At 71.9% G+C, this 57671-nt stretch carries 43 protein-coding genes (1 of these 43 running past the window's edge); 28 read left to right on the forward strand and 15 right to left on the reverse strand.

Going from position 1 to position 57671, the window contains the following annotated elements:
* A partial coding sequence (locus tag ACWDGI_RS36140; protein ID WP_450766470.1) for a PAS domain-containing protein occupies positions 1-525 on the reverse strand: 525 nt, incomplete at its 3' end.
* Positions 526-560: 35 nt separating this feature from the next.
* Positions 561-1406: a helix-turn-helix transcriptional regulator gene (locus ACWDGI_RS36145; RefSeq protein WP_450766472.1), complete on the reverse strand. Its 846-nt coding sequence runs from the start codon at positions 1404-1406 to the stop codon at positions 561-563.
* Positions 1407-1508: 102 nt separating this feature from the next.
* On the opposite strand from ACWDGI_RS36145, the gene ACWDGI_RS36150 reads away from it, so the two are divergent.
* Positions 1509-2216 (forward strand): SDR family oxidoreductase, encoded by a 708-nt coding sequence (locus tag ACWDGI_RS36150; protein ID WP_450766474.1) that lies wholly within the window; start codon positions 1509-1511, stop codon positions 2214-2216.
* A gap of 166 nt (positions 2217-2382) precedes the next feature.
* Here the strand turns inward: ACWDGI_RS36150 and ACWDGI_RS36155 are convergent, their stop codons facing one another.
* Positions 2383-2649 carry a hypothetical protein gene (locus ACWDGI_RS36155; RefSeq protein ID WP_450766476.1) on the reverse strand — a complete coding sequence of 89 codons (267 nt, stop codon included), beginning with the start codon at positions 2647-2649 and terminating at the stop codon, positions 2383-2385.
* Positions 2650-3091: 442 nt separating this feature from the next.
* Here ACWDGI_RS36155 and ACWDGI_RS36160 point away from each other — a divergent pair, with 442 nt between their 5' ends.
* Together ACWDGI_RS36160 and ACWDGI_RS36165 are read left to right on the forward strand one after the other, a co-directional pair.
* Positions 3092-3319, forward strand: a complete 228-nt coding sequence (locus tag ACWDGI_RS36160) for a winged helix-turn-helix domain-containing protein (RefSeq protein ID WP_450766478.1) — start codon at positions 3092-3094, stop codon at positions 3317-3319.
* The gene (locus ACWDGI_RS36165) at positions 3316-3939 is read left to right on the forward strand and encodes a hypothetical protein (protein WP_450766480.1); all 624 of its coding nucleotides are present in this window, start codon (positions 3316-3318) and stop codon (positions 3937-3939) included. Before ACWDGI_RS36160 ends, ACWDGI_RS36165 begins: the two co-directional genes overlap by 4 nt.
* 104 nt (positions 3940-4043) lie before the next feature.
* On the opposite strand, the gene ACWDGI_RS36170 is transcribed toward ACWDGI_RS36165, so the two are convergent.
* Both ACWDGI_RS36170 and ACWDGI_RS36175 read right to left on the reverse strand, forming a co-directional pair.
* On the reverse strand, positions 4044-4820 hold the full coding sequence (locus tag ACWDGI_RS36170) for an SCO2400 family protein (RefSeq protein WP_450766482.1): 777 nt from the start codon (positions 4818-4820) through the stop codon (positions 4044-4046).
* A 342-nt stretch (positions 4821-5162) separates the two neighbouring features.
* Complete coding sequence (locus ACWDGI_RS36175; protein ID WP_450766483.1) at positions 5163-5975, reverse strand: class I SAM-dependent methyltransferase; 813 nt, start codon at positions 5973-5975, stop codon at positions 5163-5165.
* 257 nt (positions 5976-6232) lie between these two features.
* Here ACWDGI_RS36175 and ACWDGI_RS36180 point away from each other — a divergent pair, with 257 nt between their 5' ends.
* Together ACWDGI_RS36180 and ACWDGI_RS36185 are read left to right on the forward strand one after the other, a co-directional pair.
* The gene (locus ACWDGI_RS36180; RefSeq protein WP_450766485.1) at positions 6233-7150 is read left to right on the forward strand and encodes an NAD(P)-dependent oxidoreductase; all 918 of its coding nucleotides are present in this window, start codon (positions 6233-6235) and stop codon (positions 7148-7150) included.
* 9 nt (positions 7151-7159) lie between these two features.
* Entirely contained in the window at positions 7160-7615 is a 456-nt protein-coding gene (locus ACWDGI_RS36185) for an RpiB/LacA/LacB family sugar-phosphate isomerase (protein WP_450766487.1), read from the forward strand.
* 2 nt (positions 7616-7617) lie between these two features.
* On the opposite strand, the gene ACWDGI_RS36190 is transcribed toward ACWDGI_RS36185, so the two are convergent.
* The gene (locus ACWDGI_RS36190; protein WP_450766489.1) at positions 7618-7983 is read right to left on the reverse strand and encodes a DUF6479 family protein; all 366 of its coding nucleotides are present in this window, start codon (positions 7981-7983) and stop codon (positions 7618-7620) included.
* A 541-nt stretch (positions 7984-8524) separates the two neighbouring features.
* On the opposite strand from ACWDGI_RS36190, the gene ACWDGI_RS36195 reads away from it, so the two are divergent.
* Complete coding sequence (locus ACWDGI_RS36195; RefSeq protein ID WP_450766491.1) at positions 8525-8956, forward strand: hypothetical protein; 432 nt, start codon at positions 8525-8527, stop codon at positions 8954-8956.
* 280 nt (positions 8957-9236) lie between these two features.
* Positions 9237-9662 carry an SsgA family sporulation/cell division regulator gene (locus tag ACWDGI_RS36200; protein WP_450766492.1) on the forward strand — a complete coding sequence of 142 codons (426 nt, stop codon included), beginning with the start codon at positions 9237-9239 and terminating at the stop codon, positions 9660-9662.
* Positions 9663-9771: 109 nt separating this feature from the next.
* Here the strand turns inward: ACWDGI_RS36200 and ACWDGI_RS36205 are convergent, their stop codons facing one another.
* The 3 genes from ACWDGI_RS36205 to ACWDGI_RS36215 form a co-directional block, all read right to left on the reverse strand.
* Positions 9772-10476 (reverse strand): TetR/AcrR family transcriptional regulator, encoded by a 705-nt coding sequence (locus ACWDGI_RS36205; RefSeq protein WP_450766494.1) that lies wholly within the window; start codon positions 10474-10476, stop codon positions 9772-9774.
* 313 nt (positions 10477-10789) lie between these two features.
* Positions 10790-12640: an FG-GAP-like repeat-containing protein gene (locus ACWDGI_RS36210; RefSeq protein WP_450766496.1), complete on the reverse strand. Its 1851-nt coding sequence runs from the start codon at positions 12638-12640 to the stop codon at positions 10790-10792.
* Between the two features lie 67 nt (positions 12641-12707).
* Positions 12708-13427: a hypothetical protein gene (locus tag ACWDGI_RS36215; protein WP_450766498.1), complete on the reverse strand. Its 720-nt coding sequence runs from the start codon at positions 13425-13427 to the stop codon at positions 12708-12710.
* A gap of 409 nt (positions 13428-13836) precedes the next feature.
* On the opposite strand from ACWDGI_RS36215, the gene ACWDGI_RS36220 reads away from it, so the two are divergent.
* Together ACWDGI_RS36220 and ACWDGI_RS36225 are read left to right on the forward strand one after the other, a co-directional pair.
* Entirely contained in the window at positions 13837-14934 is a 1098-nt protein-coding gene (locus ACWDGI_RS36220) for a hypothetical protein (protein ID WP_450766500.1), read from the forward strand.
* Positions 14935-14979: 45 nt separating this feature from the next.
* A complete protein-coding gene (locus ACWDGI_RS36225; protein ID WP_450766502.1) occupies positions 14980-15450 on the forward strand; it encodes a hypothetical protein in 471 nt (156 codons plus the stop codon).
* A gap of 55 nt (positions 15451-15505) precedes the next feature.
* On the opposite strand, the gene ACWDGI_RS36230 is transcribed toward ACWDGI_RS36225, so the two are convergent.
* Positions 15506-16864 carry an NHL domain-containing protein gene (locus ACWDGI_RS36230; protein ID WP_450766504.1) on the reverse strand — a complete coding sequence of 453 codons (1359 nt, stop codon included), beginning with the start codon at positions 16862-16864 and terminating at the stop codon, positions 15506-15508.
* A gap of 434 nt (positions 16865-17298) precedes the next feature.
* Here ACWDGI_RS36230 and ACWDGI_RS36235 point away from each other — a divergent pair, with 434 nt between their 5' ends.
* Positions 17299-17673 (forward strand): ferredoxin, encoded by a 375-nt coding sequence (locus ACWDGI_RS36235; RefSeq protein WP_450766692.1) that lies wholly within the window; start codon positions 17299-17301, stop codon positions 17671-17673.
* A 46-nt stretch (positions 17674-17719) separates the two neighbouring features.
* Positions 17720-18034 (forward strand): hypothetical protein, encoded by a 315-nt coding sequence (locus ACWDGI_RS36240; protein ID WP_450766506.1) that lies wholly within the window; start codon positions 17720-17722, stop codon positions 18032-18034.
* 84 nt (positions 18035-18118) lie between these two features.
* On the opposite strand, the gene ACWDGI_RS36245 is transcribed toward ACWDGI_RS36240, so the two are convergent.
* Together ACWDGI_RS36245 and ACWDGI_RS36250 are read right to left on the reverse strand one after the other, a co-directional pair.
* On the reverse strand, positions 18119-19192 hold the full coding sequence (locus tag ACWDGI_RS36245; RefSeq protein ID WP_450766507.1) for an alkene reductase: 1074 nt from the start codon (positions 19190-19192) through the stop codon (positions 18119-18121).
* Between the two features lie 314 nt (positions 19193-19506).
* On the reverse strand, positions 19507-20172 hold the full coding sequence (locus tag ACWDGI_RS36250; RefSeq protein ID WP_450766509.1) for a TetR/AcrR family transcriptional regulator: 666 nt from the start codon (positions 20170-20172) through the stop codon (positions 19507-19509).
* A 256-nt stretch (positions 20173-20428) separates the two neighbouring features.
* Here ACWDGI_RS36250 and ACWDGI_RS36255 point away from each other — a divergent pair, with 256 nt between their 5' ends.
* On the forward strand, positions 20429-21214 hold the full coding sequence (locus tag ACWDGI_RS36255; RefSeq protein ID WP_450766511.1) for an SDR family NAD(P)-dependent oxidoreductase: 786 nt from the start codon (positions 20429-20431) through the stop codon (positions 21212-21214).
* A 414-nt stretch (positions 21215-21628) separates the two neighbouring features.
* A complete protein-coding gene (locus tag ACWDGI_RS36260) occupies positions 21629-22753 on the forward strand; it encodes an ABC transporter permease (RefSeq protein ID WP_450766513.1) in 1125 nt (374 codons plus the stop codon).
* 63 nt (positions 22754-22816) lie between these two features.
* Here ACWDGI_RS36260 and ACWDGI_RS36265 read toward each other — a convergent pair whose 3' ends face one another.
* A complete protein-coding gene (locus tag ACWDGI_RS36265; protein WP_450766515.1) occupies positions 22817-23317 on the reverse strand; it encodes a MarR family winged helix-turn-helix transcriptional regulator in 501 nt (166 codons plus the stop codon).
* 226 nt (positions 23318-23543) lie between these two features.
* On the opposite strand from ACWDGI_RS36265, the gene ACWDGI_RS36270 reads away from it, so the two are divergent.
* The 10 genes from ACWDGI_RS36270 to ACWDGI_RS36315 all read left to right on the forward strand — a co-directional run bounded on the left by ACWDGI_RS36270 (position 23544) and on the right by ACWDGI_RS36315 (position 34969).
* Positions 23544-24767 carry a Glu/Leu/Phe/Val dehydrogenase dimerization domain-containing protein gene (locus ACWDGI_RS36270; protein ID WP_450766517.1) on the forward strand — a complete coding sequence of 408 codons (1224 nt, stop codon included), beginning with the start codon at positions 23544-23546 and terminating at the stop codon, positions 24765-24767.
* Positions 24767-25603, forward strand: coding sequence for an EamA family transporter (locus tag ACWDGI_RS36275; protein WP_450766519.1), 837 nt, complete (start codon positions 24767-24769; stop codon positions 25601-25603). The genes ACWDGI_RS36270 and ACWDGI_RS36275 overlap by 1 nt, the downstream gene beginning before the upstream one ends.
* A 47-nt stretch (positions 25604-25650) precedes the next feature.
* Complete coding sequence (locus ACWDGI_RS36280) at positions 25651-26091, forward strand: YybH family protein (RefSeq protein ID WP_450766521.1); 441 nt, start codon at positions 25651-25653, stop codon at positions 26089-26091.
* Positions 26092-26295: 204 nt separating this feature from the next.
* On the forward strand, positions 26296-28833 hold the full coding sequence (locus ACWDGI_RS36285) for a hypothetical protein (protein ID WP_450766523.1): 2538 nt from the start codon (positions 26296-26298) through the stop codon (positions 28831-28833).
* 122 nt (positions 28834-28955) lie between these two features.
* A complete protein-coding gene (locus ACWDGI_RS36290; protein ID WP_450766524.1) occupies positions 28956-31421 on the forward strand; it encodes a hypothetical protein in 2466 nt (821 codons plus the stop codon).
* A gap of 76 nt (positions 31422-31497) precedes the next feature.
* Positions 31498-31959: a GNAT family N-acetyltransferase gene (locus ACWDGI_RS36295; protein WP_450766526.1), complete on the forward strand. Its 462-nt coding sequence runs from the start codon at positions 31498-31500 to the stop codon at positions 31957-31959.
* Positions 31960-32010: 51 nt separating this feature from the next.
* On the forward strand, positions 32011-32445 hold the full coding sequence (locus ACWDGI_RS36300) for a VOC family protein (protein ID WP_450766528.1): 435 nt from the start codon (positions 32011-32013) through the stop codon (positions 32443-32445).
* 366 nt (positions 32446-32811) lie between these two features.
* The gene (locus tag ACWDGI_RS36305) at positions 32812-33135 is read left to right on the forward strand and encodes a WXG100 family type VII secretion target (RefSeq protein WP_450766530.1); all 324 of its coding nucleotides are present in this window, start codon (positions 32812-32814) and stop codon (positions 33133-33135) included.
* Positions 33136-33200: 65 nt separating this feature from the next.
* Positions 33201-33524 (forward strand): WXG100 family type VII secretion target, encoded by a 324-nt coding sequence (locus ACWDGI_RS36310; protein ID WP_351710679.1) that lies wholly within the window; start codon positions 33201-33203, stop codon positions 33522-33524.
* 50 nt (positions 33525-33574) lie between these two features.
* Positions 33575-34969, forward strand: coding sequence for an EsaB/YukD family protein (locus ACWDGI_RS36315; protein WP_450766532.1), 1395 nt, complete (start codon positions 33575-33577; stop codon positions 34967-34969).
* Positions 34970-35121: 152 nt separating this feature from the next.
* On the opposite strand, the gene ACWDGI_RS36320 is transcribed toward ACWDGI_RS36315, so the two are convergent.
* Entirely contained in the window at positions 35122-35820 is a 699-nt protein-coding gene (locus tag ACWDGI_RS36320; RefSeq protein ID WP_450766534.1) for a response regulator transcription factor, read from the reverse strand.
* 257 nt (positions 35821-36077) lie between these two features.
* On the opposite strand from ACWDGI_RS36320, the gene ACWDGI_RS36325 reads away from it, so the two are divergent.
* The gene (locus ACWDGI_RS36325; protein WP_450766536.1) at positions 36078-36899 is read left to right on the forward strand and encodes a hypothetical protein; all 822 of its coding nucleotides are present in this window, start codon (positions 36078-36080) and stop codon (positions 36897-36899) included.
* Complete coding sequence (locus ACWDGI_RS36330; protein WP_450766538.1) at positions 36896-39616, forward strand: right-handed parallel beta-helix repeat-containing protein; 2721 nt, start codon at positions 36896-36898, stop codon at positions 39614-39616. The genes ACWDGI_RS36325 and ACWDGI_RS36330 overlap by 4 nt, the downstream gene beginning before the upstream one ends.
* Before the next feature lie 81 nt (positions 39617-39697).
* On the opposite strand, the gene ACWDGI_RS36335 is transcribed toward ACWDGI_RS36330, so the two are convergent.
* Complete coding sequence (locus tag ACWDGI_RS36335; RefSeq protein WP_450766540.1) at positions 39698-40426, reverse strand: hypothetical protein; 729 nt, start codon at positions 40424-40426, stop codon at positions 39698-39700.
* A 203-nt stretch (positions 40427-40629) separates the two neighbouring features.
* Between ACWDGI_RS36335 and ACWDGI_RS36340 the strand changes: the two genes are divergently transcribed.
* The 3 genes in view from ACWDGI_RS36340 to ACWDGI_RS36350 are tightly spaced (at most 14 nt apart) and all read left to right on the forward strand, a layout consistent with a single transcriptional unit that may run on beyond the window.
* The gene (locus ACWDGI_RS36340; RefSeq protein ID WP_450766542.1) at positions 40630-43494 is read left to right on the forward strand and encodes a WXG100 family type VII secretion target; all 2865 of its coding nucleotides are present in this window, start codon (positions 40630-40632) and stop codon (positions 43492-43494) included.
* A 14-nt stretch (positions 43495-43508) separates the two neighbouring features.
* Positions 43509-43979, forward strand: coding sequence for a WXG100 family type VII secretion target (locus ACWDGI_RS36345; RefSeq protein WP_450766544.1), 471 nt, complete (start codon positions 43509-43511; stop codon positions 43977-43979).
* Positions 43980-43993: 14 nt separating this feature from the next.
* Positions 43994-57671: the beginning of a lonely Cys domain-containing protein gene (locus ACWDGI_RS36350; protein ID WP_450766546.1), read on the forward strand. Its footprint extends 13724 nt past the window's final position; only the first 13678 of its 27402 coding nucleotides appear in the window; it begins with the start codon at positions 43994-43996; its stop codon lies off the right edge, out of view.

Consider the following 57671-nt stretch of genomic DNA (forward strand, 5'->3'; position numbering starts at 1 on the left):
CGGGTGCCGCCCGTCCAGGCGAGGGGTGGGCAGCATGGCCTCTTGCAGGGTCAGCGCGACTTCACGGGCGCGGATGAGTTCGGTGACGTCCTCCAGCCGCTGCAGCAGCAGCGTCACCCGCCCGTCGGCTCCGAACACCGGAATGTTGGTCACGTTGAAATACCGCTCGTGCCACACCCCTGGCCGGTCGGGATCCTTCATGTCGAAGCGCTGCAGCGCCACGACGGTGCGCTCACCGGTGTCCGCCGCCCGGCGCAGAGACGCCAGAACCTTGAGCAGGAGAGGCTCGGCGGAGTCGCTCTCGGGGCGGTCCTCGGGCATGAAACTACCGACCACTTCCTCGCGGGGGAGGCCCCGGAGGCGCAGGAACTCGGCGTTGGCATCCGCGATGATCAGCTGCGGAGTCACCAGGGCCACCGCCCCGGGAAGAGCCTGGAACACCGCCGCGTAGTCGACCGCCGGTTCTGCCATGATTTCCCGCTTACCGCGCCGCTCTGTCTTCCCACGATACGAGCAGGTGGTCACGGCTCGCATCATGAGGTCAGCCGCGAAGTACGGAGCTAGTGCCGCTCGGCCAGGCTCTGGGTGCCGAGTACCGAGATCAGTTCCAGTTTCTCGGCGTCCTCGGTGCCCGGCTCGGCCGAGTACACGAGGATGTGCAGGTCGTGCTGCTCGACCCGGAGCTGGTCGCAGTCCAGCGTGAGCAGGCCGACCTGCGGATGCTCGATGGTCTTGCGCGACGCCTCCAGCCGGCCGACGACCCCCGCGTCCCACAGCTCGGCGAACCGTTCGCTCCCGGCACGCAACTCCGTGATCATGCGCTGTAGTTGGCGGTCGGCCGGATAACGCGCGGCCGTCGAACGCAGCTCGGCCACCATGCCGACCTCGAAGGCACGCCGCTCCTCGGGCGCGTGGCGAACCCGGGTCGGCAGGCCGAGGAAGTTGCGCCACACGCCGTTGCGTTCGAAACCGCGGCGACCGGACGGGTCGCCCATCAGCGCCGCGTACATCGGATTGGCCACCAGCAGGGTCATGGCCGCGTCCGAGACCGCGACCGGGGTGCCGGACAGCCGGTCCAGCAGCCGCTGCACGCTGGGAGTGAGGTACCCGGGAACCACGTCCGGGCCCGGCGGCACCAGCCCCGACAGCCCGAACAGGTAGGTCCGCTCGTCCGCGGAGAGCCGCAGCGCCCGCGTCAGCGCCTCGACGACCTGCACGGACGGATTGACCGCCCGGCCCTGTTCGAGGCGGGTGATGTAGTCGACCGAGATCCCGGCCAGCAACGCCAGTTCCTCGCGTCGCAGCCCGGCCGCGCGCCGCTGGCCACCGGCCGGCAGCCCCGCCGCGTCCGGGGACACCCGGTCGCGCCAGCGCCGCAGCGCCCGTCCGAGTTCCGTCGCCGTCATGCCCCCCAGTCAACACCGCCGGCCGCGGATGTGCCTGGTACCGGCAGTCCCAGGAAGCAGGGGCTGCTGGCTGACCCGGCGGCCGGGGCGCAGGCTGGACGCATGACGACAACACTGATCACCGGAGCCAACAAGGGCATCGGCTACGAGACCGCCCGCCAGCTCATCGCCGCAGGTCACACCGTGTACGTGGGCGCCAGGGACGCCGAGCGTGGCCGCCGGGCCGCCGAGGAGCTGGGCGCCCGGTTCGTCCTCCTCGACGTCACCGACGACGCCTCCGTCGACGCCGCGGCCAAGGCGATCGAGGCCGACGGCGGACTGGACGTCCTGATCAACAACGCCGGGATCGAGACCCGGACCGCGGACAACAGCGTGCCGACCGCCGAGACCGTGACCGCCGACCAGATGCGGAACACCTTCGAGACCAACGTCTTCGGCGTGGTCCGCGTCCTGCACGCCTTCCTGCCGCTGCTGCGACGCTCCTCAGCACCGGTAGTGGTCAACGTCAGCAGCGGACTGGCCTCGCTGACCGCCCTCTCCGACCCCGACCACCCCGCCCACTTCTACCCGGGCATCGCCTACCCGACCTCCAAGACCGCCGTGAACATGCTCACCGTGCAGTTCGCGAAGGCGTTCCCGGACATGCGGATCAACTCCGTCGAGCCCGGGTTCACCAAGACCGACCTGAACGGCAACACGGGCACGCAGACCGTGGCGGAGGGCGCCGAGATCATCGTCCGGATGGCACAGCTCGGCCCGGACGGACCGACCGGCGGCTACTTCGACGTCAACGGCCCGCTGGCCTGGTGAATCACGGGAGCCCCGGCTGAACCGGCCGGGGCGCGGTGCCCCGCACGCGCACCAGCGCCCCGGCTTCGCGGCACAGCACCTCGGTGCCACCTGCTGCCGGAACCGCCGGCCGATCCCGGCGCCTCCGCGGCCCCGACCCGGGCCCGGGCCACGGAGGAAGCTTTCTTCAGGAGTCGCGGCTGGGATCGCACAGCACCATGACCGCGCGGGCGACGAGTTCGCCGGCGCCGCCCAGTTCCTGGCGGTAACGGCCCGTGATGCCGCGTACGGTCTCCGCGAAGGCCGGGTCGGCGGCGCGGGCGCGGGCCGGGGGCGCGAGTTCCTGGGCCATCGCGCGGCGGCGCGCGAGCAGCGCGATGATCTCCTCGTCGAGTCGTTCGAGCGGGGCGAGTGACAGATCCGCCGGCGCATCGGTAGCGGGATTCGTCGTCACAGGAGGTCTCCGTTCTCCGAGGACGGGTTCCCGGTCGTGGATCCCGTCCGCCCTTTCATCGCAGTTGGTCCTTCATCACCTTGCCCGTGGCGTTCGGCGGCGACTCCTCCCGGAACTCCACGGACCGCGGCACTTCGAACCCGGCCACTGGAGGACCGGCACGGTCCGGATCGTGGCGGGGCGACGACGACGTCCGCCGCGTCGCCGTCGCTCGCCTGCCCCTCGAACGGTGAACCCGCCGCCAGGAAGCCGGACTTGGGATCGGTCACGGGCACACCGGGCGGCCCGCTGAACTCCCGCCCGGGGAAACCCTCTATGGCAGCGGGCCGCAAGCCGGAGGTCCTGGTGGTCGACGACGACCCCGGCGTATGCGAGGCCCTGGATCTGGGCCTGGGCCTGGGCCTGGAAGGCTTCACCGTCAGGCTGGCCGAGGACGGCGAGAGTGACCACCCGCGAGTTCGACCTCCTGCTCGCCCTCGCGCATCGGGCCGGCCAGGTCCTCTGCCGTGCCCAGCTCCTGGCGCAGGTGTGGGGCTACACCTGGGACGTCGACACCAACGTCGTCGACGTCTCCACCGGTTACCTCCGCAAGAGGCTCAAGACGGACGGCCGTCCTCGCGTCCTGCAGACGGTCCGCGGTATCCGCTTCGTCCTGCGCACCGGCTCGTGAGACTGACCCCGCGCAGCCTGCGCTCCCAGATCACGGTCGTGGTCGCCACGCTGGTGACGGTCGTCGCGCCGGCCGGTCTGGTCATCGCCGCCCGGATCGACCACCGCGACCGCACCGACGTCGACCGCCGGCTTGCCGCCCGCGCGACGAAGGTCCACCAGGACGTCGGCGAACTCCTCGACCAGGGCGACCACACCGCGACCGGCGAGGACGCGGGTGGGGACGACTACGGCGGCCTGCTGGCCGGCAGCCAGACCCTGGTCCGCCTCGTCTCCGGCGGGCAGGTCGTCGCCCAACGCGGCGAGACGCCGCCCACCCGGCTCCCGCCGCCGGCCGGCGAGGGCTACGCCACGATCCGGACCGACGGGCAGACCTGGCGCTCCCCGACCGAACCCCTCGGTACCCGAGGAGGCCGCCTCGAAGTCCTCCAGGACCTCGACCCCGTCGAACGCCGCCTGGCCGACAACACCGTCATCGTCGCCGCCGTCATCACCGCCGCAGGCGTCTGGCTGATCACCCGGATCGTCCTCCAACCCCTCCAGCACCTTCACCCGGGCGCCGACGAGCCGGGTCCCGCGGGCAGGCGCACAGCCGACGGCGCTCCCGCGGCCGGTTCCTGACGTCCCTGCGAGAACAGGGCAGGTGCCCTCCGTGGCCGAACGCGCCCTGGCCCGGGGGCCGGTGGACCGGATCGACGTAGTGAGTCGGCCGTCGGGGCGGTGCGTCAGCCGATGCAGATGACCAGCAGGCAGAGTTGCGAGGGCGAGGTCGCGGTCGGCTCGGGACTCGCGGTCGGTGCCGGTGTGCTGTCGCCGGCGGTGGGAGCGGGCGGGGGCGTGGTCGCCGGTTCCGACTGGGGGGCGGTGGCGCTGCCCGCTGCCGCGGCCGGCGCCGCTGCCTGGGGCTGGGCGGCGGACGACGCCGTGGACGGCACCGACGTGAGGGTGAGCCGACGGGGCGTCGGGGTGGCGCGCGGTGTACCGGCGCTCTGCTCCTGCGGCGCGTTGGCCGTGGCCGTCGACCGGGCGGAGGGGGTGGGGTCCGGGGCCCGGTGGCGGCCGGTCGGTGCCGACGCCGACGGCGTGGGCACCGTGGCCTCCTCGTCCGCGAATCCCATGGTCGTGTTGTCAGGAGCGCTGGCCGCCTGCGCCCGGTCCGTGGACTGCCGGTCCAGCGAGGCGACGGTCAGACCGCCGCCGACCAGGGCGACCGCGGTGGCCACCAGAGCCCGCCGCTGGGTCTTCTTCCAGCGGGCGCGCTGACGTCGCCGGGCTGCCCGGCCGGTCGGCGCGGCAGCCGCGGCGGGGGAGCCGTCGTACGAGAGCTCGGTGGCCTCTGCCCCCTCGTCCGTCTCTTCCATGTCGTCGTGCCAGGTGCTGTCCGCCGGGGCCCGCCAGGGCGTCACAACGGCGCGGGGAGCGATGTCCGGGGCGTAGGCGCCGCAACCGGGGCACGCCAGGGCGCCGTTGAGGTGCCGACGGCACGAGGAGCAGTAGTCCATCCGCGGTCTTCCTGACTCGACTGCGCCAACGGCGTCCTCGGCCGTGGCCTGATCTCGATCACACGTGGGATCGAACGGCCAGAACGGTAGCGATCCTTTGGCCGGGCAGTGTGCAGCCTGTGTGCTGGTTCTGCGCAGATGCGAGACCTGGATACGACCGGACACGCGGAGTCACCGTCGTCCGCGAACCACGGCAGGCGCCGCCGAAAGCGCGGTACCTCGGCGCGTGTCCACGCGCGGTACGTCGGCGCCCGTCCGCACGAGGTACGTCGGCGCGTCCGGTGTCGTGCGTCCCGTGCGCCGCCGGAAGCGGGAGCACGGGAGTCCGCCGGTCGCGGTGGGTCAGCCCGCGGACTGCTCCTCGGGTCTGCGTCCCCAGGCGGTCAGCATGCCGGCGGAGAGCGCGGCGCACTCGTCGGAGGCCAGGTAGCGGACCGCCGCGTCGACGGCCGCGTCGTCGACCAGGCCGGTGGCGAGCATCGCCGCCCGGCTCCGCTCCCAGGTGTCCGCCCAGAACCGGCTGATGGGGCTGCCCGGCAGCAGTGGCGGCACGTGGATCTCGGCGGCGACGGACACCAGCCCCGCCCCCCGCAGCAGCTGCGGGTACGACGGCACCCAGGAGATGTCGGTACCGATGGTCGCCCGCAGCCCCTGCCACATGGCCCGCATCGCCAGGGTGTACGGCGTGTCGGGCGTCCGGTCGCTCGTCAGGTCGACCGCGTCGCTGAGCACCAGCACCCCGCCCGGCTCCACGAGCCCGGCCAGCGCGGTGATCAGGCGGTCGTGCTCGGACAGGTGCATCAGCACGAAGCGCGCGTGGACGAGCCGGAACCGGCCCGGGACCGAGTCCGGGGCGGCGGTGATGTCGGCCTCCAGGACATCGAGCCCGGGCCGCTCGGTGAGGAACCGTACGTCCCGGTCCACGGCGAGCACGCTCTCCACCCCGGCCTCCTCCAGGAGCCTGCGGGAGACCGTGCCGGTGCCGGCGCCCACATCGAGGCAACGCCAGCCCGGGCCGACCCCGAGCGCCCGCAGCCGGGCCATCGTGACGTCGTCGTAGACGAGGGCGCCGACGTCGATGCGCTCACCCTCGCCCGCCTGATCGGGCCGGAAGAAGGTCTCGCCGTAGCGGCCGCCGCCCGGAGCGGTCGTCATGCCGCCGCCGCGGTGCCGCCGAGCCCGAGCGGCCGGAACAACGGGCTGTCGAGGAGTGTCATGGCCGGGCCTCTTCACGTGGTGGTTCGGCCCGTCCCGAGGCGGCCGCACACCCGATCCTGCACCGACGACCGCCCGCACCCCCGAGGCGCGCCGCGCCTGACCCGATCGGCCTCACCCGTCGTGGGCGGCCGCGCCCGCGCGCCGTACAGTGCCGATGGCCCTCACCTTCCGCGCGCCGACCAGGAGTTACGACGATGACGCAAGTGACCGCCGGCCCCGACGCCCCCCGGTACGGCTTCGTCGGGCTCGGCGTGATGGGGCAGCCCATGGCGCTCAATCTCGCCCGGGCCGGTACCCCGCTCGTCGTGTGGAACCGGACCACCGACCGCGCCGAGCCGCTGCGTGCGGCCGGGGCGCGGCTCGCGGCGAGCGTCGAGGACGTCTTCGCACGCGCGCGTGTCGTGATCGTCATGCTCCTCGACGAGGCGGTGACGGACACGGTCCTCGGCCGGGGCGGCCCGGGGTTCGGCAAACTGGTCGCCGACCGCGTCGTCGTGTCGATGGGCTCGACGGCACCGGAGTACGCGCGCGGGCTGGCCGCCGACGTCCGCGCCGCCGGCGGCCGCTTCGTCGAGGCTCCGGTGTCCGGATCGCGCAGGCCCGCCGAGGCGGGCGAACTGGTCGCGATGCTCGGCGGCGACCGGGACACGGTGGAAGAGGTACGGCCGCTGCTCGCCCCGATGTGCCGGGAGACCGTCTACTGCGGCGAAGCCGGCACCGGCGTGCTGATGAAACTGGCCGTCAACCTCTACCTGAACACGACGATCGCGGCGCTGGCCGAGGCCGTCCACTTCGCCCGGCGGCAGGACCTGGACCTGGAGAGCTTCCGGGCCGTCGTGGACTCCGGGCAGCTCGGCAGCGGCGTGACCCGGGTCAAGGTCCCGATGCTCGCCGCGCACGACTTCACGGTCCAGGCCGCGACTTCGGACGCCTACACCAGTACCCGGCTGATCGCCGACGCGGCCCGCGCGGCCGGCATCGCCACCCCGCTCCTGGACCTCAGCAGCGATCTCTACGGCGAGAGCGTACGGCTGGGCAACGGCCGCCTCGACATGTCCTCGGTGCTCACCGCGATCGAGGCCCGCACGGATGCCACCCCGGACCGGCCCTAGGCTGTGGGCATGCGGATCTCCGTCTCCTCCGACATGGACGAACCTGTCGCGCGTCTCCTCGTCGAGGAGTTGCGCCGCCGTGGCCACGAGGTGCGCACGTACGGCGCGCTGGAACCGGGGGCCGACCCGCAGTGGGCGGTCTGCTCGGAGACGGCCGCCCGCGATGTCGCCGCCGGCACCGCCGACCAGGCGGTCGTCTGCTGCTGGACCGGTACCGGCGCCTCGATCGCCGCGAACAAGGTGCCCGGTGTCCGGGCGGCCCTGTGCGCGGACGCGTACACCGCCGACGGCGCCCGCCGCTGGAACGACGCCAACGTCCTCGCCCTGAGCCTGCGCCTGACCTCGCAGCCGGTGCTCAAGGAGATCCTCGACGCCTGGTTCGCGGCAACGCCGAGCCAGGACGCCGAGGACCTCGGGAACGTGGCCCACGTCGGACGTCTCGACGCGGGCCGGGGGCCTGTCTAGGGTCAGTGGGCGCCGAGCCCGCCACCGCCGAACGAGCCGCTGCTGCCCTTGCTCCAGCGCGGCCGGTCCGTCGACGTACTCGGCCTGGTCTGCTGATTGCTCAGCTCGTAGGGAGTGAGCGGACGGCCGCCCTTGGGCATCCGGGGGATCTCCTCCGACTCACGGTTCTCCCGGATCTCATGGACCGCGCCCTCCGGTGGCAGCTTGGGCTGCTCATCAGGGCGTGGCCGGGGCGACTCGCGGTACTTGACGCGGTTGCCCAGCCAGAAGCCCCCGGCGAGCATCGCCAGTACGGCCACGGCCACCACGAACAGCCCGAGACTCAACAGGCCGCTGGGAGCGGCCAGCTCCATCGATACGGTGCTCATAGCAAAGGGATACCCCACCCAGAACGGTACGAACCGGACACGTTCGGTGGCCGGTCGTACCCGCCGGGCCAGGTTCGACGGCAGCCGCGGCGACCGGAGCCCGTGATGGCCCGCCTTCGGTGACGGCCGGAGCGGGAGCGGCAGGCCCCGAACCGCAACTCCGCTGCCGACCCGACGGCGCCGGTTGGCAGCTGCAACGCGGCTCCCCTTCTCCCGTCGGCCCTGGGTGCGCTCCCGGAGAGTCGCTCCCTGATGCCGGGTGTTCGTCGAAGCAGCTCAAGGCCGGGCGCATCGCCTCGCCCGGGTCCGCGCCGCTCGCGCAATCCGCCTCTTCCCGGGGTGCTGTGATGGGCTTCACCGCAAACATGAGGCCCCCCTCGAGTACGCTGGGCAGCGCTGAACATGAGGGCCCCCTCAGGATGTCTCCCACGGCTCGGCAACGGCTGATCCGGAATCTCCGGGTCGCACGACACGGACATCGCAGCGGCTGCCATATCGACGCGGTCGCCGCGCATCACAGGGAAATGACAAGGAAATGACCATGAACAGGTGGATCAGGCGCGTCTCGGTCGCTGTCGCTTCTACGGCACTCGCGGGCGGAGCCCTTCTCGGAGCCGGCGGCTCGGCGTCGGCGGCGACGACTTCGGGACCCACGGAGCACGCGCGGTCCTCGGCCGCCGCCCTGGCCGCCGTCAGCGACCGTGACAGCCACCACGAGGACGGGGACAGGAGCGGTCACCACGGGGAGTACGGCGACGGCTGGGACGCACCCCGTGGCTGGTACAAGAACGACGACCGCCAAGGTCACCACGACGGCCGGCACCACCACCGCACGCAGGACGAGCGTGGGTACGGCAGCCACCGGTACGCCTGGGACGGGCACCGTTGGCAGGAGGAGGCCACGACGCGGTCCGGCATCAGCGGCGACCGCTGGTACCTGGACCAGGTCGCCTGGTATCTGCACCAGCGCTGATGCGGCCGCAGGCCGTCACGGTCGGTTTGACGAGCCGCAGCGCCGTGGCCGGGGGACACATCGTTGCGACTCGTCAAACCGACCGCTCGCCGAGCCGACATCAGGCCCGGTCCGATGAAATCGCTTCTTGGCCGAACGGGGCCGGCACGCATGAGCCGCGTGTACCGCTTTCGCCTTCCGACGCTTCTGGTCGCGCCGGCGATGCCACCACGTGCCGTGCCTCGAAGCACCCGGGGAGCGATCGCGGTGCCGGGCGAGCGGGATGCAGGAGTGAGGGACAGTGAGATTGGTCAGAACCGTGGCGTACGAGCTGCCCGTGGAGCTCGTCCTGTCACCCGACCTGTCGGTGCCGATGCGTACGGCACTGCGGTACGAGACGCATGACCCCTATGCCGTCCGCGTCGTCTTCCACCTTCCGGGCCAGGATCGCACGGTCGAGTGGTTCTTCAGTCGCGAGATGCTGGCTCAGGCCCTGAGCGGGCCCACCGGGCAGGGAGGCGACGTGCACATGTGGCCGGTCGTCGACTCGGGACGCGAGGTGGTGTCCATCGCTCTGCGTTCACCCGAGGGATCGGCCCTGCTCGAGTTCCCCGCGCAGGGCGTGAAGTCCTTCCTGCGCGAGACGTGGTCCGTGGTGCCGCCGGGGTCCGAGTCCAGCCGGTTCGACCTGGACGCCGAACTGGCACAGCTGCTGGCAGGAAACTGAACGCCTCCCCGGGAGGGCGACGCCCTCCCGGGGACGAGCGGGCCCGGTGCCGACTTCGGCACCGGGCCCGCTCACTGTCGTGTTGCCCGGCGGCCTCACCCGCCGCGGCTCATGCCTCCTCCTGGCACTCGCGGCACTCCTCCTCGGGGCACTCGAGAGCGGTGAGGGTCTGGTCGACCTGCAGGGCGGTCAGCGGAGGCTCCGGCAGCTCATGGGCGCACTGCGCACGGAACGCGTCAAGCATCAGGTACAGGTGGCGGCGCCAGGCGTTGGGGGCGACGGCACGGGTGGCCTGGATGATCCCGGCCTGGGACCAGATCACGAAGGCGAGGTCTTCCGGGGTGACGTCGTCACGGAGGACGCCCTGCTCCTGCGCGTTGCGGAAGATCTGGGCGGCCCGTTCCTGTGTGCGCTCGAAGATTCCCCTGCCGAGCGCATGGACCGGCAGCCGGGCCGAGACCAGGTCGTTGAAGGCGCGGTCGCAGGCCTGCAGCTGACAGAGCTTCTCCAGGTAGTGGCAGAACCCTGCCCAGGTGTCTTCCATGCCCGCGGCCTCTTCGGCCGCTGCCAGCAGATCCGTGAACTTCGCGGTGAAAAGCTCTTCGACCAGGTCGAGTCTGCGGGGGAAGTGCCGGTAGAGCGTCCCGATCGCGACGCCCGCCTCGCGGGCAACACCCTCCAGGGACGCGTCCAGCCCCTGCTCGGCGAAGGCCTTGCGGGCGGCGGCCACGATCGCGTCCCTGTTGCGCTGCGCGTCACGGCGCAGCGCCTTGGCCGGCGCCTGAGGCGCGGACAGGACGTGCTGGTGACTCATGTATCCAGGCTAACATGAGGGGCCCCTCAAATTCGGGATGTGGCCATGCTCACGCCACCGAAGCGGTGCCGGCAGAACCGGTAGGCGTCCCTGTCCGGCCCGGAACCGGCCGGGCTGCCCCGCTGCGGCCGCTCCGCAGCCCGGCGCGCCCCGAAAGCCCCACTGCACTCATTTGTTCTGGAGCTCTCGGCGCGGTCGCTCGACGGGCGGCCTCGCAGGCGACGGCGTGCCAGGCCGCACGTCAGGGCGGGGTGACAGGTTCCGGCGCGCCGTGGCGAGTCGCCGTGATGCGGCTGTGGAGGTCCTCCGAGGGTTACCGGGTCCGGAAGCGGCGGAAGAGGTTTCGGGCCACGTACACCCCGGGGCCGCCGAAACCGACGATGTCGACGCGCCCGTCACCGGTGATGTCGGCGAGGAAGCGGGGGTGGCGGTCGACCCGCCAAGCGCCCGCGTCCTCGTTGTACCCGAACCCACGGCACACCAGCTGAGCCTGCTCGAACCGCCCGCCGCCACGGCTGTGCGACACCCAGACCCCCTCGTCGCCGAAGCCGACGATGTCCGGGTTGCCGTCGCCGGTGACGTCGGCGAGGAAGCGCAGGTGCTTCCCGCTCGTCCATCCCTGGGCGAGCCCGAAGTCGTTCAGAACGAGCTCGGAGGGCTCGAAGGTGCCGTCGCCGCGCCCGCGTGACACGACGACGCCCTGCGGGCCGAAACCGACGATGTCCGTTGCGCCGCCACCGGTGGTCCTGACCAGGACCCTGGGATGCTCCACGACCGAGCTCCACCCCTGGTCGACCCCGAAGTCGTCGAGGACGTACAGGGGGTCGGCGAACGTCCCTTCCTCGTCCTGGAGTGACAGCCAGACGCCGTCGTCGTGGCAGCCGACGATGTCGAGCCTGCCGTCGCCGGTGGTGTCGGCGAGGAAGCGGGGATGTCTGTCGGCCTGCCAGCCGCCCGCCTTCTCGTCGTGGCCGAAGGCCTTGAGGGCCGGTTCGTCGCCGATCGGTGCGAACTTTCCTTCCTCGTCCTGGAGTGACAGCCAGACGCCGTCGTCGTGGCAGCCGACGATGTCGAGCCTGCCGTCGCCGGTGGTGTCGGCGAGGAAGCGGGGATGTCTGTCGGCCTGCCAGCCGCCCGCCTTCTTGCCGTGGCCGAAGGCCTTGAGGACCGGCTCACCGCTCGCGGGCGCGAATGCCCCGCTCTCGTCCTGGGGGGACACCCGGACACCGGCAGTGGAAAGCACGACGACGTCGGGCCTTCCGTTGCCCGTCGTGTCCACGAGGCTCCAAAGGTCCGCCGGGCTGGGGGAGGGCGCAGGTGGGTGCAGGACCCGCTGGTCGTCGTCGAACGTGCCGTCACCTCTGCTGGACGACGTCACAGCCCCCTTCGCCGGTTTGAGCCCCACGATGTCCGCGCGTCCTGCTCCCGTGGTGTCGGCGAGGAACCGCGCATCGCGCCCGGCCCACCAGCCCGGTTGTCCGCTGCAGTGGGGGGAGTGGGTGGTCCCGTCGCCCGTCCACCCGCCGGCGTCCTGGTCGCTGCCGAACCGTTCGAGGACCAGCAGCATGTCGCTGAAGGAGGGCGTCGCGTCGGGTCCCGGCCGCAGCGCGGTCGAGCGGTCCAGCCGCCAGGACCGGCGGCCGTTCCAGTGGCCCAGTGGTGCCCAGCGCAGCACCGGGTCGCTGGTCCGCTCGGGCTCGGCCGGGACGAACCGCCACCGCTGGCTCTCCGCGCCGTCGTCGTGCTCGCGCAGGACGATCCGAGTCTCACCCGCGACGGGGTCCGCGAGGTCGAGAACGGTGCCGTCGGTGGCACCCTCGATGAAGTAGAGGCCCACTTCGCCCTCGACGGGCACGACGTGCCACTGCTGGCCCTTCCTGCCGGCGGCGTCCCACTGGCGGACGCCGCGGTGCGGGGCGGCGGGGTCGTCGAGCACTTTGCCGGTGACCGCGTTGCGGATCACATACGTGGGGTCGCCTTGTGCTTGCCCGCCTTGGGCGGCCCGCACGGGTGTGAGCTGCCACTGCTCCGGGCTCGGACCGTCTTCGGGGAACTCGCGGACTACGAGCGCCCCGTCCGCGCTCGGTGCGGCCCTGGCGCCGAGGGTCTTCCCCGTGGCGGCGTTGACGATCTCCAGTTTCAGGTCTTCCGTGGGCACGGGCATGGTGGTGCCTCTTCCAGGCGCTGCGGACGTTGGCTCGGGAGGGGTCTGGGACGTCGGTGACCGCGGATCACGTGAAGACGTGGTGGTACGGGACGTTCCACTCGCTGGGCAGCCGCGGGTAGAACGTGTTGATGACCGTCCCGGTGAAGTCTCCGCCCCAGTTGTAGGTGAGACGCACCTCGCCGCCGGCCGTCACCGCGTAGTCCTTGAACCCGAGGATGGCGTCGGGGTGGGTGATCGGCACGAAGGTGATCCCGCCCCACGGCGTCACCGTGACGACCCAGAGCTGGGTGTCCTCGGGTGCGCCGTTCTTTCCGCGCCACTTGTCGCCGACCTTGCCGGGGAGGCCGACCTGGACGGTGTCGGCCGTGCTCTTCGGGGCCTCCTGGTGGACGGTGATCCGCCGGCGCTGCGGCTTCGGCGCGCCGTCGTCGCCGCGCCCGGCGTCGGCATCGCCTGCGGGGGCGGGTTTGGGCGACACCTGGCCCGCGGCGCTCTCGAGGTAGTACAGCGGCCGCTGCCCGAAGAAGCCGCCGGGCGTGATGTGCCAGAGGTGGCCCTGCGCGTCCTTGGTGGCCGGGTCGAGCGCGGTGGCCAGCTGGACTCCCTTGTCGTGGCTCTCCTCCTTCAACTCGGCTGGCCGCAGATAGCCGCCGTTGAAGGCGTGGACGAGCATGACCGGCCGGTTTTCGAGCAGCGCCGCCACGATCGCGTTGTCATAGCTGTTCACCGCCACCGGGCCGCCGACCACCAAATTCGCCATCGCTGTGCGTTCTTGGGTGTACATAGCGGAAACCTCACCTGTTCTGGATATGGAGAACAGTGCGTCGGACGCTCAGTTCCATGGTCTGTCACGCGGAATCAGCAGGCTCAGTAGCCTTCGATCGAAGTGAATTCGAAAGCGAATGGATGGCCGAAGTGAAATACCATCACTTGCTGCAACAGCCGAGGCCAAAGCACCTGCAGATAGAAACACCGGAATCATCGACCGGATGATCGACACGCCTTCAAGGTACCTTCGCCACAAGCGAGTTGAGAAGTGGCAACCGAGCCATTATCACCCGATTGGGCGTGATGCATGGAGGCATCTTCCCGAGTCATGGAGCCCGTGATAACTTCGATTGTCGGAACGTGTGCAGACGCCTGTTGCCATTTCGCCGAGCGCGGTTCGGCCGGAATTAGTCGAGGACGGGGAAATGCCTTCCAACGCGTACAACCTGGAACGTGCCAAGCGTCAGCCGCTGACGAAGAAGAACCTGCGGGAGCTCGGCATCGAGCAGATCTGGAAGTCCATCCTGGACCACCCCAAGCTGGTCTACGTCGACGACTACGGTGTGCGGCACAGGCCCGTCGGGTTCTCCGTGAACAAGTCGAGCTTCGGCGCTTTCCCCGGGTCCGCGTTCCAGCTGGGCTGGCTCGCCTACATGAACCTCGGGGAGCCGTTGATCGAGGAGCGGCGGGACATCACCCAGCCCCCGCCCGACACGTTCTCCTCGCGTGCTTACGTCAACCGCAGCCGGACGACCAAGATGACCTTCACCGACTCGATTCAGTTCACCGTGTCGAACGAGGTCACGTGGTCGCTCCAGGGTGAGGCTCAGCTCACCTTCGGCGGCAGCGTCAGCGCGGAGCTCCAGCTGCAGCTGCAGAACCAGCTTCAGCTGGGCCTCCAGTCGCAGCTCCAGACGCAGCTCCAGAACGACATGGAGAACAAGAACACGAACACTGTGACCAACGAGAACAGCAAGGACGACATCGGGGTGGACAACGCCAACGCCACCGAGACGGCCGTGAAGAACTCGGTGGCGAACTCGGCGGCGAACTCGGTGGCGAGCTCGGTGGCGTTCACGACCCAGGGCACCGCCACCGGCAGCGCGGAGCTCAACGCCCAGCTGATGCTGGGCATCACGGCCTCCGTCGGCGGCTCCCTGGAGACCAGCTGGAGCTCCAACTCGCAGATCTCCGGCGAGGTCGAGCCGAACTCCCGGGTGGAGACCATCGCCACGCAACGGCGCACCCGCAAGCAGTACGTCTACGAGATCCCGGTGACCTTCTCCGGGTTGCTCGCGGTGAGGTACGACGTGCCGGTGGCGGTCCTGTCTCCCCCGCAGCCCGGGGACCACCCCGGGCTCGACCAGCTGGTCGCCCGCGACATCGGCGACCTCGACCTGGCGGGCGGCGGCTTCCGGATGAAGGGGCTGGCCGAGGTCGTCTCCGCCCTGGAGGTCCACCACACGATGTTCGACGGCGAGAGCCTGGCCGGCAGCGAACGAGAGTTGCACAAGAAGCCTTGATCCGGGCGGGCGGCACCGCCACGACGACAACCAGGGGTGACGACCATGGTGTTCGACAACATCTTCGGCTCCGCGGGCGAGGGTGCGGGCCTCTTCTCGGTGACCACCGACGGCGCCAAGCCGCAGCCGGGGGCCGGCGTCGACTTCGAGGACGCCGACGACGACACATACGACGACACGAGCACGAGCCTGTTCAACAGCGCGATCCACGGGGCTTCCTCCCGGGCGAAGGTCGTGCAGGAGCAGTCGCCCGAAGCGCGGGCCGTCCTGGGCTTCCTGGGCTCATTCATCCAGACCACCCAGGCGTCGGCCGGTGTGCAGGCCCAGTACGCCCGGAGTCCCGGCTCGGTGTCCGCGGCGGCGTCCGCCGGCATGCAGGAGTCGAGTGCGACAGTGACGGAGCACAGCGGCCTCCAGAAGGACGAGGACCTGGAGAACAGGCCGAAGAAGAGCGATTTCAGCAAGGCCCCCAAGGCGTCCAAGCCGACCGCCGAGGACCCCTCCGCCTCCCAGTAGAGTCCGGCTCCCGAGGGGGGGGCAGGGGCGAGGCCGCCCCTGCCCCCCTCGGGCGTCATACGGGGAGCAGTTGCCACTGCCGGTCCCGGTGGTCGCCCTCCGCCCCGTGCTGCCTGATCGCCGTGCGGGCGTTGGTGTCGACCCGCAGGACCAGACCGCTGTTGCGGTTCGCGATCTCGTACACCCGCTGGTCCCCGGTCACGGGGCCCACCGGAATCAGCCTCCAGTGCTGGTGGCGCGCGTCGCCCCCCTCGTAGGCGCGCTGCGCGACCAAGGCCCCCTCCGACTCCTGAGCTCCGACGACCTCCAGGACCTTGCCGCTGCGCAGGTTCTCGATCGTGTACAGAACATCGCCGTCGTCCTGGCCCGCCACGACCAGCCGCCACCGCTGGTGGTCCCTGGCGGCGGGGAGCAACTGGTGGATCTCGGCCCCGTCCTTGGTGGACTCCCGCAGGACCGCCATCCGCAACCTCGACCGGACGTTGGCCCAGGAGACCACTGCGCCCGAATCGGGCAGCCCGGCCATCTTCACCGACGCGATCTTCCGAACGCGGTTGTTGGTGTGGTCGGCGATGTAGAGGGTGTCGACGCAGTCCACGGCGAGACCGAACGGGGCGTGGAGCTGGGCCGAGGCCGCCGGGCCGAGGTCACCTCCGAAGCCCCCGGTGCCGGTCCCCGCGACGGTGCTGATCTTCCCGTCGATCGTGATCTTCCGGACCCGGTGGTTGTTGCAGTCGGAGATGTAGAGGACGCCGGTGCTGTCCACCACCACGGCCAAAGGGTTGTTCAGCTGGGCCGAGGCCGCCGGGCCGTCGTCACCGCCGAAGCCCGCGGTGCCGGTGCCGGCGACGGTGCTGATCTTCCCGTCGGCCGCGATCTTCCGAATCCGCTGGTTGCCGGAATCGGCGATGTAGAGGTCGCCCGCGTCGTTCACGGCCAATCCGCGTGGGCGGGTCAGCTGGGCCGAAACCGCTGGGCCGCCGTCTCCCTTGAATCCCGCGGAACCGGTCCCCGCGACGGTGCTGATCTTCCCGTCGGTCGTGATCTTCCGGACCCGGTGGTTGTTGTACTCGGCCACGTAGAGGACGCCGGTGCTGTCCACCGCGACCCCCAACGGTAGGTTCAACTGGGCGGCGGTGGCGGGGCCGCCGTCACCGCTGAAACCTGCGGTGCCGGTGCCGGCGACGGTGCTGATCCTCCCGTCGGTCGTGATCTTCCGGACCCGGTGGTTGTTGTAGTCGGAGAAGTAGAGGGTGCCGCTGCTGTCCACCGCGATCCCGTACGGGCGGTTCAACTGAGCCGAAACGGCAGGCTCGTTGTCCCCCTTGAAGCCTGCGACCCCGGTCCCTGCGACCGTGCTGATCGGAGGGGTGGAGTTCTCGCCGCCGGTGGTTGCCACGTGGGCAGTGCTCATCGTCATCCCTTCACCGCGCGCCGACCGCCAACTACAGGCGGTGGTCGTTTGACTCCAGAAAGTCACAGGAGAGTGGAGGCTGGCAAGACCACTTCCGGGTGGTCCTCATGAAAAGCGGTGGTCAAGTCCCCCAATCAGCTCGGTAGTTGACCCCCGCCACGTCCAGGCGTGACACCGCTCGGCCGGGACGGCGTCCCGGATCCCGTCGACGGGCTCCGGGATTCGGCGGCAGCCAACGGCTCGCCATGGCCCGTCCTCATGGAACGTCGCCGGTACGGCGAGCCGCTGGAGAGGAGCAACGGGCGCGTTCGCTGATGTCGTACGCGGCCTCGATGCATCAGACCTCCCGAGGTGAAGCAGCAGGTCGGCAGGCCGATGCCCCTGGCGGTCTCGGTCACGTGTTTGCCGGGGCGGCCCACGGCAACCCGGGGGGCATGACGTCGACGACTTCTCAACAGGAGCTGTACGGATATCTTGAGGATCGTTTCGCCTGCGCACAGGCCTGTACGGAATGTGCTCGGCTGTGTGCGCTGGGCGCCAGCGTGTTCGATCCGGAGGGCACGGTCGAGCTGGAGCGGATACGCCGTACGGGCATCATGTGTGCCGAGGTGTGCGACGCGACCTGCCGGGCGCTGACCGAGGAGAACGTCCAGGACGAGGCCGGTCTGCGCATCCAGCTTGAGTGGTGCCGGACGATCTGTCTCCAGTGCGCCCGGGCCTTCGACACCCGCCCCGACGCCGAGAAGAGCGCGGCCGCGTGCCGGGCATGCGCCGCGGCCTGTACGGAATTCATGGCCGCGCTGGTCTGAACGACCTAGCCTGTCGGCGGGATGTCACCGCCGACGGGGAGCCGAGATGCCATCGCCTGAGACGCCGTTACGCCGACGGTCGACCGTCGGCACCGTCCTGGGCGGGGCCGCCTTCGCCGTCCTGCTGGCGTTCCTGAACTTCGTCACCGGCGTCTACACCTGGCTGGCCTTCGCACCGCCCCGGGCGTTCCCGTTCGACAATCTCGTCGCCGGCTACATCGCCTTCCTCCTGGCGCCCCTGACCGCGCTGATCACGCTGATCCCGGTGGGCAGGCGTTGGTTGAGCATGTGGTTTCTCGCCCCGCCTGCGGCGTTCCTGGCGACCGTGCTGGGCCGGCTCGTGTACGTCCTCGCCGGGTAGGGCCGGGGGTTCTCCCGGGCCGCGACGCCCTGGGGGAAGCCCGTCGGGCGCCGCGGGGTGCCGGTCGTGGTGCCGGGCGCGGGGTCAGTCGAGGGTCGGGTAGTCCGTGTAACCGGTGTGGTCGCCGCCGAAGCTGGTGGCGCGGTCGGGGGCGTTGAAGGGCCCACCCCGGGCGAGGCGGGCGGGCAGGTCCGGGTTGGCGAGGAAGAGGGCGCCGTAGGCGATGAGGTCGGCGGTGCCGTCCTCGAGCAGTTCCAGTGCGTCCGGGCCGGTGGGCTCCGTGCCCGTGAAGGGGTTGAGGACGAACGTGGTGGGCCAGGCCTTGCGCAGGCGCAGGGTCAGGTCGCGGATCTCGGGGGCCTCCATCTGGTGGAGGTAGGCGAGGTTCAGGGGAGCGAGAGCGTCGACGAGGGCGGTGTACGTGGCGTCGACATCGGTGCGGTCGCTCTCGTCGATGTCGTTGTACGGGTTGCCGGGGGAGATGCGGAAGCCGGTCCGGTGGGCGCCGATGGCCTCGGCGACGGCCTGGGCGGTCTCCACGGCGAACCGGATCCGGCGCTCGGGGCTGCCGCCCCATGCGTCGGTGCGGGTGTTGGAGTTCGGTGCGAGGAACTGGTGGATGAGGTAGCCGTTGGCGCCGTGCAGTTCCACGCCGTCGAAGCCTGCCTCGACGGCGTTGCGGGCCGCGTCGGCGTAGTCCGCGATCGTGTCCCGGATCTCGTCCCTGGTGAGCTCCTTCGGCGTCACGAAGTCCTGCGGACCTGCGTGGGTGTAGACCTGGCCCGCGGCCTTGACCGCGGCGGGGCCGACGGGGGTGCGGCCCATCAGGGACGGGTGGCCGACCCGGCCGGTGTGCATCAGCTGGAGGTAGATGACGCCGCCTTCGGCGTGCACGGCGTCGGTGACCTTGCGCCAGCCGGCGATCTGCTCGGCGGTGTGGATGCCGGGAGTGTCGGGGTAGCCCTGGCCGACCACCGACGGCTGGGTCCCCTCCGTGACGATCAGGCCGGCCCCGGCGCGCTGGGCGTAGTACTCGGCCATGAGATCGGTCGGGGTGTTGCCCTCGCCGTAGGCGCGGGAGCGGGTCATCGGCGCCATCACGATCCGGTTGGCGAGGCGCCTGCCGCCGAGTTCGGTCGCTTCGAAGGCATTCGGCATGATCATCGTCCTTGGTCACGGGTACGTCGGCCGCCGAGGGCGGCCGCTTGCGGACAGGGCTCGGCGTGTGGCGGTCCGCCCCCACTCGAGCTATTTACTGTCCGAACAAGTAAATACGGTCACCGCTTCCGCGAGTGACGTGTGACGTGGGTCACTTGTGAGGGTGGCGGGACTGTGTGGCAGGTCCATGAGTGCCTGTGAGCTGCGGATTTCCACGCCTTGGCGAAACCTTGCTCACGCGGGCAGCGGGATCGCATCCGCTGCGAGAGAAATAAATGGTCGGCAAATGTTGCCGAGCCGCCGCGCCGCGCGGCTCAGTCGCTGTCTGTGCCCGTATGCAGATGGACGGTGATGTCCTGATGTGTCGGGGAGGGCGGCAGCGGGCGGGCGTCGTTCGGGCGCAGGCCGTCCACGAAGATGCGCACATGGCGGGTGGCCAGGGCCTTGGCCTGTTCCGCGGGCAGGTACGGCATCGGGCGGCAGACCAGCGCCCCGGTGGTGATCAGGTCCATGTGCGTGACATCGGATCGGATCGCGCCCCGGGAGCGGGCGTGGCCGAGTACCTCGTCCAGGAGCGGTGCGATCCGGCCCTGGAGTTCGACCGCGTCGGGGCTGGTGGCGACCGGCCCGCCGATCAGGGGGAGTACGAGTGTGTCCCGTTCGTCGACCAGGCGGAGCAGGAACCCCTCGACGGCCGCCAAGGGGTCCTGCGGAGCGGTGTCCAGGGCGCGGCGAGCGGCCTCGGCCACCGTGGCGAACCCGTCGAGGACGACCTGCTGGACGAGGGCCTCCCGATCGGGGAAGCGGCGGTAGAGCGTGGCGATGTTCACGCCGGCGCGGCGGGCGATCTCGTCCAGCGGGGCGGCGGTGCCCAGTTCGCGGAAGGCGGTGCGGGCTGCGGCGAGGATCTGTGCCCGGTTGCGGGCCGCGTCCGCCCGCAGCCGTGGTCTGCCGCTGTCGCCAGGGGTGCGGGAAGCCACCGTGTGCCGTCCTTTCTCGGCCGCGCCGACCGGCCGTGATCATCGCGGGTCGACGCGTCGAGGTTACGTCAGCCGGACTCCGGTGGGACGATAAACGAAGGATTTCCTGCGGTTGGTGTTACGGTGGGTGTGCCGTCGTAGACCGACGACGTCCGGACGCACACGCCCGGGCGCGGTGCACGCTCCCGTCGGGTCAGGGCGCCGCGGCCGTTGCCCACAGAGACAGTCGCCGACGTTTCCTTGGAGAAGAGCAGTGGTGTCATCCGCGCAGAAGGCACGATTCGAAGGCAAGGTGGCGGTCGTCACCGGTGGCAGCCGTGGCATCGGCGCCGCTGTCGCCAGGCGGCTGGTGCAGGAGGGTGCGGCGGTGGCCATCGGCTACCGGGGCAACCAGGAGGCCGCGGCCGCCCTGGTCGCCGAGCTCCGTGACGGCGGCGGTCGGGCCGTCGCCGTCCAGGCCGATGTCGCCGACCCGGAACAGACCGGAGCGCTGATCGAGCGGGCGGTCGCCGAGTTCGGCCGGCTGGACGTGCTCGCGTCCTGTGCCGGTATCGAGCACTTCGACGCGCTGGAGAAGATCACCCCGGCCGACTTCGACCGCGTCTTCGCGGTCAACACACGCGGGCAGCTGTTCGCCGTCCAGCACGCCGTCGCCCACCTGGGCGAGGGCGGCAGGATCGTGCTGACCTCGTCGGTGAGCGCGTCCAAGGCGTTCTTCGGACACACGCTGTACGCCGCGAGCAAGGCGGCGGTGGAGTCGATGGTCCTGAACCTGTCCGCGGAACTCGGACGCAAGGGCATCGCCATCAACGCCATCGCTCCGGGCGGCACCGCCACGGACATGGCCCGCGAGAACGGCGCGAGCTATCTCCACCCCGACCTGGCCGGGAAGCAGGACCTGTCCGAGTGGCTGAAGGTCGGCGTCGCGCTGCGGCGGCTGGCGGAGCCTGCCGAGGTCGCCGCCGGATACGCCTTCCTCGCCTCCGCCGACGCGGCCTACATGACCGGCCGCACACTGCAGCTCGACGGCGGGATGTTCTAGGACGGCGGGCTGTCCTGAGGGGACAACCCGAGGAACCGACAGCCCGAGGCACCGGACAGCCCGAGGCACCGGACAGCCCGAGGCACCGGACAGCCCGAGGGAACAGCAACGGCGAACCCGCCCCACCCCCGACCACCAGCGGCAGGCCACGAGGCCCCCAGCGTGCCACCCGAACCCGGAACCCCACGAAGCCCCCGGCACTCACCCTCACCCGACCCCGGAACCCCACGAAGCCCCAGCGCCCTGCCCGACCCCGGAACCCCACGAAGCCCCGGCACTCACCCGACCCCGGAACTCCAGGAAGCCCCAGCGCCCTGCCCGACCCCGGAACCCCAGGAAGCCCCCGGCACTCATCCGACCCCGGAACCCCACGAAGCCCCCAGCGTCCCGCCCGACCCCGGAAAGCTCTCGCCCATGCACCACGGCATACAGCCCTCTGTCAGCGTGCCGCCCCAGGCGGCCCCGTACCCTCCGGGTGCCGACCCCGCCGCCGAGCACGTCCGGCACGCCAGGCACGCGCTGGTCGACTCCGAACCCGGACTGCCCGCCCCGGTGCTCGCGGCGGCCGCCGGCGCCCGGAAGGCGGTCCTCGTGCCGGTGCTCACCGCGCTGGCGATAGGCACCGTGTTCGTCGCCGTCTACCTCGCGGCCTTCCACTCCCCGTCCGTCCGCCACCAGCCCGTCGGTATCGCCGCCTCCGACAAGGTGGCCGCGCACGCCGAACTCGCCCTCAACAACGCGGCCCCGGACGGGTACACCTTCTACCGCTACCCGGACGCCACGGCCGCCCGCCGGGCCGTCACCCACGACGAGGTCCCGGCCGCCCTGGTCGCCGACGGCCGGGGCACGCGGGTGCTGGTCGCCGGCGCGCAGGGGCCGTCCACGGTGTCCAGCCTCGCCACGGCGCTGACCACCGCGGTCGGCAAGCCGGTTCCCGTCAAGGACGTACTGCCCCTGGCGGCGGGGGACTCCCGCGGACTGTCGGTGTTCTACGCCGCCTTCGGCGTCGTGCTCGCCGGCTTCCTCTTCGCCGTCTCCTCCTACCAGATAGCGCCACGCCTGGGGCTGGCCGTACGCGTCGCCTCGATGGTGATCTTCGCCGCGGCCTCCGGCCTGATGGTGGCACTGATCGGGCACAGCGCCCTGAGCGCGCTGCCCGCCCCGTTCGCGGTGGTCGTCCTCGTGGTGGGCCTGCTGGCGTGGGCCGCCGCCGCGGCCGCCGGAGTGCTGCTTCGGGTGTTCGGGCCGCTCGGCATGCCGGTCGCCTCCGTGGTGCTGCTGATCCTCGGCAACGCCACCTCCGGCGGCATCCTGCCGGCCACCTTCCTGCCCGCCTGGCTCTCCCCGCTCGCCTCGGTCCTGCCGCCGGCCGCGGCGGTGAGCGGACTCCGGGGCGCCGCCTACTTCCACGACGCGCATCTCACCGGTGCCGTGACCACCCTGGCCGCCTGGTGCCTGGGCTGCCTGACCCTCCAGTACGTACTGGACCGGGTCGCCGCCCGTCGGACCGGTTCCGCGGACCTCGCGGCCGCACGCTGACGGCCCGTCACCCTGCCGCCGGAGACGGCCCGGCCTCGCCGCGGCTGTTCGCCCCGATCCCGGTCAGGACTGCTGCGACGTGGCGCGGGCGAGGCTCTCCTCGATGCGGTGCAGCACTTCGACGGCCTCGGCCTGCCGGGCCGGGGCCATGCCCTCGGCGACCCTGGCCTCCAGGTCCAGCCAGACCTGCTCCACCTCACCGCGCAGCGCGTTGCCGGCCGCCGTGGGCTCGATGATGGAGACCCGCTTGTCGGTGGCACTGGGGTGCCGGCGGACGAAGCCCGCGTTCTCCAGCCGCCGGACGGTACGGGTCATGGTGGCGGCGTCGGAGCCGAGCAGCCGGACGAGGTCGGTCTGCCGCTGCGGGCCCCGGTCCCACAGCTGCATCAGGACCAGTTCCTGGCCGGGGTGGAGCCCTACCCGGCGCAGTAGTTGGCCGGCCAGCATGCGGTGCAGACGGGCCACGCGGAGGATCGCGTGATTGAGCGTGCCGGCCGCGACCGAATCCGGCATGCGCACGTCCGCCGGCGCCGTGGTCCCGGCGGCGGACTCCGGCTGGCTCATGGGGTTCCTCGCGTGACCTGTGCGGTTGACCGAACAGGGAGAGGCTACCGCGAAGCGGTTCCCCAAGAGGGACGCCCGCCATGCCCCGGAACAGGGGACTGCCCAGTGATCCACGGCCGGAACTACCGTCGGAGCGCGCGTGAGTGGCCGCTTCCGGGTCTTCCACGACCGCCAGTGGCGCGCTCCGTGGTCACTCCTCATCGGCTTTCCCTAGGAGCCCATCGCCGTGAACAGCGGACTTCTCACCCCGCCCGCGGCCCGTGCCGGCGGCGCGGCGCCCCGGTCCCCCGAAGCGTCACTCACCTGGACCGACCCCGTCACGGGACGCCAGGGCTTCCTCGTCATCGACCGGCTCGTCCGGGGTCTGGCCAGCGGCGGCCTGCGGATGCGCGAGGGATGCCGTCCCGAGGAGGTCAGGGAGCTGGCGGCGGCGATGAGCGTGAAGGAGGCGCTGCACTACGACCCCACGGGCCGCTACCTCCCCATGGGCGGCGCGAAGGGCGGGATCGACTGCGACCCGCTCAGCAGCGAGGCGCGCGGCGTGCTCTGCCGCTTCCTCGCCTTCGTCCGGCCGTACCTGGAGAACAACTGGGCGACCGGCGACGACCTCGGCACCACCACGGAACTCATCGACGAGGTGCTCGGCGAGCTGGGTGTGGAGGGCTGCATCGCCCCGGTCGTGCGCACCCTCGACGACCCTCCGGCGGCGCGGAAACGGTTCGCCGACGCGTTCGCCGTCGAGGTCGACGGCATCGGGCTCGGCGAACTGGTCGGCGGCTGCGGGGTCGCGGAGGCGGTGCTCACGCTCCTGGACCGGGACGGCGTCTGCCGGACGTCCGCCACCGCCGTCGTCCAGGGCTTCGGAGCCATGGGCGGCTCCACGGCCCGCTTCCTGCACGAGGCGGGGGTCCGGGTGGTCGGGATCTCGGACGTCCACGGCACCGTCGCCAACCCGCGCGGCCTCGCCGTCGAGGACATGCTGCGCCACCGGCGGGCGTACGGCGCCATCGACCGCAGCCGGCTCGGTGCGGACGACGTCCTGCTGGAGCGGGACGCCTGCCTGTCGCTCGCGGCCGACGTGCTGGTCCCGGCCGCGACCTCCTACACCGTCCACGAGGCCAACCAGGACCGGGTGGCGGCCCGCTACATCGTGGAGGCGGCGAACCTGCCCGTGACCGCGGGCGCGGAGGAGCTGCTTCGCGCCCGCGGCCGCGTCGTCGTACCCGACGTCGTCGCCAACTCGGGCACCAACGCCTGGTGGTGGTGGGTGCTCTATGGCGATGTCGCCCCGACCGCCGACTCCTCCCTGTCCAAGGTCCGGGGAGCCCTGCGCGACCTGGTGACGGAGACGCTGAAGCTCGCCGAGGACGCGGTGTGCACGCCCCGCCAGGCGGCCCGCTATCTGGCCGACGCCAGACGCGATGTGCTGCTGAGCCGGACAGGTGCCTGATGGTCACCACACTGCTGGCCGGCGTGGCGGCGCTCGGCTGGGGCGCGGCGGACTACTGCGGCGCCAGGGCCTCGCGGAGCGTACCGGCCGCGCGGGTCGTGTTCCTCTCCCAGGTGCTGTCCCTCCCGGTGGTCGCCGTCTGGCTCGCGGCGACCGCCGAGCACGGCCCCGCACCGACCGCTCTCGCCTGGGGGTTCGGGGCCGGCGCCCTCGGACTGCTGGGGCTGGTGCTGCTCTACCGGACGCTGGCGGCCGAGGGAATCGTGCTGGTGGCTCCCGTCACGGCGGTGACCGCGGCCGTCGTACCCCTGCTGGTCGGACTGGCCGTCCAGACGGCGCCCGGACCGCTCGCGCTGTGCGGGGTCTGCTGCGCGGTGCTCTCGATCGCCCTGGTGAGCCAGGCCGGGCGGATCCGGCAGGCCACCGTCGCGCTGCGCACCCTGCTGCTGGCCCTGGCGACCGGCGGCGCGCTCGGACTGCAGCTGGTGTTCATCTCCCATCCGGGACCGGACGCCGGACTGTGGCCGCTGGTGGGCGCCCGAGCCGTCTCCATCCTGTGCGTGGCTCCGGGCGCGCTGCGCGGATGGCCGAAGGCGGCCGGCGCGCCCGTGCCGTGGCTGCCCGTGCTGCTGGCCGGCGCGCTCGACTCGGCCGCGTTCGCCTTCTGCCTGTTCGCCACGGACCAGGGTCTGCTGAGCGTGGTCGGACCGATCGTCTCGCTCTACCCGGCGGCCACCGTCGTACTCGCCCTGCTGCTCGACGGCGAACGCGTGACGGTACCTCAGGCCCTCGGGCTCTGCCTGGGCGCCGGGGCGCTGCTCCTCGTGGCCGTCTAGCGCCGACGCCCCACCGATTTCCCTTCCTCCTCCGGAGAGACACCGACATGAGCGACGACCAGAAACAGGTCCTCCAGGCCGCCGACGACCTCGTGGCCGCCTACGCCGAGGGACGCCTGAACGACTACTTCAGGACCTTCGCCCCGGACGCGACCTTCGTCTTCCACACCGCCGAGCAGCGGATCGAGTCCGTCGCCGAGTACCGGCGGGTCATGGCGCGCTGGGTCCTCGAGGACGGCTTCCGGGTGCTGAACTGCCTCTCCTACGACCGGATGGTCCAGCTCTGGGACGACACCGCGGTGTTCACCCACTCCGTCGAGACCCGGATCTCCACCGGTGCCGGCGAGGAGACCCTTCACGAACGGGAGACCATCGTCTTCCGCCGGGAGGCCGGCGGCCGCTGGCTCGCCGTGCACGAACACCTGTCACCGGCCGCCGCCGCCACGCCGCCCGGCCCGGATCGGCGGCCGGCGGGCGATCCGGCGTAACCGCGAGCGGCGAACCGATCCCGCCGGCCATCCGTAGCTGTATGCGGAGGCGGCCGGGAACCCGCGCGCCCGGCCCGTCGCCGCGGGACCGTCACCACGGCGGACCCGCCCCCGCACGCGGGCGGCGGTGCACCGGAGGGAAGGCGGCCCGCCCAAGGACGTACGCCCGCGCAGGGCTGCATGCCGTCACGGAAGGAGCAGTTCATGTCCCGCTGGGGCACTCTCTTCACGCGCTTGGCACCGGGCCGGGGCCAGCAGCCCGGTGGCACGGCGGGAGAGCTCGACACGCCCGTCCTCGTCGACCGGTACGACGGGCTGACGCTGCTGCGCCCCACCGAACAGGCCGTCCCCGGCCCGGACGACGTGGCGGAACTCGCCCGGTCACTGGGTGCCGAGGGGGGCCAGACCGTCGCCACCGTCGTCGTGGGCGTCGACGGCCCCGTGCCGCCCGCGCTGTGGACCCGGCTCGGCGACGTCCTCGACATGCTCCGGGACGACGGTACGACCACCCTGCGCCTGGTCGTCTCGGGCGCCGGCAGCGGGGGCGCCGACCGGCCCGCACTCGCCCAGCGGATCGCCGACGCCTGGGGGTTCGGCGTGATCGCCCCCGACGGCAGCGCGCTGCTGGTCCCCGGCGGCACCCTCTTCGTCCCCGACCCCGCCGAACCGTCCGGCGGCTGGCAGCTCTTCCAGCCCGGCACGGAGCCGACACCGCTCGGCGTCCGCCATCCGGCCCCCGGCTGGGGGACCGCCTTCGCGGCGCTGCCCGAACGCACCGCCGGCGGCTACACCGTCCGCCCCGTCCCCAGCGGTGTGCTGCTCCAGCCCCCGGGAACACCGCCGCCCGCACCCGGTGCCCTGTGCTACGCGGTGCCCGTCGACACCGGCCACCCCACCGTGCTGGTCGGCGTGCCGGGCCCGGGCGGCGGCGCCCGGATCCCCGCCGACGACCTGGCCGCGCTGCTCGCCGCGCTGCCGCCCGCGGTGCGCGCGCGGGTCCGCGTCGCACCCGGCGCCGAGGGCGACCTGCTGCCCGCCGTCCAGCAGGTCACCGACGCGCTGGACATCGAGGTGGAGGTGCTGACCGGGCCGCCCCTGGCGGCCCGGACCGCCACGCCGGCCGACGCCGACTCCGAGGCGGACGCCGACTCCGACGGCCATTCTGAGCCCGTACTCGGATCGGTCCTCGTCGACGGCGCGGGCCGGCCCACCTGGCGGCCCTACGTCGAAGCCGTCGTCTGCCGTCCCGGTGCCGCCGGCCGCGACGACGAAACCCCCGGTCCCCGCCTGCTGCGCTGGCGCTCTCCGGTGCCCGACGCCCGGGAAGAGGACGCCGGAGTGGTCCGGCTGTCGGAGCGATGGCAGGTCACCATGACCCGGTCGGGGCTCGCCCTGGGACCCGTCGGCCGGCCCCTGCCGCTCGCCGGCCGCCCCGTGCTCGCGGACCAACTCGCCGTCGAGATCGGCCCGTCGGACCAGCCGCTCGACGAGACCTGCTGGTCCGCCCTGTCGCATGTGCTCGACTATCTCGACCCCGAGGCACGTGAGTACGCCGTCCTGCACGCGCCCGGCCGCTCGGCCGACGAGAGCCGGATGCTGCGCAGGCTCGCCGTGCAGCACGGCGTCCGGATGCTGTGGCCGCCGACCGCCGGCGCCGACCCGGACGCCCTGCCGGAACCGGCCGCCGACGCGCGGGCCGTCCCGGCGCCCACCGCGGAGGCTCCCGCGCCGGACGGGTTCTCCCGCTACCGCGAGCGGATCGGCGGCATCGTGCAGGCCGCCAACGGGGGCCGGTACGACGACGCCACGGCCCTCGCCACCGCGCTCGAACGCGAGGCGTTCACCACCCACGGCTCGGAGCACCCCACATCCCTGCAGATCCGTCAGATCAGGGCGCACGTGATGCGGCTGGCCGGTCACAACGCCCTCGCGGCGGACCTCTACCGGCGGGTCGCGTTCAGCCTGCTGGTGACCGCCGGCATGGGCAGCGTGGACGCGGAGCAGGCCGCCGCCAACGCGGACGCCTGCTGGCGGGACACCGGCGACATCGCGCTCGCCCTGCGCATCGCGCCGTCGATCATCTCCCTGCGGCAGAAGGTGCCGGGCCCGGACGGCCGTTGGCTGCGCGCCGCGGAACGCTACCGGGAGCAGCTGGAGGCCGCGCACGCCACCCCGCCCACACCACACCTGCCGTCCGCCGTACCGGTCCCGATGACGCCCTCACCGACGACCGAGGACCACCACAGGACGCCTCCGGCGATCAACGAACATGGGACGCGTTCGGCGGTGGGCGGGCCTCGGACGCCTGCGGCTGTCAGTGAGCGTCGGATGCCTGCGGCTGCTGGTGAGCTTCAGGTGCCTGTGGGCGCCGCCGAGTCGCGGATGCCGCGGGCCGCCGCCCAGCCTCGGATGCCTGCGGCTGCTGGTGAGCTTCAGGTGCCGGTGGGCGCCGCCGAGTCGCGGATGCCGCGGGCCGCCGACGGGGCTGGGACGCCTGTGGGCGCCGCCGAGTCGCGGACTCCTCCGGTTGCTGCCGAGTCGCGGACGCCCCCGCCAGCTGCCGCTGCCACGGGTGCCGGTGCGCGGGTGCGGAGGTCGGCTGCGGCGCGGGAACTCGTTCCGGTTGTGGCGGCCAGGCAGGCGAAGGGCACCGGTGTCCTGTCGCCGCAGCCGTCGGTCGTCGGCCGGGGTGACGACGTCGCGGCCGCCACCTCGTGCTCGGCCGTGGCGGGACGTTCCTGATGCCGAGCGGACCGGGGCCGGACGGGCGGCGCCGAGGCGGAGGTCCTCGACCGCGCGCCGGACGGTCGTACCGGCGTCGTAGCCCTCACCGCACCCCGACAACGACCCGAAAGTGAGCGGGGATGGCACAGTCAACCACCGGCAGGGCCACCGCGGGTGACGCGACCGTACGCGTCGAGGAGCACGACCGCCTGCTGGTGCTCCGGTCCGGCACCCCCGCGCCGGCGAGCGACGCCGAGATCGACGACCTCGTCCGCGTGCTGCGCTGGTCCGGCGATCCGACGGTGACGCTGCTCGCCGACCCGGGGACCATGGCACAGGCGGACTTCTGGCCCCGCCTGAGCGGATTGCTCGACTCGCTGCGCGCGGCCGGCCGTACCGCCGTACGCCTGGCGATGGCGGGCACGGGCGGGGAACGGCCGGGTCGGCCGGCGTTGGCCCGGCGGGTCGCCGACGGCTGGGGCGTCACCGTGGAGGCTCCCGCCGCCGAGGTGCACATGGTGCCCGGTGGCTCGCTGTACGCGCCCGGCGGATGGCTGGGGTTCGCCCCCGGAGCCGCCTCCCCGGTGCCGACCGGCGTGCGCTGCCCGAGGCCCGCGTGGGAGGTCGGGCTCGACGCGGTTCCCGGACACACCACGGGCGGACAGGTGATCGAGCGGATCCCCGCCGGCCTGTTGCTGCGGTCTGCCCGGGTCCCCGGCACGGTTCCGGGCGACCTGTACCACACGGTTCCGCTCGACCCTCGACGGCTCACACTGGTGGTGTGCGGCCTGCCGGGAGACGGCACGGTCGCGGACGAGGTCGCCGGTCTGCTCTCCGTCCTGCCCGAACCGGTGCGCGGCGGCGTGCGGTTGGCGCCCGGTGGTCCCGGTGATCTGCTGCCGCTCGCCCAACTCGTGGCCGAACGGCTCGGCGCCCCGGTGGTGGCCGCCACCGGGCTGCCGCTGCTCACCGACGGCCCGTCCGGAGGCACCCGCGGTGTCCGATCCGTCGTGCTCGGGGCGGACGGTGCGCCCCGCTGGCTGCCGTTCGTCAACGCCGCCGAGTGCCACCCCGCTCGGGAACCCCGGCTGCTGGGCTGTGCCGCACCGCTCCCCGGCACGGACGGTTCGCCGGACGGCCCGGTCCGGCTCACCGGGCGCTGGCAGGTGACGGTGACCCGTGCGGGGCTGTGGGTCGGCCGGTACGGTGCCGCCCGCCCGGACGGGGGGCTCGCGGTCGGCCCGGAGGGACCGGTCGTCGAGGCCGGTGTCCCGGGGGAGCGGCCGGACCACACGCTGTGGGCCGCCCTCGACGCCCTGCTCGGCACCCTGGCGCCGCAGGTGTGCGCGAGCGCCCTGCTCCAGGTGTACTGCGCCACCGCGGCGGACGCTCCCGCGCTCCGCGAACTGGCGACCCGGTACGCCGTACGCACCCAGGCGGCCCCGGCACGGCCGTCTGTGCCGGCACCGGTGCCGGCAGAGAGGCCGACCAGGTCCGGTGGGGCCGAGGTCGTCCCGTACTCGCGAGCCCCGGTCGCCGAGGCAGCACCGGCCGTGCCCCGCACCACCGCTGATCCGGTGGCCGCGCCCGATCTCGCCGGAGCCTGGGAGCATCTGATCCGGGGGCGGGAGGAGATCGCGGTGCCCCGGGAGCCGGTGGTTCCCGATCCGCCCGCCGGGCCCGATCTCGACGAGGCATGGGAGTACCTGAGCCGGCGTCCCCTGGCGGCCGCCGCCACGGACGGGCGGCCACCCCGGCCGGGCGTGACCCGCGCGGACGGCGCGGAGCCGGTACGGTCGGCGCACGCGAGGTCCTCCTTCCGCGCCGGTCACCGCAGCAGCCCCGCGGAGCACACGGCCCTGCGGCTGCTCGCCGGCCCGGCCTGGGAGCGGCACGCGCCCGCCGTCGCCCGCGCGCTCGGCCGACTGCCCGCCATGGCGGACGTGGAACGGGAAGCCGCCGAGGCGGACCTGACGGCGCTGCGGCTCTACCTCGACGACGCGGGCGGACTGCTCGACCACCGCGCCCTGGCCGCGGCCTGCCACGGGCGCGACGACCGGCTCCTGCCGTTCGCCGCCTGTCTGGTGTCGGCGCTGCGCCGGCTGCCGACGCACAGGGGTGCGGTCCTGCGCGGCGCGGGCTCCGCGCTTCCGCACGCGGAGGACCCCGAGAACGACCCGCTGCGCCCCGGCACCGTACTCCGGGACCGTGCACCGCTCAGCGGCGTGCGGGCGGCCGGGGGAGCGGACCGGCCGCGTGGCCCGCGGTACGCGATCTGGTCGGTGACCGGCAGGCTCGCCCGGCCGCTGTTCCACGATCCCGAGAGGCCGGAAGAGGTCCAGGAGGTGGTGTTCGCCCCCGGCACACCCTTCGTGATCCTCGACGTACGGCGCACCGGCCCGTCCCCGGTCGTCCTGCTGCGCGAACTGCCCGCCTCGGGCGGGGCACCGGCGTCTTCGCCGGGCCAGGACGCGAACGCCGAACTGGGCGAGGCCGACCGGGCCGCGCTCGCCGGCCTGGACGAGGCGCTGCGGGGCCGGGACGGCCAGAGCGGCGCCGGAGGCTGGCCGGAGCGGTGCGCCGGTCCGGTGGGCGAGGGCCCCTAGGGTCCGTGGCGAAGGCGGACCCAGGTCGTCAGCGGTGGGGAACTGTGCGGCCGGCCGGACTGGCATACTCCCCGCCATGACTGACGATCATGGAACTGGCCCGATCCTGACCGTGGGCGAGCGCGACACCGAGCTCAACAGGCGGCTGGACGAGGGGCTCACCGCGTTCAACACGGCCGCCACGGGTGTGGCCGAGCAGGGCACGCTGTCGGTCAAGGTCACCGACGAGGCGGGCGAGTTGATCGGCGGGCTGGCCGCGTGGACCTGGGGTGGACTGTGCGGGATCTCGATGCTGTGGGTCCGGGAGGACAGCCGCAAGGACGGCTGGGGCAGCAAGATCCTGAAGGCCGCCGAGGAGGAAGCGCTGCGGCGCGGCTGCGATCGCGTGGCCGTGTCCTCCTTCACGTTCCAGGCCCCCGGGTTCTATCAGCGCCATGGCTATGCCGAGACCGGCCGCACCCTGGGTATCCCCGGCGGCCACGCGGACGTGCACATGTTCAAGTCGCTGACCGAACCGTCGGCTTCGGGCCTGTCGTAGGCCCGCTGCTCGTCCGTCAGCTCTCTCCACGCGTCCTGGTATGTTGCGCCGATGTCAGAGATCAAGAAGTTCCAAGTCACCTTTGACTGCGCGGAACCTGAGCGCCTGGCTCGTTTCTGGTGCGAGGTGTTGGGGTACGTCGTGCCGCCGCCACCTGAGGGGTTCGCCACTTGGGACGACTACAAGGGCTCGCAGCCACCTGAGCAGCGGGATTCATGGTTCGCCTGCATCGATCCCTCGGGTGTGGGCCCGCGACTGTACTTCCAGCGTGTTCCCGAGGGGAAGGTCGTCAAGAACCGGGTGCACCTCGACGTGCGGGTCGGCACCGGCCTCGTGGGCAAGGAGCGCCTTGCCGCGCTTGAGGCCGAATGCGCACGACTGGTCCCGCTCGGCGCGGTGCACGTGCGAACGCTGCTTGCCGATGGCACCAACGAGTCGTGCATCCCGATGCTGGACATCGAGGGCAACGAGTTCTGTATCGACTGAGCGTTGCTGCGAGCCGGAGGGGCGGGGAGCCTCCTCCCCTGGGCCCACCTTCCGTGGGCCCCCTCCGGCCTCGTACGGGTGTGAGCGACGGTCCGAGGCGGCCGATGACGCGGTCGGCGTCGGCCGGCTTCGACACCCATGACGACTGGGTGAGCTGGCGCCATGTCAGGTGGGGACACCTGTCTGATGGGAGAGCAAGTCCGCTGCGATGCGCGGGACTTCCGGCACCCCTGCCGTCCTGCCGCGCCGCGCCGGGACGCCGTCCGCCAGGTCCCGGGGACACCGGAATGGGGATCTGTCGGGCTCCTGCTGCCGCTGCCACGCTGAACTGGACCGGTATCAGTCCACCCGGACAGGAGCAGTGCGGTGACCGACTTCAAGGTGACACCGGAGCAGATCTCGCTGGCCGCGACGTCGTGCGACAGCACGGCGGCCGAGATCCAGGGACAGCTCTCGGACCTCAAGACCTACGTGGTCAACATGGAGGGCTGGTGGCAGGGCATCGCCCAGGACACCTTCCAGGCCCTCATGCAGGAGTACGACATCTACTCCCGCATGCTCCACGACGCGCTCACCGACATCGCCAGCGGGCTGCGCGGCAACTACGTCAACTACACCGACAGCGAGCAGCAGAACATCACCTCGATCAACAACATCGAGGCCGGGCTGTCGAGCGCCAACCTCAGCTGACCCACCGTCACATCAGCGCCACCCGAAGGCCCCACCCGGTATCCGGCAACACCAGGGAGTGAATCATGGCAGGAAACGTCGACGGCGCGAACCTCATGGTCAAGGAGGAACTCGCCGGCTCGGGCACGCACATCAACGGCGTCGCCCAGACCATCGCCGACGAACTCCACGACCTCATCAACAAGCTCCAGCCGGTCCTCGCCGGCGGCGACTGGAACGGCGCCGCGCAGCAGTACTTCGAGGGTCTGGAAGCGGAGTGGAACTACGCCGCCAACGGCCTCTTCGGCCCGGGCGGCGTGCTCGGCGAGATCGCCAACGCGATGCACGTCAACTGGAACAACTACTCCGAGGCCGAGTGGGCCAACTCCCGTACCTGGCAGCACCGCTGACCGTCGCCCCGGCGGCGGAACACCCCTGCATCCCCTGAGGAATCGTCATCGTGGATGAGCACTGCCGTATCACCGTCGTCGGCGAGCGCCGGAAGGTGGACCTCGCGGTCCCGGCCGGCGCCCCGATCGTGAGCTATGCCGACACCCTGGCGCGTCTGTGCGACCAGCGGGAGTCCGACATCATGCCGGCGGCCTGGACCCTGGGCGCGGCGACCGGGAGTGCCTTCGCCCCGGAGTGGTCGCTCTCGGAACTGGGCGTCACCGACGGACAGGTCCTCTACCTGCGTGACGCCACCGCCGACGAGCTGGACGACCCGGTCGTGCACGACGTCGCCGAGCGGGTCGCCGAGGTCTCCGAGGGCGTCCTGGACCGCCGGTGGGACGCCCGCTCCCGGACGTACACCCTGACCGCACTCGCCCTGAGCTGGCTCGTCGCCACCCTGTTCGTGCTCGCCGTCCGGCACCGCCCGGGCACGGGCGTCCTCCTCGACCTCGCGCTCGCCGCGGGACTCGCGCTGCCGGCGCTGGCATGGGTCGCGACGGAGCGCAGCTGGTCCGTTCCGGCGGCCCTGCGGATGACGATGGCCCTGTGCGCGGTGCCCGCGCTGGCCCTGAGCGCCTGGTCCGCCGCGCTGGGCCACGGCACCGACCAGCTCGGCCTGGAAGGCGTCATGACCAGGACCGGGCTCGCAGTGGCGGCCCTGGCCTTCGGCGCGCTGCTCGGCGCCTTCCTCGCCGCCGTGGCGGCGCCGGCGGTGACCACCTCCGCCACCCTGTTCACGGCCGCCGTCGCGACCGTGCTCGGCGTCGGCCTGGCGGCACTGCGGGCCGACGCCGTCCAGGCCGCCTGCGTGGTCGCCGTGGCCGCGTTCGCCCTGCTCACCGTCGTGCCGTCGGCCGTCAGCGGCACGGTGGCCTTCACCTGGCGGCGGGTCAGGATGCGGGTGCAGGAGGAGCCCCGTGACGACGAGGTCGCCCACGCCGTGCGCGCCGCGACCGTCCTGCTGGCGAGCTGGAGCGGTGCCCTGAGCCTGGTCCTCGGCGGCGGCCTGGTGGTCATGGCGGCCTCCGGCTCCCCGTACGCCGACCTCGCGGCCGGACTGCTGGGGCTCGCGGTCCTGCTGCGTGCCGGGTCGGCCCGGCTGGTCGCCGAGGTGGTGCCGCTGCTGGTGGCCGGTACGGCCGGGCTCTTCACCCTGCTGATCACCGGCCCCGAGCGCTTCGGCTCCGGGACCTGGGCCGGGCCCGTGGGCAGTGCCCTGGCCGCGGCCGTGCTCCTGGTCTACGGATTCCGGCGCATGATGCGCCGCGCGGACCTGCCGGCGATGGCGCGGCCCCGGTGGCTGGCCGGCTTCGGCTCGGTACTGGCCGGGGGCAGTGTCGCCCTGGCGGTGGCGACGTTCGGCGCGTTCGGCGCCATCGTCAGCCTGGGCCACCACATCTGACGAGCCGGCGATCCGACGGTTCGGCGCATACCGCTGTGACCGCCGGCCCGCACACGGGAGTGCGGGGCGGCGGTCACGACGGGGCTTCACAACGCGGGATTCGACGGCTTGACGGCTCGACGGCTTTGCGGCGGAAAGGGCGCGGTGCGATGTCAGGCGGCGGAGGTGTACCCGGCGGGGGAGTAGCCGCCGGCCAGCGCGGGGCTGCGGAACTCGTCCCCCTGAAGCAGGCCGAGCTCGATCGCCTTCCGGGTGAGGTCCGCCTTGTTGCGGACGTTCAGCTTGTTCCTGATCCGCTTCACGTAGGTGCTGACCGTGGCCTCCGTCAGCCCCATCCGGCGGGCGATCTGACCATGGGTCAGACCGGTGGCCAGCAGCCGGAGCGCCTCCCGCTCCCGGTGCGCGAGCGCCGGGGCGGGGGTGCCGGCGGGCTGCCGCAGCTCGTCGTGGAGCCGGGTGGCGAGGCCGGGCGCGATGTGCAGACCGCCCAGCGCGACCGTCTCGACCGCGCGCAGCAGCTCCTGCTCGCCCGCCTGCTTGCCGACGCAGCCGTAGGCCCCGGCGCGCAGCGCGTCGGTCACCGGCTGCCAGCCCGCGAAGTCGGCGACCACCAGCACCCGTCCGCACCGCGTGAGCGCGGCGACGGTCTTGGCGAGCGCCGGTCCGGGCTGCGGCGGAGCGCCGTAGACGACGACGTCCAGACCCTGTGCGTCGGCTTCCGGCAGCTCCGCGGGATCCGCGGCCAGCGCGACCACCCGCAGCAGTGCGCTGCCGGAGAGCAGGGTCTCCAGACCCAGGCGCACCAGACTGTGCTGCTCGACAACGGCGATCTGAGAAATCTGGGGGGACATTGCGCTCCTGCCATTCTCAGGTTCGGTGAGTTCCTGAGTACGAACGTAGCCCCCGCGTCAGCCCCCACCCCCGCTGCGCGCCCCGTGAGAGAAAACACGTGAACCCGCCCGTGACCTCGTACGTAACTCAAGTCGGGTGCCCTGCGGCCGAGTAGCCCACCCGTGCGCCCGCACCACGGCTATTCGTCCCGCCGTCCCTTTCGCGTTCCCTTTCCCAGGATTATTCGGACACTCAACAATGAGGGGTGCTTTCCCGCATGATTGATGAGGACTGGCGTGAGTTCTCCTCCGCATTCGCCGAATCCGTACGGCCGGAGGACCCACGAGGCCGGACCGGCAAGCGCATGCTCGTGGTGAGCGTCTCCACGCTCCTGGCCGTCGCCCTCGGCGCGCTGGTGTACGGCGCGCTCGGTGGCCCGGCCTTCGCACTGCCCAACGAGGTCAAACCGATCGCCCCCAGCCCGGACGCCACGCCCTACCAGGCCGGCGGCCAGAGCTCCGGACAGACCTGGAAGGCCATCGCCGGTCCCGACTGCGCGGCGAGCAGCGACGGTTCGACCAGCTTCGCCGCGTACGGCTACTCCACCGGGACCGACGCGGACGGCACCACCGCCTGGACCCAGTCGGACAGCGGCGGCTACACCGGCGAGGCCTGCACCGGCGGGTACCTCTCCATGCCGGTCTCCGGCAAGGCCAGTGCCTTCGACGCGAGCCGGTACGCCCTGTGGAAGTACGACTTCGGCTCGCACTTCACCGTCGCGTCCTGCCGGATCTCCAGCTTCGTGCCCACCAACTCCTCCCGCACCCTGGTCGGCGGCTCGCCCGCGTACTTCTACTACTACGGCGACGACTACGCCTTCGGCGCCGAGGCGGCCGAGCAGCCCAAGGCGCTCGGCGGTTTCATGGTCGACCAGGTCGGCAAGGAGCGGCAGGGCCGCTGGTTCACCTCGCCCTCGTTCACCGTGCGGACCGGCCGGGTGACCGTCAGGCTCGTGGACGCCGGCGCCGAGAGCGGCGACGCGGCCGAGGGTGTCCATGTCGCCGCCGCGCAGGTGCGGCTCACCTGCACCTCGACATGACCGCCGGCCTGCGCGTCGCCCCCCGCGGCTGGGGCACGTACAAGACGATCGTCGCCGCCGTCCGCGAGGCCCCCGAGGGTGCCGTGATCTCCGTCCAGCCCGGCACCTACACCGAGAGCGTGCTCCTGGACCGCGACATCACCCTCGCCGCGGAGAAGGGCCGCGGCACGGTGCGGATCGTCGCCGGTGCGCACGGCCCCGCCCTCACCGTGCAGAGCCCCGGCGGCCGGGTGCAGGGCCTGGTCCTCGAGGGACATGGCAGGGAACCGGCCGTCCTCGTCACCGCCGGCGCGGTGGAGATCTCCGGCTGCGAGATCACCGGCGCCGGCGTCCAGGTCACCGGCACCGCCGCCCCCGTCCTCCGGGACTGCGAACTCCACCACACCGGCGACATCGGCCTCCATCTCGCCGGGGACAGCCGGGCCGTGGTCGAGAACACCGGCATCAGCGACGTGGACGCCGTCGGAATCCTCGTCGACCACGGCGCGGCCCCCACCCTGACCCGGGTCTCGGTGACCCGCACCGGCGGCCACGGCATCCGGATCACCGGCTCGGCCCGCGCCGCCCTGGAGCTGTGCGCCGTGACCCACACCGGAGCCGCCGCCGTCGCCGTGGACGACAGCGCCCGGCCCGTGCTGCGCACCTGCCGGATCGGGGACAGCGAGGCCGGCGGAGTCGTCATCACCGGAGACGCCGGCGCCGACACCGCCCCCGACGACGCCACGGCCGGTGAAGCACCGTCCGCCGGCGGCGAGTTCGGGGTCGCCCTGCGCGGCTGCGAGATCGCCCGCACCGGCCGGGACGCGGTACACGTCACCGGCAGCGCCGTCGCCTCCCTCACCGACTGCCGGATCAGCGACATCCGCGCGGCCGGCGTCGTCGCCACCGGCGCCGGCCGCCTCCGGCTGCACGACACCACCACCACCGACACCGCCGGCTCCGGCCTCGCGGCCGGCGGCGAGGCTCGGGTGGAGGTACGCGGCGGAGCCTTCACCCGCTCCGGCGCCAACGGCGTCTACGCCTCCGACACCGCACACCTCACCCTCACCGACTGCGCCGTCACCGTCTCCGCCTACACCGGGGTCCACGCCGGCGACGGCAGCCGGGTGACCCTCCACGACAGCCGGGTCCAGGGCACCCCCGAACACGGACTGCGCAGTGTCGGCCAGGCTCTACTCACCCTCACCGACACCAAGATCGACGACACCGAGCTGTGCGGCATCGAGGTCGACGGCGGCGACCTGTCCGCCCGCGGCTGCCGCATCACCAAGGCCGCCACCGGTATCGGCCTGCGCACCGAACACCGTCCCCTCGTCGACGACTGCTCCGTCAGCTCCTGCTCCGGCGTCGGCATCGACATCGGTGCCGGCACCGCCGCACTGGTCGTCGACACCCGCGTCACCGGCACCGGCGCCGCCGGGGTCTTCGTCCGGGAGGGCGCCGCCGCCTGGCTGACCGACTGCTCCATCACCGACACCAAGGGCACCGGTCTCGTCGTCCAGGCGAAGGCCACGCCCCGGGTCCGCGGCACCACCGTCACCGGCACCGCGAAGAACGGCCTCTACATCGCCGACAACGCCGGTGGCCGCTTCGAGGACTGCGACATCAGCGCCACCGGTTTCCCCGCCGTCTACGTCGGCAGCGCGGCGACGCCCCTGCTGCGCGGCTGCCGTATCCACGACACCGACGAGGACCTCAAACTCGCCGACGGCGCCGACCCCGCCATCGAAGGCTGCCGCGTCGAGGCCGTGAAGATCAGCACGATGCCGGAGGAGGCACTCGGCGGCGGCGAACCGCTGCCCGCGCCGGCCGCCGGGGCGCTCGCGGTGACACCCGGCGGGCGGTCCGGCGGCCCCGCGACACCGGACGCCAAGAGCACCGGAACCCGGCAGACCCGAGCGGAGAGCCTCTCCGAGGTACTGGCCGAACTCGACGACCTGATCGGCCTGGAGAGCGTCAAACAGGACGTCAGCACCATGGTCAAGGTCATGCAGCTGGTCCGCCGGCGCACCGAGGCCGGCCTCGCCGCGCCGCCGCTCAGCCGCCACCTGGTCTTCGCCGGCAACCCCGGCACCGGCAAGACGACGGTGGCGCGCCTGTACGGCCGTATCCTCGCCGCTCTCGGACTGCTCTCCCGCGGCCACCTGATCGAGGCCGACCGCGGGTCTCTGGTCGGCGAGTACGTCGGCCACACCGCGCCCAAGACCACCGCCGTCTTCAAACGCGCCCTCGGGGGCGTCCTGTTCATCGACGAGGCCTACGCGCTCACGCCCGCCGGGCAGGGCAACGACTACGGCCGCGAGGCCATCGCCACCCTGGTCAAACTCATGGAGGACCACCGCGACGACGTCGTCGTCATCGTGGCCGGCTACCCCGACGAGATGGAACGCTTCGTCGACATCAACCCGGGCCTGGCCTCCCGCTTCACCCGCACCCTGATGTTCGACGACTACGGCAGTGAAGAGCTGGGCCGTATCGTCGAGTTCCACGCGGCCAAGCACGAGTACGAACTGCCGCAGGACACCCGCGAGGCGCTGCGCGGCTACTTCGGCGCCCTGGTCCGCGACGACCGCTTCGGCAACGGCCGTACCGCCCGCCAGATCTTCCAGCGCATGACGGAACGGCACGCCCAGCGGGTGGTGGAACTGGTCGAGCCGACGACGGACGACCTGGTGACCCTGCTGCCGGACGACCTGCCGGCCGTCGTCGTGGAGTGAGGTACCGGCAGGGCAGCAGGGCAATGCAACGGCGCCCGGCCGAGAAGTCGGCCGGGCGCCCTTCCGTGTGCGCCGTTCGCGCTAGATCGCCGAGGGCGACTCCGTGTCACTCACCAGCACCGCCGGCTCGGCGGTCGGGACCTGATCCGTCATGGACGACTTCGCGTCCGTCGCCGCGTAGGTCTGGCCGGCGTTGTTCAGCAACGCGGTGAAGCTGCCCATCAGTTCGATGCCGCCGGCACCGTCCTGCATGACCTTCGTCAGCTGCGGGTTGATCGCCTCGGCGAACTGCGCGCCGCTTTCGGCGAGTTCGTCGGGTACCCAGGTCGTCATCCGGCCGCCGTACAGAAGGTGACCATTCTCCTGGCCGAACAGATTGGGGTCGTCGATGGCGGCCCGCACCTTGGTCCGCAGCGCTTCGTACGCGCTCGTCACGTTCGAGACGGCATCGAGGAAAGTCTGCTCCGCGCCCCGCAGCGCGCCCAGGTCGATCGAGAAGGCGTTGGTGTCCGGCGGCGGGGCGGGACTGTCGCCCGACCCGCCTCCCGGCTCGGTGGGCACCAGGTCGGGGGACGTGGTGTAGGCCATGCTCAGCTTCGGCATGGTCACCATCTCGTCCGGCGGCTCGTCGTCGCCCGAGTCGTCGGTCGGATTGTTCGTCGCCGTGACCCCGTAGATCTCGGAGTAGGTTTCGGCCGCGTCCTCCTGGTCGCCGTGATCGCTCGCGTCCGGGTCCACGTTCGGTACCCAGGGGTCGCTCTGGTATTCCGATGCGTGCGGGCTTACGTCGTCGCTGTCGCTGTCGCCCATGGGACACCCCGCTTTCTTCGGTCATCGGCCTATGGGACGGCCTGTCCATGGTGCCGGGATATCGAGCACCGCTCGACGTCCCCGTTCCAGGACGTCCCCCAGGTCAGGAACAAGGATCTACGCAATCTCCCGCCATTCCACGAGCCTTAGCGTGCGGACACATATGGAGTCGCCGGCGGGGCGGGGAAAGGAGACGGGGCGAGATGACCGACGCGCACACCGACGGCGAGGCGTTGATCTCCCTGGACCGGGGGCTGTTCGGACCCGCGACCGCGTCGGCGGACCAGGAGAGCCAGTCGCCTGACGCGTCCAATGCGCCGGATGATTCCGGGAGTTCCACTCTGGCGGAACCGGTGGCCGACGGTCACGGTTCTTTTCCCGACGCGCCCGGTCAATCGCCCGACGGCAGCCAACTGGTCGACCTGGACGAGTCGTTCTTCACCCAGGCGACCGGCGAGGCGGATGCGACAGACCACCCCGGTCATCACAACCATGGAGTTCACGAAGGCCACCGGCCACCGGAACACACGGACGCGGGCAACACACTTTGGGTCCGCGACAACACCCGCCCCGATCACGGCACTTCGGGGACCGAGCCGACGTCCACCTCGCACGAGGGCGAGACCCGTTCGGCCGAGTCCACGTCACCACAACCGGGTGCTACGACGACCACCACGGGCACCGGCGACACAACTCCCGGCCAGACCGCGCCGGACGACCAGTCCTCCCTCACCGAACGCACCGTCGACGGCGAGCATCTGCTGGGCTCCGACACCCAGAACGGCGGCTGGATCTCCCAGGACGGGACGGTCTACGTGTCCGGTGACGGCACGGTCGAGCATGGCTTGACGGCACCGGACGGCGCGTTCCTGGCAGATGGCGAAGCGCAGCAGATCGACGGTCAGACCGTTTACGGCACGCGTCTGGATGACGGCTCGTTCCGGTCGGAGGACGGGACGACGATGGTCACGGCCGGGGGTGTGGTCGAGCACGGGCAGACCACTTCGGACGGCCAGTTCGTCACGGAACGGATGGTTGAGGGCCAGGATCTGTGGGGTTCTGACACTCAGGACGGCGGCTGGATCTCCCAGGACGGCACGGTCTACGTGTCCGGTGATGGTGCGGTGGAGCACGGTCTGACGGCGCCGGACGGCGCTTTTCTCGCTCACGGCGAGGTACGCGCCATCGATGGTGCGGAGGTATATGGCACGCGTTTGGACGACGGCTCGTTCCTGTCGGAGGACGGGACGACGATGGTCACGGCCGGCGGCGTTGTGGAGCATGGGCAGACCACGTCGGACGGGCAGTTCCTGACCGAGCGGACCGTCGACGGTCGGACGCTGTGGGGTGCGGACACTCAGGACGGTGGGTGGGTCTCGCAGGACGGGACGGTCTACGTCTCGAGTGAGGGTGAGATCGAGCATGGGCTGACGGCGCCGGACGGTTCGTTTCTGGCGAATGGCGAAGTGCAGCAGATCGATGGTCGGACCGTTTATGGGACACAGCTGGACGATGGGTCGTTCTTGTCGGAGGACGGGACGACGATGGTCACCGCCGGTGGTGCCGTCGAACACGGTGAGATCTCGTCGGACGGGCAGTTCCTGACCGAGCGGACCGTCGACGGTCAGACTCTGCTGGGCTCGGACACCCAGGACGGCGGGTGGATCTCCGAGGACGGGACCGTCTACGTCTCGGCGGACGGCGAGGTGGAGCACGGGCAGACCTCGTCGGACGGATCGTTCGTGGCGGACGGCGAGGCGTCCGGCGCGGACGGCACGACAACGGTCACGGACGACGGCACCACGTCAGTCGCGGACGACGGGACGACCACGGTCACGGACGACGGCACCAGGTCAGTCGCGGACGACGGGACGACCACGGTCTCGGGCGACGGCACCAGGTCAGTCGCGGACGACGGGACGACCACGGTCTCGGGCGACGGCACCACGGCGGTCTCGGACGACGGCACGACCACCCTCGCGGATGACGGTTCCGCCGATGGTGGGACGGTCACTTCGGACTCGGCCGAGGAGACCGGCTCGGACGAGTCCGAGGAGGCGACGTCGCAGGACACCTCCTCGCTCACCGCGCGGACCGTCGGCGGGCAGACGCTACTGGGGAGCGCCACCCAGGACGGCGGCTGGATCTCGCAGGACGGCACCGTCTACGTCTCGGCGGACGGCGAGGTCGAGCACGGGCTGACCTCGGCGGACGGATCGTTCCTGCCGAACGGCGAGGTGCGGACCGTCAACGGTCAGCAGGTGTACGGAAGCGTGCTGAGCGACGGCACGTGGGTGTCGGAGGACGGGACCGTCGAGGTCCAGCCCGACGGCACGGTGCTGAACGGACAGACCACGGCGGACGGACAGTTCCTCGTGTCCCGGACCGTCGACGGCCAAACACTGCTGGGGAGCGCCACCCAGGACGGCGGCTGGATCTCGCAGGACGGGACCGTCTACGTCTCGGCGGACGGCGAGGTCGAACACGGCATCAGCACGCCGGACGGCAGTTTCCTGAAGGACGGGGTGACCAAGACCCTGCCCGACGGCACGGTTCTCTACGGCTACATGTCGGGCGGCGACTTCTACTCCTCCGACGGGACCACCGTCGTTCTGGCGGACGGCACCGTGCTCACCGGCACCCTCGACACCCAGACCGGCATCTTCACCGCGTCCGACGGCTCCACCTACCTCGTCACCGACAACGGAATCGACGGCGCCACCCTGCAGAGCGACGGCTCCTACGTGCTCGCCGACGGCACGACGGTGATGACCCCCGGGGCCTGGACCGTCGACATCGGTCAGTTGGGCGAGTCCATCACCCTGGTCCGGAACCGGGCCGATGTGATCGAGGACAACATCAACACCATCCAGGATCAGTACCGCGTCGTCGAAGACGCCTGGAAGGGCCCCGCCGGCAATTCGTTCAGCGATATCTCCACCCAGGTCAACAAAGTCATGAGAGACCTCCAGGATCTCCTCACCGACATGATCGAGCGCATGATGACGAGCAAGGAGAACTACATCTCCGCCGAGAACGCCAATGTCGCCAATTCGCAGGGATCCTGAGGAGGTATCAGCCAATGTCGCACATTCCCCACGACTACAACGCCGTCACGCTCTCGGTGGATCCGAACAGTCTCACCGCCGCCTGCGACCAGGTGACCTCGGCCGGCCAGAACATCAGTGACGCGCTCGCCGACATCATGAACTCCTTGAGCGAACTGCGGCTTTCCTGGACCGGGGACGCGGCGGACGTCGCCGACGATTTCAATACCCGGTGGACGACGGTGACGGAACAGCTCTACGGCACGCAGGCGGAGCCCTCCAAGGGCGTCCTCAATACCCTCACCACGGGCATCGCCAAGGCCGCACAGAACTACGCCAACTGCGAAGGTGCCATCAAGGCGATGTTCGAGCAGTTCCACACCGGGATAGTGCAGGCCGGCAGTGGATCGGCCTCCTCCGGTTCGCCGACCGACACGGTGGACCAGCCGAGCGGCGCGCCGGACGAGAACTACCACACCACCGCGGTCAACGAAACCGGATTCTGAGGTAGCCCCCGATCATGTCTGACTCGTTTTCGCCCAACAAGGACTGGGACCCCAATCCGGTTTACGAACTCGGCAACGCGCTCATCGACTTCGGCGATTACCTGGACGAGCAGGCCGCCAGGATGACCAGCGCCGAGTTCGATCTGAACCTCGGGGCATGGCAGGGCGATGCCGAGATGTACATGACCCAGGCGTTCGCGGACCAACGCGAAGCGGTGATGGAAATCATCGAGGAGTTCTGGGACACCGGCGAGATGATCAACTATTACGCCATGCTCCGGACCGAGCAGGAGAAGACTCTCGCGAAGCAGGCACTGTCGGAGCTGATCGCGGGCCTCGTCGGTGTCTTTCTGGGCGCACTCCTGTTCGTGGCACCGGAACTCCTCGGCCTCCTCGGCGCTGGGCTCGAACTCCTCGCGAACGTCGGCGGGTGGGTGGCGACCGCGGCCTCCTGGCTGCTGAGTGTGGGGACTCGCGTCGGCGAGTTCGTCGGCGGCGCTGTCACCGCAGTCGGCAACACCCTGCCCGACTGGGTGGTGACGATGGCCGGCGTCACCGGGAACGTCGCCCGGTTCGGCATCGAGTTCATGGGCGTCAACGCGGCTTCGGTGGCGGCGGGCAACGCCGCCGCCGGTCTGCAGACCACCGCTCAGCAGCTCATCCCCGTCCCCACCTCACTGGAGCAGATCCCCGGCTTCATCTCGGACCTGGTGTTGTGGGGCGGGATCGGCGTCGCCGTGGCCTCCGCCGCCAAGGGCCTGGTCAATGTGGGCAGGGAGAAGCTGGACATCCTGAAGGCCGACTTGAACGTCGGCGACGTGAACGTCGGCACCGGCGACGTGGGCACCTCGGTCGGCAACTCGTCGACGGGCACCGGCAGCGGTACGGGCCTGACCCTGCCGTCCTCGGTCACCTCCGTCTCCTCCGTCAGCGGGACGATCGCCGACTCCTCCAAGGGCCTCACCAAGTCCGACCTGACGCTGTCCTCGGACGTCGAGGTCAACTCGGCCGTGACCCGGACGCTCACGGGCACCACGGTGCGCACGTCGGTGGACACGACACCGGCGCCGACGCCGACCAGGGTGACGACGGCCGGTGCCCCCGACGGCCCGAGCGCCGGCGACGGGACGGCCGCACCGAACAAGGTGACCCCGGTGGAGGCCGGCACCTCGCCCGGCGGTTCCTCGGCGGTCAAGACGGTCACCGACGGCGCCACCCAGCCCGTACAGCCGGCTCCGAAGACCGAGACGGGCGGCGGGAACACGAACACGATCACGAGCGGCGTGACGGACGGCTCCACCGGCCAGAGCGTCCTGCACGACGTCGGCTCCGGCCTCAGCGGTGTGGCCAAGACGGCACAGGCCGCGCAGCGGACCGTGGACGCCTCGACGGCAGGACAGCCGACGGGTGGTCAGGAGTCGGTGGGCGCCTCCGGCGCGCAGCGCGTGGTGCGGACGAACCTGGATGCCCAGCCGGCCACCGCCGCCCCGCACGAGGTGGCTCCCCACACGCCGAGCACGGCGACGGACGCCGCCGGCGGGAAGGCGCAGGACACGGGTGGCAACGCGATACCCGGCGTGGGGAAGGCGGTCGACGCCGGGGTGCGGCAGGCGCAGAGCGCGCTGCGGGCCGTCGGCGACGACCATCCCGCCACGCCCGGCACGGGCGCGCGTACCGCGGGGGCGGAGGAGACGGTGGCTCCGGTGCGGTCCGTCGTCTCGGGGAAGCCGGAGGTCGTCCATCCGGCCGGTCCGGTGCGCGAGGCGTCGGTCGGGCAGGTCGAGGGCGGTGCCCGTACGGGCACGCAGGACGCGGCGGCAAGCACGGCTGCCAGGTCCGCGACAGCAGAGCAGGGTGCCCGCGGCACGGCGGACGGCAGCGCCGCGGCGAAGGGGATCGGCAGCCAGGCCAACCTGGGGAACACCGCCGTACGTTCGGGGGCGGACCAGGGGCAGCGCGCCTCCGGTGCCGCCGAGGGGACACGCACGGTTCCGAACGCGGGACGGGAGCCGCTGAAGTCGGCCGTCGGTCTGGGCGGCCGGCAGGTGCGGCCCGCGGGCCGGGCGGATGCCAGGTCCGCGTCGGGTGACGGCGGCGACACGGCCGCGCTCGCCGGGCCGGCGAAGGACAGGACCACGCCCGTGGAGGCGGCCGAGGGGATCGTGCGGGCCGACGCAACGGTGCACGGAGCGTCGGCCAGGGCCGCGTCCGAGGCCGACGGGGCCGGGGGGACCCGGACGGGTGTGCCCGGCGAGAGGTCGCACGCCCAGCGGGGCGCGGCGGAAGCGCGGTCGGCCGCCAGGCCCGAGGAAGCCGGGTCAGGGCGGACGGCGTCGGACGGGAGGTCCGCCGACGGCACGTCCAGGCCCACCGCTGCGAAGGCCACCGACGCGAGCGACGCGTCGAGGGCGGCGCGGGAGGCACAGGGGCAGGTCCGGGACCACGGCTCGGCCGATCAGACGGCGCGACACGACTCCGCCGCCGCCACCACCGGCACCGACCCGGCGCACGCGCAGTCCGGGGACCGGACCGGGGAGCAGTTCGGGCACGAGCAGGTTTCCCACGACTACCGGCACGACGTGTCGGACGCGAAGAACGCCGCGTACGAGGAATCGCAGCGCCGGCAGAACGAGACGTACGAAGGCAGGCTGGCGAACGAGGCGGAACGGGCCGAGCAGCGGCTGCAGCACAACCGGCGCCTGTGGAACGCCTTCGAGGACGTCCGCGGCGATCTGACGCACGACTATCCCGCGGTCAGGTCCGAGGCGGTCGGTGACATCGAGGCCGTCGTCAGGGACGAGGGCGTCCCGGACCGCTACGCCGAGGGGATGGCCGGCGCCTACCGCAAGGCGGTGGCGGAGCACCGGGACTACCTGAAGGAACATCCGGAGAAGCGGGCCGAGGAACTGCGGGGCGGGAGGGACAGCGAGACCGGCGCCGTGTCGCACTCCCCGCTGCAGGCCAAGCTCGTCAAGGCACTGGAGTCGGTGCTGGACGACAGCTACCGGGGTCCGTCCCCCGCCGAGCTCGTCGAGGCGATCCAGCGGTCGTCGGACGAGAGTTCAGGGCCGAAGGACTGGGCCCGCAAACTCGGTGTTCCGGAAGACCTCGTCTCCACCGTGGCCAGTGCTTACCACGAGGCCCGCCACGAGCAGCACCGAGCGGGAGAACCCGACCGCAACACCGACGCGTTCGAGCAGTCGCTGGCCGCCAAACTGGAAGACCACCTCGGGAACCTGGAACACGGCCTGTCGGCACGCACATTGGCCGACCAGATGATCCGCGAGGAGAACAGGGTCCAGAGCGGTCAGCCGCGGCCGTGGCGGGAGGAGGTCAAGCAGCGGCTCGAAACGTGGATGGAGGACATCGAGAACGCCGTCCAGCAGGGCGACATCAGCGCCCGGCAGGGCGAGGCCGCGAAGCAGAGCCTCTACGAGGGACTTCCCCAGGAGTTCGCGCTGGAGGCCGCGGTGCGTCAGCTGCGCGGTGCGGCGGAGGAGGCCTTCGACCGCGCTCTGACCCATCCGGACCGCCCCGCCGACGACTTGTTCGTCTCCGAGACGCTGTTCGACCGGCGGCCGTTCTCGGCGAGGGACGAGGCGAACTTCCGGACCGACTTCCTGGACGAGTTCACCACCGAGCTGCGCGACATCACCCGGCAGCTGGACCTGGACGGGCACCTGGTTCACCGGGACTTCCTGACGGAGCTGGTCAGCGGGGCCCAGCCGCGGTTCGACGCCATGGTGCGCGGCCTGGAGACCCGGCTGACACTGGCCGAGGACGCCACGCGCAGCTTCGACGCCATGGCCGACGCCAGAGGCCTGGACCGGTCTTCCGACGACATCGGCGCGGTGCGCAAGGACTTCCTCGACGAGTACGCCCAGACCACCGGCGAACTCTCCGACGGCCGTTCGGTGCGCGAGCTGACCAGCGCCGAGTACGCGGACGCGGCCCACCAGTTCAACCGGGCCCTGCGTGAACTGGAGGACCGCTGGGCGGCCAGGCTCGACGCGAAGGCAGCGGAGCGCGATCTGCGCGAGCAGGCCGATGAGCTGCGCGGGAATCGGTACGTCGCCTCCCAGAACGTCGCCGACAAGATGCTCGCCGACCACCGCAAGGCCTTCGATGACGAGCTGACCGGGATCCTCGGCTCCCGCAGGCCGGAGGAACTGTCCGCCGAGGACTGGACGACGTACACGGCCGAACTGAGTCAGGCGCACATTCGGCTGATGCAGCAGATGGCCGCCCGGCACGACCTGCACGCCGGCCTGGAGAAGGCGCTGACGCAGGCGGACGACTGGCTCCACGCGGCCGCCGGCGTGCGGAAGGGGACCGAGCTGGGCTCGCAGGCCAAGCGGGTCCAGGACGACATGCACAAGACGCTCACCGACGCCTACCGCGAACATGTCGGGATGCCCGAGGAGGGCCAGTGGTCCGCCGAGGAACTGAACGCACGGGAAGCGGCCTTCGGCGACGCGGTCCTGGACCCGTACACCCGGTCCCTGGGTGACCGGCTGGCCTACGAGGGCGCCCTCGACGAGGCGCTGGCCGCCGGAGGCCGCAGGTTCAACGAGCTGACCAGCAAGGTCGACGAAGAGGCCGGAACGGTCTCCGGGCGCTACGCGCTGAACGGGTACGACCTGGGCAAGGTGGCCGACGACTTCCGGAGCGATTCCGCCCAGGCCCACCAGGAGATCTACGGCCCGCACGGCCGCGACGTCGAAGCCGCGCTCCACACGGAGCGGGCGGGCGGCGACGTCTTCGGCACGGCACGCGGTCAGGCCTGGCGCGATCTCGTGCACGAGGTGGAGATGCCCCGCCGGCGCGCCGAACAGGAGGCGTGGCGGGCGCAGCTGCGGCAGAGATTCACCTCGCTGGAGGCGGAGTCCGACGTGCGCCGGCAGGTCGACACGCAGGCGTCGGCCATCGGCTCCCGGAGCGTTCGCGAGACCTTCCGGCAGGACAGCCGGCAGGTCCTGGACTCCCTCGAGAAGGAGATGGCGGGGGCCCGGACGCCGGACGACCGCGGTACGGCGGTGCGCACCGCGCAGGAGAGGATCCAGGCCCTCTACGACGACGCCGCGCAACTCGACGTGGAACACCGGCAGTGGCGGCAGAACCCCGAGTGGAAGGTCGACCTCTCGCGGCTGACGATCGAGCGGACCCCGTTCAAGCGATCCGACCGACCGCACGAGCAGGCCGACGTGACCGCCACTCGGGGCACCGAGTCCCCCGACGCGCGGACGCAGGACGTGTCGCTGCCGTTGGAAGGCCCGGGCCGGGCGCTGGCGGACCTACGTGCCGGGACGGCACTCCGCGCACAGGTGTACGAGGAGTTCGAGCAGCGGCTTGCCGACACCCCGGCGTTCCGGCAGACCATCCCGTACGCGGAGCAGGTGAAGACCAGGGAGTGGTTCGCCGACCGGTGGACGCAGGCGGCACATCAGCCGGACGTCGACCACGACGCGCTGCGCGCCGAGCTGGACGCGAGGCTCGCGCAGGAGTACGGCCAGGCGCGGGTCACGGCACAGGCGTACGAGGTCTTCGACCGCGAGGTCGCCCTGTCGTCGGGGAAGCTGCGCCTGGCGGACACCTACTTCGGCAGCTCACGTGTGGCCCAGTCGATCCGGGAGGACTTCCGCCAGGCGATGGCCGCGGCGATCACCAGCGCAGAGGAGGATCCGGCCCCGGAACTGGTGGAGCAGTTCCGGCAGCAGTACCGGCAGGCGTCCAGGGACTGGTGGGCCGAGGAGGTCTCGCGCGAGCAGTTCCGGAAGGCGCTCTCCCTCCCCGACGGGGTCGACCTCACGCGCGGGCGACCGTCGTGGGCCCAGGAGCAGCGTGCCTGGTACGGCAGTCGGCTTCAGGAGCTGCGCGAGCAGTACACCGCCGAGTGGCTCGCCGCCGGCCAGGGCCGGACCCCCGCGGAGACGGTGAGCCGCCTGGATGCGGCTGTCCGGCGAGTGGCGGCGGGTCTCCTGACCCGGGCCGAGTCCATGGGTGACGTGGTCCGGCAGGCCGCCGAGCTGACCCGGGGCCGGAGCGCGGACTCCGACTGGTCGCAGGAGCTGGCCTTCTGGCACCGGACGCAGCAGGCGGCGCTCGTCCACGACTTCGTCGCGTACGCGGCAGGTCCCCAGCCGGACGCCCGTATCCCGGCCACGGCGGAACTCACCTCCGCGCTCGACGCGTTGCGGGACGCGGCCCGCGTCCGCCATCTCGCGCACCAGGACTTGGCCGACGCCCTGTCCGGCGTGCGGATCGAACCCGTGACCGTGACATCGGAGGCGGTCGCCGGTTGGGCCCGTCAGGAGCTCCAACGCATTCGTGAGGAGCACGTCCGGTCGTTCGAGCAGACGTACCGGAACACGACGGAGCCGGTGCCCTCGGAGCAGGAGCAGGAGCAGGAGCAGGAGCAGGAGCAGGAGCAGGAAGGGGAAAACGAACAGGCGTCGTTCGCCGACGGCCTGTCGGCCTTCAGGCTCGCCGTGCTCAAGGCCGGCGTGAACAGTGAACTGCGGCGGCAGAACTGGCCCAAGGGCCCCGTGAGCGCCGCGAAGGTGGCGCGGGTGTACGCCGCGCTGCCGTCGTACTGGAAGAAGGACCCGCAGTCGACCACGAACGTGATCGTTCGCGCGGTGATGGCCATGAAGTCCGACGAGGAGATCGCCGACCTCGCGGAACTGAAGCTGGGCATGGGACCCGGCGGTGCCCCGCGCGGGCCTGAGCCGGTGCAGGCCCGGACCGCGATCCCGGACATCGTCGTCACCCCGCCGGCCGAGGACGTCCCGTCCCCGCCGGTCCAGCGGCCCGGGTTCCCCGGTGCGCGGATCGACGAGGAACTGGAGCTGCACCGGCCGGCCCGGCTGGACGGGGCTCTGCTGGCACCGCCCGTCCACCAGGGCCCCCACCGGTTCGAGGACGGCAGCAGGATGCCGGACTACCTCAACCTCCTGACGTTCATGGCCGAGGGCGACCCGGATGTGCTCACCGACCCCGACCGTCTGGCCGTGCTCGACGACGCCGTCGCCTTCGGCCAGAGCGAGGTGACGCTGCGCGGCGCCGACCAGGTCACGGCGGAGATCGAGCGGTTGCTCGGGCAGGATCCGGCGACCCGGCCGCAGGACGCGCGACCGCAGGGAAGGCGTCCGTCCCGCAGCGGCACCGACGACCTGCTCGGCCGGGTGGGACGAGCCCTGACGACCGCACCGCGGACGTTCGCCGGCGACGGGCGTGACTTCGTGTACCGCACCGCAGAGGGGCGGATCCGCACGCTGCACGTCAGGACGCGCAACTACGGGGAGTGGGAGCGGTTCGGCGACGGTGCGGGGAAGGTCACCAAGGTCGACAACCTGAACCGCAGCCAGGTCACCACCGGGGCCGGCAAGACGGTCGCCACCACCCGTCAGCTGGCTCCGGGCGTGCCGGTGGGACCGCCGAGCGCGCTGTTCGCCGGGTTCGGCCGGATCTCCGCGCGGTTCGGATACACGCGGGCCTTCGACTACCTGATGAGCCAACAGGTGGTGAGCCAGAGCGAGAACCGCTCCGCCGGCTCCTCCCACCTGCATCTCGACGACGTGTACTACGAGCTGACCGTCAGCGACGGGCCGCTGCGGGCCGCTCGCAAGGGCGTCCTGGGCACCCCCTGGCGGCGCAGGCCCGCCGAGCAGCCCCAGCCGGACCAGGCCTTCGGCTTCGGAGTGCGCGACGGTCTCGGGGTGCGGCTGCCGGACAGCCTCACGGACAAGTCGCAGCCGGGCCGGACACCGAGGACGATGCGGCTCAGCGCGGAGTCCGACTACCGGATGGTGTACACCGAGGACTTCGGTCCGGTCCGGGAGATCCGGGACTGGGCGACGAGCAGGATCGGTGCCCAGCCCGGCAGTTCCGCCTTCCAGGAGCTCGACGCGCTCTTCTCCTCCGACAGCTTCCAGCAGCTGGCCGGGCGGCTGAACCACTCCCGGGTGACCAGCGTCCCGCTGCTGGCGGACGACAGGAAGCGCACCCCGCTGGGCGCGTTCGTGATCGACCGGGTGATACCGGGACGGGCGAAGTTCGTCACCGAGACCGACCTCCAGGAACTGCGTGAGACCGGTCAGTTGACGGTTCGGAACGAGCGCAGGGAGACCCGGTCGGTCAATCAGGACTTCGCCGCGGTCGCGGGTCCGACCTTCAACCTGCCGAGCCTGTTCGGCCTCACCGACGCGGTGAAACTGCGCCTCCAGTTCGGGCCGAGCGCACGCTACGGACACACCTCGGGGCGCGCCCGGGCGACGGGCGGTTCCGGCGCGCTCAAGACGGTGGGTCAGGTGAAGGACACCGCCACCGATCTGTACCTGGTCGAGAAGACCGTCTACGTGCGCAAGACCGGGGACGCGCAGGCGACACCGTTCGTCACCTGGAGTCTGGACCGGATGACGCACACCGAGGCGCGCCGGCTGGCCGGATGGGACGACGGCACGACCCTGCGCGTGCAGAGCGGCGCGGAGCCGTTCGCCCCGGCGTATCTCACCGAGGACCGCCCGCCCACCCTCGGCATGAGCCGGGTGGAACAGTTCACCTTCGCCGACGGCCGGTACAGCGGCCAACCTGCGGCAGCCGTCCCGGCGGTGGAGGGCGCCGACGGCATCGAGCTCACCGAGACGTCCGCCGCACCCGCGCGGACCTTGCTCGACACCCTCATCGACCAGGTTCTGGAGGTGGTCGGCCAGAAGTACCCGGAGATGGTCGCCCCACTGGCCCAGCTCGGCGATCCGTCCGCGTGGCGGAACGCCGCGCACTACCAGATGGTGCTGTCCAACACCCTGACCGTCATCAACACGCTGTCCCACCACAGCATGGCCGGGAACCTGGAGGCGATGACCACGACCGGCATCCGGGTCGGTCTGGTGGAGCCCGGCCGGGCCACCCGCGGCTACCGGTACATCTGGCTGGACGCCGAACTGACCGGCCGTCGCTACGAGGGCACCCAGAACGACCTCAAGATGCGGCAGAGCGCGCCGGGCGCCACCTCCGTCGCCGGGCAGCAGAGCATGTCGCAGAGTGCGGGCGCCGGGTTCGAAGTGCTGGCATCGGTGCGTGACAAGTCCGTCGACAACGTCGGCGCCCCCACGCACGGTGGCACCGGGCAGGTGGGTTACCAGGCGGACAGCCGGACGCAGCACGGGACCGGCTACGGCCCGAGCGCGACGTTCGAGCCGATGGCGGTCAGCAACAAGCCGTCCCACCTGTACAGCTACGCCTTCAAGCTGACCGCGAGCACCGGTGGCTACTGGCGCTTCCGCAGCCTGCTCCGGGGCATCGCCTCGCTCGGCATCCTGGGCACCCAGCCCTTCGTCTTCAGCCAGGCCAAGACCGAGGTCCTCGGGGACACCGCCGCCGATCCCGCCACGCGGGGCCGGGTGCTGCTCAGCGTCCCCTCGGAGCACATGCCGGCCCGGAACCCGCACGCGGCGGGCGCCGTCAACCCGTACGCGGGCACGGACGCCGACCGGATCACGCGAGAGCCCATGACCTCCGCCGAGGCCAAGGCGCTGGCGGAGGGCTCGCTCGCGGCCGGCGACGCCGACCGCGGGCCCGGGCCGCTCGGCCAGCACCCCCACCACACCGTGTCCGTGCTGGCGCTGGGCGGTGAGCCCGGCATCGTGGACAGGGTCCTGAAGAAGGCCTCGGGAGGGCTGTGGCACCTCACCGAGGAGGGCGCGCCCGCGCACGACGCGGCGGTGCGCTCGGAGCGGGCGCAGTTCCTGACGGCTGACTTCGACCAGTCTTCCGGCCCGCTGGGGTCGCGCACCACAGGGCTGTTCGGCAAGGGCCCGTACCTGAACTACCTGGGGACCGTGGTGCACCGGGTGCGGGTGACGGCGCTGCGGGCCCTGGGCCGCCCCACTGCGATCAGGACCGAGGCGACGGTCGGCGGCAGCACCCAGGCGTCCGGGTCCCAGTCCAAGTCCTTCACACAGTCCTTCGGCGGCGCCCTGATCTACAACCACTCCCACTCGGCCGGCCCGGGCATCACCGGCGGCTACGGCCTGGTGGTTCGCCCCTGGTGGCGCTCCCGTGGGGAGTCGTATCAGGTCTCCCGGACCATCACCTCGGACATCAACCGGGTCGACGCCGGTCACCAGGTGCTGGTCGCCGGCGACGCGGAACACGAGGTCGCCGCGGGGGTGCGTACCGCCGGCCTGCTGGCGCCGCTCTCGCGCCTGCTGCCGAGCCGGGTGCACGACTGGGCCGGGGAACGGTGGCAGGTCAGCGGCGGCTGGCTCGGGCACATTCCCGAGCGCAGCGCTCACCTGCTGAAGGTCATCAAGGACGCGGCAGGCGCGGTGCCGATGTACGACATCAGCCGGTGGAAGCAGCCGGAGTGGTTCCGGAACAATCCCTTCGCCACCTATCCGGTGAACTCCCTGGACACCACCGGGGTGCTGGACGACTTCGACCAGAAGGTCCGTGACCTGGGGATCGACGACGCGAGCCGGGAGGCCATCCGGCAGCTGGCCTCGGCCCGGGTCGTCCGCGCGCTCCGCCGCGAGATGACGGGCATCGGGACCTCGACGCCGGCCACGATCGGTGGCCCCGGCTGGAAGCGGATCAGGATCGGCGCGCGGACGGTGCGGGTGCGGGCGCGGCTGATTCCGGACGCGAACGGTCAGGAGTTCACCGGGCTGTGGCCGGGCATCGAGATGGAGGACCACCGGCTGGCGGTCGAGACCGTCAGCGAGGCGTTCGACGCGTCGAAGGGCCGCGACATCGGTGTGCTCAACACCGAAGGTGTGCACACCTCCAACCCGGCGGTCACCGCGGCGGGACCCACGTACGCGGAGACGGGCTCCAACCGGCAGACGACGTCCGGGTCCCGGTCCGCCACCCGCACGAAGCTGCTGTCGACGTACACCAATGAGCCGCACGCCCAGTTCGCCACCCGGTACCGGCTCGAGCTCAGCATGGAGATCGAGGGCGACAAGGCGGAGTCGAGCCTCGGGAGGAAGCGGAAGGCGAAGAAGAAGCAGCAGGTCCTCACCGAGGGCGACGTCGGCACGCTGACCGAACTGGTGGCCACCAGCCTCGTGCGGCCGGACACCTCGGCGACCACCGCCCAGGACGCCGACCCCGACCCGTTGGCCGCGCCGGAGCCGGCCGCCGGGCCGCCCCGCGTGAACGTGCTGACCGGAGACCAGATCCCCACGACGCCCGAGCAGCTCGCCGAGTGGCGGGCCACCCCGCACCCCGACGGCACGGACAGGCCGTTCACGATGCCGGCCGAGGGATTCCAGGTACGCACGGTGGTCGGGGCGGAGCGGGTCCAGGCGGCGAACGTCATCGCGCTGGCCAAGGCCTACGACAACACGCTGTCCGGCACCCGGGGAGCGCTGACCGGCGCGGCGCTGGACGGGGCACTGGACAAGGCGACGGCCAACGGCCTGACCGCACCGGGCACCGGCTCCGCGCAGGCACTGGAGGACGGCACCGGAAAGGGCGCGCTCTCCGCGTTCTTCCACGACAGCGCGAGCAGCGACGGCTATCAGGTCGCCGGGCTGACCGAGGACCTGTTCGCGGACCGGTCCGACGGGTCGCTGGCCATGTACTCCAGGCCGGACTTCGCCGGCGCGGAGTTGCTGACGGTGGCCGACAACGTCCGGATGGAGGCGGCCGACCGGTACACGGAGAGCGCCAATGTGACCGCCTCCCAGGGCGGTACCCAGGACTCGTCGCTCGGCGTCTTCCCGGCGGTCAAGACCGACATGGTCGGTCTGACCGGCCCCGGCGCGAGCGGCACGGGCTCCGACACCATCGAGACCGACGGCCGGTTGAACACCGAGGAACGGGTGCGGCAGGACCGGGTCAAGCCGAAGGCGGCCCGCGCGTTCGCGTTCGCCGTCCCGGTCACCTGGCTGAGCGTCGCCGACGTGAACCGGCAGTTCAAGGACGGCTCGGTCGCCACCTGGGTCCGGGACCACCTGATGGGCCCCTTCGGCGGGGTCAGGCCCGGCCCGCAGGCCGTCGAGTCCGAGAGCCAAGCCATCGCCTGGGTCCGCGAGGACGTCGCCCGCGACCTCGGGCTGATCACCGACGCCAACTTCCCTCCGCAGGTCGCCAAGGCCTGGGACCGGGTGAAGGACGCCGGCAAGGCGTGGTCCGACGCCGACGGGAAGTACTGGAAACTGCGCCGCGGCCTCGCCGATCTGCAGGACGCCCTCGACGCGGCCGGCGCAGCCCGGTCCGTCGCGCGCCGCGACCGCGATGTGCTCCGCGCCGCCGCGCGGCAGGAACACATCGCCGCCCACGCCGAACTCGTCGCCGCGGTCACGGCCGCCGAAGCCCGGCGCGACCGCCCGCCGTCGGACCAGCTCGCCAAGGCCCGGACCACGGCCGAGAACACCCGGGCGACGGTGGAAGCGCTCGACGCCGAGCGGGAAGTACTGAGCGCGTCGCAACCCGAGCACGACGGCCGGGCGGAGCTCGGACGCGATCAACTCGACGCGCTCGACGAGCAGATCGACCTGGCGCGACGGGCCCAGGACATCGCGGACAGGCGGCTCGCCGAACTCGATCAGGGCGAGGTGGACCGTCGGCAGGCCGAACTGTTCCAGACCGTCAAGGAGGCCAGGCAGGCGGCCGGCGCACGGCGGGCCGCGGTGGACCAGCAGGTGCAGGCCGCCGACGGGAACGTGGCGACCGCGGTCCGGGCCTTCCGGGCGGCGCAGGAAGCTCTGGACACCCGTGTCCGGGAGGTGGGCGAACAGCAGACCGCCGCGGAGGCCGCGGCCGCCGCCTTCCACCAGGTGCGGGCCGAGACCGACCGGCTGACCCGCTGGCACCGGCTGCCGGACGACCCGCGGACCGGAGACGACCCGGACGCGGTCCGGACCCGGGCCGGAGTGCCCGAACCGGTACTGACCCCCGCCACCGCCAAGGCGAAGCCCAAGGCCGCACCACGCCCGCGCTACGCCGACGCCGTCACCTCCGACGGCTCGCCCGCGCTGCTCGCACCCGAGGACGGCACGGTGCACCGCCTGGTCGACGTGCCGCAGGACGGCCGCTCCTTCTTCCACGCGCTTGCCGCGAGCCTGCGCCCGGCCGGTGACGCGGACACCCTGCGCCGCGAGTTCGCCGACCGGCTGGCCGCGCTGCCGGACGACTCGCCACTGCTCGCCTACGCGGCCCCGGACACGAAGGACACCTTCACCGACGCCGAGTTGCGCGCCGCCGGGGTCGACCTCGGGGCCGACACCCCGCAGCGGCGGGAGTTCGACGCCCTCGGTGTACTCCCGCACTCGGCCGGACCGGAGCCCACCCCCGGCCGGCGCCATCGGCCACTGACCGCAGCCCAGCGCCGCGCCATCGCCGTCGCGCAGCTGCGCCGCCCGGCCGGCACGGACGCCGGGACCGGCGCCGACGGCGAGACCCGCGCGGACAACGAGACCGGCTGGGACCACGGCGCCGCCGACCTGCTCGCGTCGCTCGCCGCCCAGCGGTTCGGTGTCGTCATCCGGGTCGTCGGATCGGACGGTGCCTTCCAGGACTACGGGCCGGATCCCGATGCCCCGGCCGCGGCCGACGCCCAGAGGGTGGAGCTGTACCTGGCGGACCGGCATTTCCGCCTCGTGGAGCCGACAGCGACGGAAGGAACCGCAGGCAGGGCCGCGCGGCCCGCGGTGACCTCGCCGCCCACGCCCGTGGGCGACCTGC

Source organism: Streptomyces sp. NPDC001220 (assembly GCF_053597895.1).

Coding starts and splice junctions, on each gene's coding strand:
- ACWDGI_RS36240 (WP_450766506.1), top strand. CDS start 17,720: ATGCCATCGCCTGAGACGCCGTTACGCCGACGGTCGACCGTCGGCACC.
- ACWDGI_RS36150 (WP_450766474.1), top strand. CDS start 1,509: ATGACGACAACACTGATCACCGGAGCCAACAAGGGCATCGGCTACGAG.
- ACWDGI_RS36265 (WP_450766515.1), bottom strand. CDS start 23,317: ATGAGCCAGCCGGAGTCCGCCGCCGGGACCACGGCGCCGGCGGACGTG.
- ACWDGI_RS36260 (WP_450766513.1), top strand. CDS start 21,629: ATGCACCACGGCATACAGCCCTCTGTCAGCGTGCCGCCCCAGGCGGCC.
- ACWDGI_RS36195 (WP_450766491.1), top strand. CDS start 8,525: ATGAACAGGTGGATCAGGCGCGTCTCGGTCGCTGTCGCTTCTACGGCA.
- ACWDGI_RS36335 (WP_450766540.1), bottom strand. CDS start 40,426: ATGGGCGACAGCGACAGCGACGACGTAAGCCCGCACGCATCGGAATAC.
- ACWDGI_RS36230 (WP_450766504.1), bottom strand. CDS start 16,864: ATGAGCACTGCCCACGTGGCAACCACCGGCGGCGAGAACTCCACCCCT.
- ACWDGI_RS36340 (WP_450766542.1), top strand. CDS start 40,630: ATGACCGACGCGCACACCGACGGCGAGGCGTTGATCTCCCTGGACCGG.
- ACWDGI_RS36290 (WP_450766524.1), top strand. CDS start 28,956: ATGGCACAGTCAACCACCGGCAGGGCCACCGCGGGTGACGCGACCGTA.
- ACWDGI_RS36300 (WP_450766528.1), top strand. CDS start 32,011: ATGTCAGAGATCAAGAAGTTCCAAGTCACCTTTGACTGCGCGGAACCT.
- ACWDGI_RS36175 (WP_450766483.1), bottom strand. CDS start 5,975: ATGACGACCGCTCCGGGCGGCGGCCGCTACGGCGAGACCTTCTTCCGG.
- ACWDGI_RS36180 (WP_450766485.1), top strand. CDS start 6,233: ATGACGCAAGTGACCGCCGGCCCCGACGCCCCCCGGTACGGCTTCGTC.
- ACWDGI_RS36205 (WP_450766494.1), bottom strand. CDS start 10,476: ATGAGTCACCAGCACGTCCTGTCCGCGCCTCAGGCGCCGGCCAAGGCG.
- ACWDGI_RS36170 (WP_450766482.1), bottom strand. CDS start 4,820: ATGGACTACTGCTCCTCGTGCCGTCGGCACCTCAACGGCGCCCTGGCG.
- ACWDGI_RS36295 (WP_450766526.1), top strand. CDS start 31,498: ATGACTGACGATCATGGAACTGGCCCGATCCTGACCGTGGGCGAGCGC.
- ACWDGI_RS36245 (WP_450766507.1), bottom strand. CDS start 19,192: ATGCCGAATGCCTTCGAAGCGACCGAACTCGGCGGCAGGCGCCTCGCC.
- ACWDGI_RS36220 (WP_450766500.1), top strand. CDS start 13,837: ATGCCTTCCAACGCGTACAACCTGGAACGTGCCAAGCGTCAGCCGCTG.
- ACWDGI_RS36145 (WP_450766472.1), bottom strand. CDS start 1,406: ATGACGGCGACGGAACTCGGACGGGCGCTGCGGCGCTGGCGCGACCGG.
- ACWDGI_RS36310 (WP_351710679.1), top strand. CDS start 33,201: ATGGCAGGAAACGTCGACGGCGCGAACCTCATGGTCAAGGAGGAACTC.
- ACWDGI_RS36210 (WP_450766496.1), bottom strand. CDS start 12,640: ATGCCCGTGCCCACGGAAGACCTGAAACTGGAGATCGTCAACGCCGCC.
- ACWDGI_RS36325 (WP_450766536.1), top strand. CDS start 36,078: ATGATTGATGAGGACTGGCGTGAGTTCTCCTCCGCATTCGCCGAATCC.
- ACWDGI_RS36330 (WP_450766538.1), top strand. CDS start 36,896: ATGACCGCCGGCCTGCGCGTCGCCCCCCGCGGCTGGGGCACGTACAAG.
- ACWDGI_RS36345 (WP_450766544.1), top strand. CDS start 43,509: ATGTCGCACATTCCCCACGACTACAACGCCGTCACGCTCTCGGTGGAT.
- ACWDGI_RS36280 (WP_450766521.1), top strand. CDS start 25,651: ATGAGCGACGACCAGAAACAGGTCCTCCAGGCCGCCGACGACCTCGTG.
- ACWDGI_RS36320 (WP_450766534.1), bottom strand. CDS start 35,820: ATGTCCCCCCAGATTTCTCAGATCGCCGTTGTCGAGCAGCACAGTCTG.
- ACWDGI_RS36235 (WP_450766692.1), top strand. CDS start 17,299: ATGACGTCGACGACTTCTCAACAGGAGCTGTACGGATATCTTGAGGAT.
- ACWDGI_RS36185 (WP_450766487.1), top strand. CDS start 7,160: ATGCGGATCTCCGTCTCCTCCGACATGGACGAACCTGTCGCGCGTCTC.
- ACWDGI_RS36225 (WP_450766502.1), top strand. CDS start 14,980: ATGGTGTTCGACAACATCTTCGGCTCCGCGGGCGAGGGTGCGGGCCTC.
- ACWDGI_RS36215 (WP_450766498.1), bottom strand. CDS start 13,427: ATGTACACCCAAGAACGCACAGCGATGGCGAATTTGGTGGTCGGCGGC.
- ACWDGI_RS36285 (WP_450766523.1), top strand. CDS start 26,296: ATGTCCCGCTGGGGCACTCTCTTCACGCGCTTGGCACCGGGCCGGGGC.
- ACWDGI_RS36275 (WP_450766519.1), top strand. CDS start 24,767: ATGGTCACCACACTGCTGGCCGGCGTGGCGGCGCTCGGCTGGGGCGCG.
- ACWDGI_RS36190 (WP_450766489.1), bottom strand. CDS start 7,983: ATGAGCACCGTATCGATGGAGCTGGCCGCTCCCAGCGGCCTGTTGAGT.